We start from the raw sequence: 53,742 nt of genomic DNA on the forward strand, positions 1-53,742 counted from the left end.
CGCCCCAGTCAAACGATCCCTGATCGCCTATGACCACTGAAGACATCGGACTCATTCATCTAGGCCGTGCGCACCTCGGTCCCGGCGTCCGCCCGCGCCTTGGCCAGGGCCGGCCGCTCCGGGGGCAGGCGGCGCATCAGGACGCCGTAGCCGAGCCCGGCCGCCGTCCCCACCACCGCGCACATCCCCCACAGCCACCCGGCGCCGAGGCGGTCGATGACCACGCCCGACATCAGGGGCGCGATCAGGGCGGCCACGGACCAGGAGAGGGTGTACATGCCCTGGTAGCGCCCGCGGCCGTGGACCGGGGAGAGGCGGACGACGAGGCCCGTCTGGGTCGGGGCGTTGACGATCTCGGCCAGGGTCCACACGCACACGGTGACCATGAAGACGCCGACCGAGCCGGCGAACGCGGTGAGCCCGAAGCCGTATCCCGCGAGGATCGAGGAGGCGACCAGGAGGGTGCGCGGGTCGCGGTGCTCGATGAACCGGGTGACGGGGATCTGGAGGGCGACGATCAGGATGCCGTTGACGGCGATGGCGAGGCCGTAGTCGGCCGGGGAGAAGCCGGCCCGCCCCATGGCCACCGGCAGGCCGACCGAGCCCTGCTGGAAGACCAGGGCGACGAGGAAGGACAGCCCGACGACGGCCATGTACCGCCCGTCCCGCAGCACCGTGCCCAGGCTGACGCTGTCCTCCGCCTGCCTGGCCGTGGCCGCCGGCCGCGACTCCGGCACCTTGGCGAAGACGACGACCGCGCAGGCCAGGGTCATCCCGGCCTCGATCAGGAACCCGGCGAGATAGCTGAACTCGGCGATGAACCCGGCGGCCATGGAGGAGACGGCGAAGCCCAGGTTGATCGCCCAGTAGTTGAGGGAGAAGGCCCGCACCCGGTCCTCGGGGCGGACGATGTCGGCCATCATCGCCTGCACGGCCGGCCGGGAGGCGTTGGAGGCCATGCCGACGAGGAAGGCGACGGCGGCGATGGCGACCGGGTCGGTCATGAAGCCGAGCAGGGCGACCGAGGCGGCGGTGGCGGTCTGCGCGATGAGCAGCGTGGGCCGCCGGCCGAGCCGGTCGGCCATCACCCCGCCGCCCAGCGAGGAGACGACCCCGCCGAGCCCGTGCAGGGAGGCGACGAGACCGGCGTACGAGGCGGAGTAGCCCCGGTCGAGCGTGAGGTAGAGGGCCATGAACGTGGCCACGAAGGCACCCAGCCGGTTGACGAGGGTGCTGGTCCACAGCCACCAGAACTCCCTGGGGAGCCCGGAGACGGATTCGCGGGCGGCACGTCTCATACGGGCTGGTGACATCGAGGATCCCCCACGTCTGTAAGCGGCTCAAGCGGCGAGCACACGTTACGAGCGGGGGCCTCGGAAACGCCAGTCGATTAACAGGTCGCGTCAATCGGGCCACGGCCGGGCGGCGCCTCGGCGACCGGCGTGCCGCTCCCTCCCCCAGGCCCGACACGGCCCCCCATCCCCTTAGGTAGGCTCAAGGCCATGGCCGACGCACCGTACAAGCTGATCCTCCTCCGCCACGGCGAGAGCGAGTGGAACGCGAAGAACCTGTTCACCGGCTGGGTGGACGTGAACCTGAACGAGAAGGGCGAGAAGGAGGCAGTCCGCGGTGGCGAGCTCCTGAAGGACGCCGATCTCCTCCCCGACGTGGTCCACACGTCCCTCCAGAAGCGCGCGATCCGCACGGCCCAGCTGGCGCTGGAGGCCGCGGACCGCCACTGGATCCCGGTCCACCGCTCCTGGCGCCTGAACGAGCGCCACTACGGCGCCCTCCAGGGCAAGGACAAGGCGGCGACGCTGGCCGAGTTCGGCGAGGAGCAGTTCATGCTCTGGCGCCGCTCGTACGACACCCCGCCCCCGCCGCTGTCGGACGACTCGGAGTTCTCCCAGGCCCACGACGCGCGCTACGCGACGATCCCGCCGGAGCTGCGCCCGCGCACGGAGTGCCTGAAGGACGTCGTCTTCCGGATGCTCCCGTACTGGTACGACGCGATCGTCCCCGACCTGCTGACCGGCCGCACGGTCCTGATCGCCGCCCACGGCAACAGCCTGCGGGCCCTGGTCAAGCACCTGGACGGCGTCTCCGACGCGGACATCGCGGGCCTGAACATCCCGACGGGCATCCCCCTCTACTACGAGCTGGACGCCGACTTCAAGCCGGTCACCCCGGGCGGCAAGTACCTGGACCCGGAGGCGGCGGCGGCCGCGATCGAGGCGGTCAAGAACCAGGGCAAGAAGAAGTAAGCGCCCACGCGTAAGCCCCCTACCTGCGGTTCATTCGCTGGGAGGGGGCTTTTCGCTGCCTCTGGGCCGTCAGGGCGATGGGGTCGCGTGCTCTCCGGGCTCCGGCTCCTGTCTCCACTCCGCTCTGGCGCCGGCTAGCAGCGTGTAGTACTCGGTGGACTCTTCGTCGGACATCTCGCCCTCCTGCCTCAGCGAGCGGGAGCGTATGCGCCCTCGAAGACGGCAGCCACAGCATTTCCGGGTGCGCTCGCGGCTGCTCGGCATGAGGTGGGCGTACGCCCGCAGATGTGTCACCAACGTCCCGGGACAACACAGCTAGAGGCCGTCGCGTTCGAGATGAGTGAGCCGTCAGGGCCGAGAGAGAAGAAGCGCGGTGGGCCCATGGCTTCCATGGCTCTTTGCAACGCCGCGTCCCGCTCCGCGGGATCAGGGCCGTGCGGGTCCTGGACCCGGAACCCGTGCAGTCGGATGCTGGCCGCGTCGATGTCGTCCGGCTGGGGGCGGCCCTCCAGTACGAAGCCGCAGAGCGCGCGCAGTGCGTCTTCGCCCAGTTCCAAGGGGTGGAACGGCAGTGGGTACGGCTCTGCGTCCTCGTCCGGCCAAGGAACGACTTCTGCCGGGCGCTCTCCGGCCCAGTAGGGCAGCTCGAAGGAGAGCGGTTCGCCGATGTTCTCGATGATGCCGCTGTCCGGGGACAGACTCAAAGAGCGGACGAGTCGGCCGTCCTCCCACACGGCGAACGCGAGCCAGTCCACGACGCTGTGCATGGCGTGCAGCACGAGCCGCCGGCCGATGCTTGCCGCCACGAGGTGTTCCGGGAGTTGGGACGGGAAGTCGATCATCACCCTCTGGTCGCCGATGACCTCAAGGCCGGGCCAGCTCGCCGCGTACACCGTCCCCTCCGGGGGGTACACGCCGTCCCAAAGAGTCGCGCCCTCGCTCTGCTCGATCTCCCAGCCCGGGTAGAACAGCCGCATCATGCCGGCCGTGCGTGCGAGGTGCGCTGGGCCTGCTTCTCGCAGCAGCCCCGGTACGTCGCCGTCGGCGTACACCAGAAAGCCCGTCTTGGCTCCCAAAGCCCCTCCCCAGGGTGTGGCCCTCGTTGGCGGGTGCACAGTAGCCGCCCCCACTGACAACACGAGATCTGCGCCTTCGGTGCGGATCAGGGGCGTTTTCGCGGTCTGGGACCTTCCTGGAACCTTAAGGAACCCTCGCGCGGGGGCGCCCCGCGGCGCGTGGCTGCGGGGCGCCCTGTGGGGTTTAGTCGATCTTCTCGCCGTCGTGCATGCCGCCCTTGCAGAGGTTGTCCGTCAGGTCGGCCGTTCCGCCGCCCTGCTTGCACTCGGAAGGGGTGACGTAGGACGAGGCGCCCTGTGCGGTGGCTGCGGTGGCGGTGGCGGCGCCCGTGAGGCCGAGTCCGGTGAGGGCTGCCGTGGCGATGACGGCGGCGAGGATTCGTCGAGTGCCCATGTGGTTCCCCTTTCACGGATTGCCTTCGAGGGGCACTAGCCAGCTTCACCTCCACCCATGTGGGTGGCACATCGTGTTCCGCCATTCGGGTGACAGTGCCGTCGGGTGCGGGGCCGTAGCCCGCCCACCGACTCCCCTCCGCCCCGTGCTATGCCTGCTTGAGCTCATGAGAACGGGCGAGGGGGGCGGCGATGGCAGAGCGGGCGTGGGCCACGGCAGGGAGCAAGGGCAGGCCCGACCGGAAGTCGGCGAGCCGGGCGCGGCTCGCGGGTATGGCGCTGATCGTGCTGTCTCTGACGGGGGCAGTGCTGAGCTACCTGACGTTCACGGTCTGGGTGCCAGGCCAACAGCAGCGCTACGAGCATTACCGGGCAGCCGAGCCGTGCCCCGCGCAGGCGACCCCGCGTGAGGTGGCTGCGCAGGACTGCCTCGTCACCTGGCACTTCACCGTCACGAAGGTCGAGTCCACGTTCACAGGGAAGGTCACGGTCTACGAGGCGACCCTCAGGGACGAGGGCGACGACTCTCGGCAGAGGACCGTGCGGTTCGGCGGCTCCGGGCCGCTCTTCGGCAAGCTGCGTCGGGGCGACGAGGTCACCGCGACCGGCTGGCGCGGCGACGTCGTCGTCCTCGGCAAGGGAGGTCTCCGCCAGAACACCTCCGACGCGCCCCGCGACGAGCATCCGGGAAACGCCGCCCTGGGCGTCCTCCTCGCACTCCTCGCGGCCCAGTCGCTGGTGTTCGGCGCGGTCCGCCTGGCCAGGCCGACCGCCTACGCGCCCCTCGTCTGGGAGCCGTACGGCAGGTGGCTGGTCTTCACCGACATCTGCGTCGGCGTGGGCGTGGGGGCCGCCTCGGTATGGCTCCACATCCCGTGGTGGACCGTGCTCGTGACCGTGCCGGTCGTCGTGTGCGCAGTGATGGCACGGCTTGTGCGCCGGCAGCGGCGCGCGGCGGCGTCCTCGGCGAAGACGAGGCGCCAACAGGACTCACGAGTGAGTTCGCGATAGGCCCGACGTTTCCCGGCGTTGCAGCACTCGCACCGGAACAGGTCAGGTCAGATGGCAGGAGGCCGGGCCATGGTCAGGGCTTGAGGAAGTCCGGCTTCGGCTGTTCCCTACTCTCGGTTGTCTGCTCAGACATGAGCTGCGTCGCGTGGGCAGCGGTTGGCCGAGAACGCGCGGGTGTGCTGGATCGAGCAGGACGAACCATGGGGTCTTGAGGCACAGCTCATCTCCCGACTCGACCTCCCGCTCAATCTCGACCGGAACCGTCACAACGCGTTTCACAGCCACCTGAAGGAGCTACGGGCGCAAGCACGCCGACGGGCACGGGAGTTGCCCATCAGCGCGTGAGCCGGTGGACGGGCCGACGGGCCGTCTCCGGTCTGTGCCCGGGCCGTCCGGGGCCGCATCGGCAACCGCGCCGAGCGGTTCATGCCTCCGCCTCCACGGCCCGCGTCACTGCTTCCCTCATCCCACGCCAGCCCCGGGGCCGCTGCGGCGCCAACCGTGCGACCACGCGGCCCAGCCATTCGGGATCGCCCAGGAGGTGTGCCTGTCCCGCGTCGATGACCTGCGTCGTCAGCAGTTGGAGGAAGACGAGGTGGGCGCCGGGATAGTGACGGGGGTGCCGGTCGAAGCGGGCGATCCAGTTCTCGTAGGGGTGGCGCAGGGTCATGTGCAGGTAACCGCTGCCGTGCCCTCGCCAGGGGCCGGGCAGGCCACCCAGGAGGCCCCCGAAACCGTTCGACCCCCTGGCCGGGTATTTGCCGCCCATGGTGAGGTTCATGCCCAGCATGATCCGGGACCACGGGATCGGCTGCCCTTCCGAGCCGGGCTCGTGCTGGTACAGCCCGTCCCTTCGGAACTGCACCCAGTGATCCTTGCCGGAGTCCCCCACCACCCAGCTGCCGTTGGACAGTTCCAACGGTCCCAAGGATGCGCTCGTGTCCGTCATCCGCTCATTGGAACAGAGGTCCAACCCCGCTCGCCCCTCACTCCGGAATCCGGTGGACACGCCAGGACACGCACCCGGCGCGGTTCCGTCGCGCCGGGTGCGTGTCCGCGCACTCGGACCGGGTCCGGTCAGGACAGTTGCGGTACGCAGCCGAACCAGTTCACCGCGTGGTCGTCCTTCGTGTAGCCCATGCACCTCATCGTCTTGTCGTGCAGGGTGCTGGTCCCGGCGATGTTCTCGTCCAGGTAGTCCGTCTTGTGGCGCGGCTGGACGAGGGTGTCGATGTCGATGACGTACCAGCGGTGTCTCTGTTCCGGGATGTCGCAGCCGTGGGCGGTGACGTTGCGGCTCGGCCCTTCACTCCATATCGGGCGTTCGGCGCGCTCACAGTGCGCCTTCTCGGATGCGGCGGCGGTGCCGGCGCCGGTGCCGAGCAGCGCCGCGGCACCCATGGCCACCGCCGCGGCGGCGCCCAGCAGGCGGTGCGGTGTGCGGTTCATCAAGTGGTCTCCCTGGCAGTCGCCATGACGGACGGTGGGTGACCCGTCGTCTCCCTGTGATCGTCACACCGGCTCCGGGGCCCGTCCTGGCGGGGGGCACGCCCGTCCCACGTCCCGGTGACGGACGTGGTGCCAATGCAGCAGCGGGAGTGACGCAGGTCACTCGGCGGCACGTCACATCCCGGACTCCCCCTCCGTCAGAGAGGTGCAAGCAGCCGCAACCCACTCAGGAGCACACCATGGACGCTCGGCTCAACGTCTTCGCCAGCCCCGTCGCCGGCAAGGTGTTCAAGCACTTCAACGCTGCCGGCAGGGCGATCACGGAGTCCACGCTGCCCGCCGCCACGCAGGAGCTGGTGAAGCTCCGTGCCAGCCAGATCAACGGGTGTGGGTTCTGCACCGACATGCACACCAAGGACGCCCTGGAGGCCGGGGAGACCCAGACCCGGCTGAACCTGGTCGCGGTCTGGCGTGAGGCCACCGTGTTCAGCGACGCGGAGCGGGCCGCGCTGGAGCTGGTGGAGCAGGGCACCCGGATCGCCGACGCGGCCGGCGGGGTCCCGGACGAGGTCTGGGCGAACGCCGCCAAGCACTACGACGAGGAGCAGCTCGCCGCCCTGGTGGCCCTCATCGCCGTGATCAACGCCTACAACCGCGTCAACGTCATCGTCCGGCAGCCCGCCGGCGACTACGTTCCCGGCATGTTCGCGTAAAGCAGCGGAGAACGGCCTCACGGGTGCATGCGGGCGCCCTTCAGGACCTTGTCCACCCCGTTCTTCGGGCCGTACACCGCCAGGCCCACCAGGTCCAGCTCGGCGGTCGGGACGGCGCGGACGGCCGCGCGGTTGTCGCGGTCGTTGCCCGTGGTGAACAGGTCCGCCGTGAACACCGCGCACGGCAGGACACGGGTCAGTGCCCTGCCGTGCGCCGCCTTCAGGGTCTCCTTGGTGCCCTCGAAGACCAGCACCGGCTGGCGGAACATCGGCAGGTACGACACGCCGTCCGCGTCCTCGTACGGGTCGCCGACCACCTCGGGGACCGTCGGGCCCAGGCCGCTGACCAGGAACGCGGTCACGTTCAGGCGCTGCCAGGGTTCCAGGTCCTCGCGCAGCAGCACGGCGATCTTCGTGTCGAAACGGATGGGTTCAGTGTTCATGGACTGAGACTCGCGGCCGGGTCCCGGCCGCGTCTTGTACGTTTTTTGCATGGCCGCCGGGCAGGAACTCGTCAGCGCGTGGCGCCCCCGGGTGCCGGGCGTCACCGAGGTCTTCCACGCCCGCTTCACCGAGTACGCGTATCCGATGCACGTCCACGACGCCTGGACGCTGCTCATCGTGGACGACGGGGCCGTACGGTACGACCTCGACCGGCATGAGCACGGCACCCCGCTCGACACCGTGTCGCTGCTGCCGCCGCACGTGCCGCACAACGGGTCGCCGGCCACGCCGGGGGGTTTCCGCAAGCGGGTCGCCTACCTGGACAGCAGCCGGCTCGGGGAGGAGTTCATCGGGCCTGCCGTGGACTCCCCCGATCTCAGGGACCCCGTGCTCCGGCTGCGTGTCGGGCAGTTGCACTCGGCCCTCGCGCGGCCCGGTGACGAGTTGGAGGCGGAGAGCAGGCTGACGCTCGTCGCGGAGCACCTGCGGCACCGGCTGCGGCGGCGCGCGGCCGAGGGACGGCACGAGAGTCCCGTACTCGCCCGCCGGCTGAGGGAGTTGCTGGACGCGCGGGTCGTCGAGGGGGTCTCGCTGGAGGAGGCCGGCCGGTTGCTGCACGCCCATCCGGCGCATCTCATCCGGGCGTTCAGCGGCGCGTACGGCATCGCCCCGCACCAGTACCTGATGTCGCGGCGGGTCGGGCGGGCCCGGCGGCTGCTGCTGGACGGGGTGCCGCCGGGCGAGGTGGCCCCGGTCGCCGGGTTCTACGACCAGGCCCATCTCACCCGGCACTTCAAGAAGCTGGTCGGGGTGACCCCGGGGCGTTACCGGAGCAGGGCGCGCTGAGCCTCGTACAGGTTGCGCGGGCGTACGGCGTCCGGGGTGCCGTACAGCTCCAGGCGGGAGTGCAGGTCGCCGGTGAAATCGGGGACGTCGGTCTGGTCGAACTCGCGGACCTCGTCGATGCCGACGGTCGCCGAGTACGGGGCGAGGCCGTCGATCTTCACCAGGCCGGCCCGGCCGTTGGTGACCCGGATGTTCCAGTGGGTGAAGCGGGCGCCGAAGAGCGGGCCCGCGCTGGCGTCCCCGCCGTGGCGGCCGTTGTTGTCGACGGTGATGTCGGTGCGGACGTTGGCGAAGGGCAGTCCGCGGTGGCTGTCGAAGGTGCCCATCCGCATGTCGCCGCGCGACCAGACGTTGGAGGAGGAGAGCCCTTCGACGTTGATGCCGTGCAGTTGGGTGTTCGCGGGTGCGGGGACCGTGCGCTCCTCGATGGTGAAGTCCTCGACGAGGTTGTCGTGGGAGCCCTCGCGGCAGAAGTACGGGTGGTGCGAGCCCCGGCCGGCGACCCGGGTGCGGCGCAGGGTGCAGGCGGAGGCGGCGACCAGGCCGAAGCCGTTGTCGACGTGGCGGACCGTGACGTCGTCCACCCAGCAGTCGTAGGCGCACTGGAGGACGACGCCGTTGTAGCCCTTGTCGAGGAGGTGGGGGGACTGCGGGGTCTGCACCGCTTCGAGGGTCAGCCCTTCGACGCCCGATCCGGTCAGTTCCGTCACGTGCGTGGTCAGGCGCGGGTCCCACTCCGGGCGGATGTCGAGGGGCAGGGGGCGTTCCAGGGTGACGCGCCGGCCGTGGACGCGGTGGACGCGGACGGGCCATTCGTAGGGGACGTACGACGTCAGTTTCGTCTTGTCGTCCCAGACGTACGCCGCCGGGCCGGGGCCGTCGCCCGCCATGTGCTGGAGCAGGGTGTGGGCGGCGTCGTCGGCGAGGCGGAGGAGGACGAGCCGGCCGGGGCGGAAGGCGGAGGCGTCGGCGACCGTGACCGTCCACGAGCCGCGCTTCGCCGGGGCGACGGTGGTGAGGGTGGTCCACTCGTCCCGCCGGTTGCCGGTCCAGCCCTCGAAGGGCCAGGCCCGGTCCCTGATGGCGGCGGTCAGGGAGTCCCAACGGGCCCTCGGCGCCAGCCAGATGAGGCCGCCCGCCCAGGACCAGGAGGACTTGTCGCCGCCGTAGCGGGAGCCGTAGACGCCGATGAGTTCGGTGAGGTTCTTCGTCGCGTACAGGGTCGTACGGCCGCTGCCGGCGCCGCGCAGGACGACGTTCGAGTCGCCGAGGCGGATGACGTCGTCGATGCGGTAGGTGCCGGGCGGGATGGTGACCGTGCCACCGCCGGCCCGTCCGGCGGCGGCGATGGCACGGTTGATCGCGGGGGCGCAGTCCGTGGTGCCGTCGGGTACGGCGCCGTACGCGGTGACGTCGGCGACGACCCGGGGGCGGGGGAAGCGGACCGCTCCGGCCCGGTAGCCCGCCCGGCCGATGTACGGGATCTGCGGGTGGGTGAGCGGGGTGCGGGTGAACTCCCGCCACAGAGCGGGGGGTTCGGCTACCCGCGCGGTGCCGGTCGCGGCGCCCAGGGCCACCGCGGTGGCGCCGGCGAGCAGGGTCCGTCTGGTGAGGTGCGCGTTGCTCATGTCCACCCGCCCCTTCATCTTCCCGGTATGCAGGTCAATTCATGTGTGTGAATGACGTTCAGGGATGCGTTGGCGGTGAGCATGCCACTGCGCCCCGGGGTGGGAAAGGGGTCGTACGGAAGAAAGGCGAGTGTCAGTCCGCGGGGCGGTCGATCAGGTGCGTGAACGCCTCCAGGTTGCGCGTGGACTCACCGCGCGCCACCCGCCAGGCGTACTCCTTGCGGATCGAGGAGGCGAAGCCCAGCTCCAGCAGGGTGTTGAAGGCGCCGTCGGCCGCTTCCAGGACCTGGCCGAGGAGCCGGTCGACCCCGTCCGGGGTGACGGCGGCGAGGGGCAGCCGGGCGGTGACGTAGACGTCGCCGAGGTGGTCCACGGCGTAACTCACGCCGTACAGCTTGAGGTTGCGCTCCAGCAGCCAGCGGTGGACGCCCGCCTCGTTCTCGTCGGGGTGGCGGATGACGAAGGCGTTGAGGGAGAGGGAGTGGCGGCCGACGAGGAAGGACACCGTGGTGGACAGCTTGCGCGTCCCGGGGAGCTTGACCACGTAGTTCCCGGGCTCGGGGCTCTCCCACTCCAGTTCCGCGTCCTCGAGGACGCTCTCCAGGACCTGTCCGGCCTTCTCGACATCACCCATGGTGGGAGCGTACGCGACGGCGGTGGGACTGGGTCGCGGCCGTGTAGACGTCGGCGGTGGCGGCGGCTGCGGCGTCCCAGCCGAAGGACTGGGCGTGCCGGGCGGCGGCCCGGCCCATGCGCGCCGAGAGCGCGGGTTCGTCGGCGAACCGGCGCAGCACGCGCGCGTAGTCGGCCGGATCGTGGCCCTGGACGAGGAAGCCGGTCTCGCCGTCCCGCACGGCCACCGGCAGACCGCCGACCGAGGCCGCGAGCACCGGCGTCCCGGACGCCTGCGCCTCGATGGCGACCAGCCCGAAGGACTCGCTGTACGACGGCATGACCAGGACGGACGCGGCCCGGAACCAGTCCGCGAGCTGCTCCTGGCCGACCGGCGGGCGGAACCGCACGACGTCCGCGATGCCCAGCCGGGCCGCGAGCTTCTGGAGCCCCTCCGGCTTGGCGAGCCCGCTGCCGCTGGGGCCGCCGACGACCGGGACGAGGATGCGGGAGCGCAGCTCCGGGCGCTCGTCCAGCAGGACGGCCACGGCGCGCAGCAGGATGTCCGGCGCCTTGAGGGGCTGTATGCGGCCCGCGAAGAGGGGGATCAGGGCGTCTTGCGGGAGACCGAGACGGGCGCGGGCGGCGGCGCGGGCTTCCTCCACGGTGGCGGGCGAGCCGTCCTCCAGGGTGCCGTCCTCCAAGGCGCCGTCCGTCAGGGGGCCGCCCGTCAGCGAGCCGTCCGTCAGGGAGCCGTCCGTCGCGAAGTCACCCGTCGCGAAGTCACCTTCCCGGAAGGGGCGGAAGCGGTCCAGGTTGACGCCGGGGTGGACGACGGCGACCTTCGCGGGATCGGCGGCGTAGTGCTGGACCAGCTCGCCGGCCTCCTCCGCCGTGTTGGCGATCAGCCGGTCGGCGGCGGCCACGATCTGGGTCTCGCCGATGACCCGGGCGGCGGGCTCGGGGGTGTCGCCGTCGGCCAGGTTGGCGTTCTTGACCTTGGCCATGGTGTGCATGGCGTGCACCAGGGGCACCCCCCAGCGCTGGGCGGCGAGCCAGCCGACGTGGCCGGAGAGCCAGTAGTGGGAGTGGACGAGGTCGTAGTAGCCGGGGCGGTGGCCGGCCCATGCCTGCATCACGCCGTGCGTGAAGGCGCACAGCTGGGCCGGGAGGTCCTCCTTGGCCAGGCCCTCGTAGGGACCCGCGTCGACGTGCCGGACGAGGACGCCGGGGGCCAGTTCGACGGTGGGGGGCAGGCCGCCGGTCGTGGCCCGGGTGAAGATCTCGACCTCGATGTTGATCGCGGCCAGCCGCTGGGCCAGCTCCACGATGTAGACGTTCATGCCGCCCGCGTCGCCGGTGCCGGGCTGGTGGAGCGGGGAGGTGTGCACGGAGAGCATGGCGACCCGGCGGGGCCTGCGGTACAGCCTCAGCCGCGTGCCGGCCGACGGGGAGCGTCGCCCGAGCCTGCTGACGTACTGGCTCACCTGGCGTTCCTCCTTGTTGCGGGCATGCCTGACGAGGGCCCAGCTCGCCCTCCAAGCTGGTCCAACAGCGAGCGGGTGCCCGGCCATTTCCCACTCGGGCGGCTTTGCCGAATCATTACCCGCGATCGATCAACGGTTCGAATGTCGTCGGCGTCGGCGGCAAGCCCCCGGCCCCGCCCGCTTACCCTCGTACCCATGACAGCCCGCACAGCCACCCGGCCCGTAGGAGCGGTGACGCGCGGGACCACCAACCCCAACCGGCTGCGCCGCATGGACCGCTGGATCGCGGCCACGCACGGCGCCGAGCTGCGCCGCGCGAGCGACCCGGTGGCGATCGACCTGGGGTACGGCGCCGCTCCCTGGACCGCCGTGGAGCTGCTGGCCCGGCTCCGCGCGGCAGCGCCCCGCGCGCGTGTCGTCGGCGTCGAGATCGAACCGGCGCGGGTGGCGGCGGCCCGGCCGTACGAGCGGGAGGGGCTGGCCTTCCGGCACGGCGGCTTCGAGATCCCGGTCCCCGGGCGCCCGGTGCTGATCCGGGCCGCCAACGTGCTGCGCCAGTACGACGAGGACGAGGTCGCGGCGGTCTGGGAGCGGCTGCGCGCGCGGCTCGCCCCGGCGGCCGGCGGCTCGCGCGGCGGGCTGCTGGTCGAGGGGACGTGCGACGAGATCGGGCGGCGGCACGTGTGGGTGGCGCTCGGCCCGGAGGGTCCGCGCACGGTCACCTTCGCCACCCGGCTGGGCTCCCTGGACCGCCCCTCCGACCTCGCCGAGCGCCTGCCGAAGGCGCTGATCCACCGCAACGTCCCGGGCGAGCCGGTGCACGCCTTCCTGCGTGACTTCGACCGCGCCTGGGCCGCCGCCGCGCCCTACGCCTCCTACGGCGCCCGGCAGCGCTGGCTGCGCACGGTGCGGGACCTGACCGCCGACTGGCCCGTCACCGACTCCCCGGCCCGCTGGCGGCAGGGTGAAGTGACGGTGGCCTGGGCGGCGTTGGCGCCCCGGACCTGACTCCGGCACCCCGGGCCGGACAGCGCCGTCCCCGATCCGGCTCCGCCTCGATGTCACCCGTTCGGGGGAACAGAGACGGAACGATCCCCGCGCGTCGTTCGTCACACCGACGAGGAGATCGCCGTATCCGGTGACGAGCGGGGGGAATTCCGGTTTCCGAGGCCCTCTGTCGCTTTGCGCGCGGCCGTGGCACGATCCCTCAGACGCCCGTAAGTTACTGACGGTAAATCAGTTTGGGGGAAGAGGTATGGGACCGGGCAAGCGCGGCCTTCTCACGGCCGCCCTGACCGTGATCTGCGCGGTGACCGTCCTGTCGGCGCCCGGCACGGCGTTCGCGATACCCGAGCCCTCCCGCACCCCGTCGGGGACCCCCACCCCCGGAGCGACCCCCAGACCGGCCGGGACTCCCGCGCCCGGCAAGGACCTTGAAGAGGTCCGCGCGAAGCTCGACAAGCTCTACCACGACGCCGCCGTGGCCACCGACGTGTACAACGCGGCCGAGGAGAAGGCGGAGAAGCAGTCCGCCGAGATCGTGGCGCTGGCGAAGAAGATCGTCGAGGGCCGGCGGAAACTGGAGGAGCTGAAGGACCGGGCGGGCGCCGCCGCCCGTGACCAGTACCGCACCGGTGGCCTGTCCGACACCGCCCGGTTCCTGCTCAGCGACGACCCGGGCCGGTTCCTGGACGGCGCCGGCCGGGTGCTCCAGGGCCAGCAGGCGGCGAAGAAGCTGATGGCGGAAAAGGCCCGCACCCAGCAGGAGTTGCAGAGTTACGCCGACGACGCCTCCGCCCGCTGGAAGGAGCTGGAGGCGAACCGCAAGGCGAAGGACGCCGCCAAGAAGAAGATCGAGAAGCAGATCGACGCGGCCGAGGAGCTCCAGTCCCGGCTGGAGAAGAAGGAGAAGGAGCGGCTCGCCGAGCTGGAGCGGGAGGCCGCGGCCAGGGCGCAGACCGCCTGGCTGGACACCGGCGCCCTCAAGGACGTCCACGGAAAATCCTCCGCACGGGGCGAGAAGGCCGTGAAGTACGCCACCCGGCAACTCGGCAAGCCGTATGTGTGGGGCGCCGAGGGCCCGGACTCCTTCGACTGCTCGGGCCTGACCTCCCAGGCCTGGGCGGCGGCCGGCCACCCCGTCCCGCGCACCTCGCAGGAGCAGTGGAAGCAGCTCAAGCACGTCGACGTGAAGGACATGCGGCCCGGTGACCTCGTCATCTACTTCGACGACGCCAGCCATGTCGGGATGTACATCGGCGAAGGCGCGATCATCCACGCGCCGCGCCCCGGGCGGACGGTGACGATCGCGGGCGCCGGCTCGATGCCGATCCTGGGGGTCGTACGACCGGACGCGTGACCGGTCGCGCGCGGTGCGGTGCGGTCCATGTCCCCGGTGACGTACGTCATGTGACCCACCGCACGTCCGGTCCCCGCCCAAACTCCCCCAGGACGTGAGCTTCGTCATCCCGCCGGGGCCGTCGGCGTGTCCAACTGCGCTATGGATAGCGGCATATGACAGTGACGGGCACCGGAGCGACGCGGCTCACACCATTCCGTCGGGGCGGTCCCAGCCGCTATGGTCCCGGTCGGTGGGTCGAGACCCCTCGACGCCGCCGTGCCCTCGGGGGGAGGGAAGGAACCCAGGACAATGCCCGTACCCGTACCGCGGCAGAGAGCGATCCCGGCCGTGGAGAGTGGTCAGGCGCAGGCCGCCCGCGCAGTCGGCGGCCCCCTCAAGGAAGAGGCCCACCGCGACGCCACGGCCGTGAACGGCACCGGCGCCACTCTCACCCTGCTGCTGATCGAGGACGATCCGGCCGGCTCGCCGATCGTGCCCGACCTGCTGGACCCGGCCGGCAAGCCGATCCGTGTCCGCACCGCCCGCAACCTCACCGAGGCCGAGCGGCTGCTCACCGACGACGTCCACTGCATCCTGCTGGACCTGGCGCTCCCGGCGCCGGGCGGCAGCGACACCGACGACGAGCTGGCCGTGCTCAGGCACGTCCTGAAGCTCGCGCCCCGGCACGCCGTGCTCGCGCTGACCGCCTCCGGCGACGCCGAGCGCGGCGCCGAGGCCGTGCGCGTGGGCGCCCAGGACTACCTCTTCCGGGACGAGCTGGACGGCCGGCTGCTCAGCCGCGCCATCCGCTACGCGGTGGAGCGGAAGCGGTCCGACACGGCCGAGCGGCGGCTCGCCGAGGGCAAGCTGCGCGCGCAGGAGAACCGCCGGCTGGAGCGCGGCCTGCTGCCGACCCCGCTGCTGGAGGGCTCCTGCCTGCGGTTCGCCGCGCGCTACCGCCCCGGCCGGTCCCGGGCGCTGCTCGGCGGCGACTTCTACGACGCCGTCCGCACCCCCGACGGCACCGTGCACGCCATGATCGGCGACGTCTGCGGGCACGGCCCGGACGAGGCCGCGCTCGGCGTGGAGCTGCGCATCGCCTGGCGGGCGCTGACCCTGGCCGGGCTGTGCGGGGACGAGCTGCTGAACACGATGCAGCAGGTGCTGGAGCACGAGCGCGCCGACGAGGAGATCTTCGCGACGCTGTGCACGGTGGACATCGCGCCCGACGGCCGCCGGGCGGGCCTGTGCCTGGCCGGCCATCCGGCCCCGCTGGTCGCCCGCCCCGGCCGGCCGGCGCGGCTGCTCCCCTACGAGAACAACGGCCCCGCCCTGGGGCTGCTGCCCGGCGCCCGCTGGCCGCGGATGCAGGTCGAGCTGGGTGCCGAGTGGAGCCTGATGCTCTACACCGACGGGCTGATCGAGGGCCGGGTCGGTGAGGGCGGCGAGCGGCTCGGTCAGGACGGCATGCTGGAGATGATCCGCCGGCAGCTCTCCGAGGGGCTGCGGGGGGAGGAACTGCTGCGGGCCGCGGTGAGCGAGGTGCGGCACCTCAACGGTGGTGAGCTGACCGACGACGTCGCGGTGGTGCTGCTGGACCGGACGCGGTAGGCGGAAGCCGCGCCACGCACGCACCCGGCAACCGGCAGGCGGCCCCGCGGCGGGATGCCGTCAGCGACCGCCGTTGTACGGGCCGTACGGGCCGTCGCTGCTGCTTCCGCCCCGGCGGCGGCCCCACCCGCGTCCGCCGCCCACCTGCTGGAGGGCGGGGCGGACGTCGACGAGGTAGACGATGCTCGCCACCGCGCCGGCGATGGGGAGGATGGACAGCAGCGAGAACAGGTAGCTGACCACGAGGGCGATGCCGAGGATGATCAGCCAGAAGACCTTGTTCTGCTTGTCGGCGGCGCGGAAGGCGTCCTCGCGCCGGAACGCGGCGTCGGCCAGCCCGAACGCGGCCAGGGCCATCAGAATGATCTTCAAGATGCCCATGAACCCCGCGAAGCCCAACATCAGCATGCTGCCCACCGCCCGTTGATTCCCGATTCCCGGCTACGCCGCCACCGTACCCATAGAACGGGCCGGACACCCCAAAGGTGCCCGGCCCAAAGCCGTCTCGTCGGCCATGGTCACCTGGCCGGCGGGGTCGTCTTCTTCGCCGTGGTGGAGGTGGTGGAGGTGGTGGCGGTCTTGCGGGGGGCCGGGGCCTTCTTCGCCGCGGGCTTCTTGTCCGCGACCGGGTCGGCCTTCGCCTCGGCCGGCTTCGGCTGGTCGTCCTTGACCGCGACCGGCTCGGGCTTGCCCTCGACCACGATCGCGAGGTCCTCGATCTCCTCGGCGGCCTCGCCGCGCCAGGTCTTCACGGCCTGCTCGCCGTGCTCGGCGACCCGCTCGTAGGTCTCGCGGGCCTTGACGGCGTACTCGGCGGCGACGCCGACGCTGCGCAGGGCGAGGTCCTGTGCGGTCTCGCCGAGCTTCTTGAGGTCGACGTCGATGGTCCCGATGAACTCGTTGACCTTGGTCTGAAGGGTCACCTGCGCCTCCTTGGCGCGGGCGGTGGCCTTCTCCTGCACGGCCTTCGGGTCGGTGTTGCGCACGGCCTCGATGCGCGCCGGGGCCTCGGCGCGCAGCTGCTCGACCAGGGCCGGCACCTTCTTGGCCTGCTGGAGCGCCAGGTCGGCGGTGCCGGCGGCGAAGTAGAGCGGGGTCGGGTCGCTGAGGGTCTTGCGCAGGTCGTCGGTGATGGCCATGGTGAGGGTCCTCCCGGATCGGATTCGCGTTCGGCTGGGTGGGTGTGGTCCGCGGCGGGCGTCCGGAGCCCTGGTCCGGCTTTATCCGGCCGTCCGCCGCGGGCCGGCGTCCGTGTCACTTCCGGTGGCATCGCCTGAGCCGGCCGTACGGCTGCCGCCGCCGGTCCCCTGGTCCACGGGTCCGTCCCCGGGCCCGTCCTCCTCGGCGCGCTCGCCGATCCCGAAGCCGTTCTCCTTGCGGAAGGACTCGTAGATCTGGAGCAGCACCTGCTTCTGCCGCTCGTTGAGCGTGGGGTCGGCGAGGATGACGGCGCGCGTCTCGACCTCGTCCCGGTCCCGTTCGGCGTCGAGGATGCCGGCGCGGACGTACAGCGTCTCGGCGGAGATGCGCAGGGCCTTGGCGACCTGCTGGAGCACCTCCGCGCTGGGCTTGCGCAGCCCGCGCTCGATCTGGCTCAGGTACGGATTGGACACCCCGGCGGCGTCGGCGAGCTGCCGCAGCGACAGCTGGGCGTTCCGCCGCTGTTCGCGCAGGTACTCACCGAGGTTGCCGACGTTCAGCGATGCCATGCCTCCACCTTGCCCCACCTTCGCTAACAATTGCAAGCACCCGCTTGCAAGAGTGTGTCGTGTCACGGGTCGAGGAAGGCGTCAGGATTGGAGAAGCGCCCGCCGCCGGGGCGCCGCTACGGTGGCCGGCATGGACGACGCCACCGCACGGCACGCCGCCGACAGTCATGACCTGATCCGTGTGCACGGGGCACGCGAGAACAACCTCAAGGACGTGAGCGTCGAGATCCCCAAGCGCCGGCTCACGGTGTTCACCGGGGTCTCCGGCTCGGGCAAGAGCTCGCTGGTGTTCGACACCATCGCCGCCGAGTCGCAGCGACTGATCAACGAGACGTACAGCGCGTTCGTCCAGGGCTTCATGCCCACGCTGGCGCGGCCCGAGGTCGACGTGCTCGACGGGCTGACCACCGCGATCATCGTCGACCAGCAGCGGATGGGCGCCGACCCGCGCTCCACGGTCGGCACCGCGACCGACGCCCACGCGATGCTGCGCATCCTGTTCAGCCGGCTCGGCACCCCGCACATCGGCTCGCCCAAGGCGTTCTCCTTCAACGTCGCCTCGATCAGCGGGGCGGGCGCGGTCACCGTGGAGCGCGGCGGGAAGACGGTGAAGGAGCGCCGCTCGTTCAGCATCACCGGCGGCATGTGCCCGCGCTGCGAGGGCCGGGGCACGGTCACGGACATCGACCTGTCCCAGCTCTACGACGAGGACAAGTCGCTCAGCGAGGGCGCGCTCACCATCCCCGGCTACAAGCCGGGCGGCTGGAACTACCGCCTCTACACCGAGTCGGGCCTCTTCGACCCGGACAAGCCGATCCGCACGTTCAGCCGGCGGCAGCTCGACGACTTCCTGTACCGCGAGCCGGTCCGGATGAAGATCGCGGGCATCAACATGACCTACGAGGGTCTCGTGCCGCGCATCCAGAAGTCGATGCTCGCCAAGGACCGGGAGGCGATGCAGCCGCACATCCGGGAGTTCGTGGACCGGGCGGTCACGTTCACCACCTGCCCCGACTGCGACGGCACCCGGCTCAGCGAGGCGGCCCGGTCCTCGAAGATCAAGGGGGTCAGCATCGCCGACGCCTGCGCGATGCAGATCAGCGACCTGGCCGCGTGGGTGCGCGGGCTGGCCGAGCCGTCCGTGGCGCCGCTGCTCACCGCGCTGGGCGAGACCCTGGACTCGTTCGTGGAGATCGGCCTCGGCTACCTCTCCCTGGACCGGCCCACGGGCACGCTCTCGGGCGGCGAGGCCCAGCGGACGAAGATGATCCGCCACCTCGGCTCCTCGCTGACCGACGTCACGTACGTCTTCGACGAGCCGACCGCCGGCCTGCACCCGCATGACATCCGGCGGATGAACGACCTGCTGCTGCGGCTGCGCGACAAGGGCAACACGGTGCTGGTGGTGGAGCACAAGCCGGAGGTCGTCGCGATCGCCGACCACGTGGTGGACCTCGGCCCCGGCGCCGGTACGGCGGGCGGCACCGTCTGCTTCGAGGGCACCGTCGCCGGGCTGCGGGCGAGCGGCACGCTCACCGGGCGGCACCTGGACGACCGGGCGGCGCTGAAGAAGACGGTGCGCGAGCCGACCGGGGCCCTGGAGATCCGCGGCGCCACGACCCACAACCTGCGGAACGTGGACGTCGACATCCCGCTCGGCGTGCTCACGGTCGTCACCGGGGTCGCCGGCTCCGGCAAGAGCTCACTCGTGCACGGGTCGATCCCGGCCCGCGAGGGCGTGGTGTCGGTGGACCAGGCGCCGATCCGTGGCTCGCGGCGCAGCAACCCGGCGACGTACACCGGTCTGCTGGAGCCCATCCGCAAGGCGTTCGCCAAGGCCAACGGCGTGAAGCCGGCGCTGTTCAGCGCGAACTCCGAGGGCGCCTGCCCCTCCTGCAACGGCGCCGGGGTCGTCTACACCGACCTGGCGATGATGGCCGGGGTCGCTACCACCTGCGAGGAGTGCGAGGGCAAGCGGTTCGACGCCTCGGTGCTGGAGTACCACCTGGGCGGGCGGGACATCAGCGAGGTGCTGGCGATGCCGGTGACCGAGGCCGAGGAGTTCTTCGGCGGCGGCGAGGCCCGTACCCCGGCCGCGCACCGCATCCTGCGGAACATGGCCGACGTCGGTCTCGGCTACCTCACCCTCGGCCAGCCGCTCACCACCCTCTCCGGCGGCGAGCGGCAGCGGCTGAAGCTGGCCACGCACATGGCGGAGAAGGGCGGGGTCTACGTCCTGGACGAGCCGACCACCGGCCTGCACCTCGCCGACGTGGAGCAGTTGCTGGGCCTGCTCGACCGGCTGGTCGACGCCGGCAAGTCGGTGATCGTCATCGAGCACCACCAGGCGGTCATGGCGCACGCCGACTGGATCATCGACCTCGGCCCCGGCGCCGGCCACGACGGCGGCCGTGTCGTCTTCGAGGGCACCCCCGCGGACCTGGTCGCGGCCCGCTCCACCGTCACCGCGGAGCACTTGGCGGAGTACGTGGGCGCGTGAGGCGCACACGTCCCTTCAGTGTGCTTCCAGCCACTCCTCCAGCACGGCGAAGTCGGCCTCCGTCAGGCCGTACCGGTGATCGACGCGGTACGGGAGGGCCGGGGCCGGGTGATGGACGGCGAGCCAGGCGCGGTCGGCCCCGGTGATCTCGTCGTCCACCCAGACGAAGGGCCGGCCCGCCGCCCAGCGGGCCAGCGGCCGGGTCTTCCAGTGCAGGGGGCCCGGCCGCTCGTCCGCGTCCGGCCACCGCACGACCGGCAGCGGCGGCAGGCCCAGCCACGGCACGAGGCAGTCGTTGGCGTCGTCCCCCCACGTCGTGGCCCACACCAGCTCACAGCCCAGCGCCGTCAGCCGGGGCCCCAGGGCGGGGTCGACGCGGGGCAGCAGGGGGTGGCCGGCGGGCACCGGCGGGCCGTCGTACAGCGGGTGGGCGCGGTCCGCCGCGCCGAAGGGGATGAGCGGGCCGTCCACGTCGAGGAAGAGCAGCATCACCCTTCAGGTTCGTCCCCCGAGCACCGGTCGTCCAGGGGCCTCGCCCCGGTCAGAACGGCAGCGGCCGGCTGTGTACGACGTCCAGCCGGGAGACCGCGCGGGTGAGCACCACGTACAGCCGGTGGGCGCCGCGCTCCTCCGCCTCGGCCACGGCCGCCGGTTCCACGGCGACGACGTGGTCGTACTCCAGGCCCTTGACCACGCTCGCGGGGACGACGGTCAGCCGGGCGCCGGGCGTGTCGGGGCCGGCCGGGTCGAGGCCGGCCCGGTCGAGCGCCGTCCGCACCCGGTCGGTGTCCGCGTCGGCCGTGACCACGCCGACCGAGCCCTCCCGGGCGAGGGCGGCGCGCACGGCCGTCACGGTGGTGCCGAGCAGGTCCTCGGTGGGCCGCAGGGTCAGCTCCCCGTCCGTGCGCAGGGAGTGGGCTGCGGGCACGGCGACGTCGAGGCGGGCGAGCAGCCGGTTGGCCGGCTCCAGCACGGCCGCCGGCACCCGGAACCCGGTGGTCAGCGGCACCACGGCCGCGTCCGGCCGGCCGAGGTGGCGCAGCTGGACGGACCAGTCGCGGGCGGCCCACGGGGTGGTGCCCTGGGCGAGGTCGCCGAGGACGGTCAGGGAGCCGAACGCGGCCCGGCGGGCGATGGCCCGGCACTCCATCGGCGACAGGTCCTGCGCCTCGTCCACGACGAGGTGGCCGTAGCCCTCGGGGTGTTCGACGAGACCGGCGAGTTCGTCGAGCAGGACCAGGTCGGCGGCCGACCAGCGGGCCGACTTGTACGAGCGCGGCGGGCGGGACCACAGCAGTGCCGCCCGCTCGTCCGGGTCCAGCAGGCCGTCCGCCGCACGGGCCAGCGCCTCGCCGTCGGTGAGGAGTTCGGCGAGGATCTCCTCGGGCCGGACCTTCGGCCACACCGCGTCGAGTTGCCCGGTCAGCGGCCGGCAGCGCTCGACGCGGCGCACCCAGGAGGCGGGCAGCACCCCGGAGCGCCGTTCGGCCCGGTCGCGCAGCCGCCGTACCACCCGGGTGCGCACCCGCTCCCGTCCGACGGCGTACGGCGGTTCCTCGGCGCGCACCTGAGCGACCAGGTCGGCGAGTTCGGCGGCGGTGACGCGCCAGCGGTAGGAGCCGTCGGGCACGACGAGGTCGGCGGCGCCGTCGGTGCTCACGCGTGCGTACAGCGCCCGGCGCAGCACCTCGGCCATGCGCGGGTCGTGCTTGACGGCCGCGGTCCTCAGCGGGTCGGTGCCGGTGACCGGGTGGCGGGCGATCTCGTCCAGCAGGGTCGACTGCCTGACGCCGGTCTCGCCGAGGGAGGGCAGCACCTCGGCGATGTAGGTGAGGAAGGTGCGGTTGGGGCCGAGGATCAGCAGGCCGGCGCGCTGGAGCCGCTTGGGGTGGGTGTAGAGCAGGTACGCGGCGCGGTGCAGGCCGACGGCGGTCTTGCCGGTGCCGGGGGCGCCCTGCACGCACACGGAGTCGGTCAGGGCGGCGCGGACGAGGTCGTCCTGCTCGGGCTGGATGGTCGCGGCGATGTCCCGCATGGGGCCGACGCGGGGCCGCTCGATCTCGCGGGCCACGATGTCGCTGGTCCGGGACTCGCCCCGGCCCAGGTGCTCGTCCTCCAGGCCGGTGAGGTCTGCGGAGTCGCCGCGGCTGCCGGGCGCCCAGCCGAACCGGCGCCGGACCGCCACGCCCTGCGGTTCGCGGGCGCTCGCCTGGTAGAAGGCGCGGGAGACGGGGGCCCGCCAGTCGACCACGAGCGGCGGTGCGGCCGGGTCCTCGGTGACGCGGACCCGGCCGACGTGGTAGCTCTGCCCGCCGTGTCCCGGGTCGCCGTCGGCGAAGTCGAGCCGGCCGAAGAACAGCGGGCCCGGCGGGAGTTCGCGCAGGGCCTTGGCCTGGCTGCGCAGCCGGTGACCGAGGACTTCGGCGTCGGCCCCGGAGGCGGAGACGTCCTCTGCGGTGACGACCTGTTCGGCGGCGCCCTCGACCATCGCGGCGAGGGCCGTACGGCAGGTGTCGTGGTAGGCGCGCTCGGTGTGCAGGGATTCCTTGAGGGCGGGGTCGGGTGACGTCATGGCGGCAGCGTACCGCCGAAACGTTACCGAGTTACATTTTTAACCCAGTCACATACCCTGGCCCCGCAGCTCCGGCAGCCCCTCCGCCAGCCGCCGGAACGCCCGCTCGGCCGCCGCCACCGCGTCCGGTGCCACCTCCGCCACCGGCTCCCCCGCCGCGATCCGCCGCCAGTTCTCCAGGGCGAGGACACGCTGCACGGCGATGATCTGCGCGGCGGCCAGCCGGGCCGCCAGATCGCCCCCGAGCGCCTCGGCGAGCGCCGCCTCCGACCGCTCCTGGTGGGCGTACGCCCGCGCCACCAGGGACGGGGTGCCGTAGAGCAGCCGGTGGAACGCGAGCACGCCGGGGTGGTCGTTCAGCCCGGTGACCGGGTCGCGCCGCTCCAGGCCGGCCAGGAAGTGCCGGCGCAGCGCGTCCACCGGGTCGGCCTCCCCGTCGGCCACCCGCGCGGCCTCCGTCTCGTGGTCCGCGATCCGGTGCAGGACCAGGTCCTCCTTGGCCGGGAAGTACCGGAAGAGGGTCGGCTTGGAGATCCCGGCCGCGGCGGCGACCTCCGCCACGGACACCGCGTCGAAGCCCCGCTCCAGGAACAGCCGTACGGCGATGTCCGACACGTCCTGGTACATCCGCTGCTTCTTGCGCTCGCGCAGGCCCATCTCACCCATGGGGCGAGCCTACGCAGGGCCGTCCGGACCGGTCCGCAGGCCCAGCGCTCGGGTCAGGTAGGGATTCGACCGGGGCGGGATGGTCAGACCCAGCGACGCGGTGGCCGCCGCCAGGGTCATCGCGTACGAGTCCAGCGCCCGGCGGACGTTGGGCGCGTCCCGGCTCGCTCCGGTGACCAGCCGGTCGAGGTCGACGTACGCCGAGCGGACGGTCTCGATCCACCGGTACACCCGCCAGTCCTGACGCCAGTTGCGGGTGCACTCCCGCGGCAGGCGGCGCTCCCAGCGGCGGAACATGCGGTCCCGGATCTCCGGCCGGGTGGGGGTGAGGTGCATGTGCCGGACCAGGTCGTAGAGCGGGTCCCCGACCAGCGCCATCTCCCAGTCGATCAGGGTCAGCGCCAGGCCGTCGTCCCGGCGCACCAGGTTCCAGGGGTTGAGGTCGCCGTGCAGCAGGGCCGGGGTGCGGCGGGTGAGCCGGTGCCGGCCGAGGATCTCGCGCAGCCGGGGCGCGCCGGGCAGCCCGAGGAAGCGGGCCAGTTGCCGCGACTCCGGGGGCAGACCGTCGACGAGCAGGACGAGCTGGTCGCTGAGCCAGTCGTAGAAGTCCAGGCCGACGGCGACCGGGTCGAGCTGGGCGTGGTCGACCTCGGTGAGCGCGGCGAGCTGGTCCACGAGTCCGTCCGCCTCCTGCGGAAGCAGCCCGTGGACCGGGTGGGCGGGCCGGCGGCCGGGGTCGCGCGGACCCTCGTAGGTGTGGATCGCGAAGCGGTCCCCGGAGTACGCCCGGTTGCCGGAGTGGCTCTCCCCCAGCGCCAGGATCCTGGGCGCGGCCACCGCCGCCCGGGACTGCTCGATCGCCCGCAGCACGGCGTGCTCGCTGAGGAAGCTGCTTTCGAGCCGGCGGGCGTCCGCCACCTTGCGCCGCACGACGACGGGGAAGGCGGTGCCGGGGGCCCACACCACCGTGTTGAGGTGCGCCGTGCCCTTGAACACCCGCTCGGCCGGGGCCGCGCCCTCCAGGAGCAGGGCGCCCTCGACGGCCGGGTGGGGGAAGTCGGGGTGCTCCGAGACGCGCCCGTCCGGCTTCCAGTCGATGGCCCGGGTGACCCGGCCGCCGCGGCCCGCCCGCCAGCGGTGGAGGATGCCCTCGATCTCCCGCTCCCCGGGCACCTGCCCCAGCCGCAGCGGCTCGGCGGCGAGCTCCAGGGCGCGGTGCACGCGGGCCGTCGCCTCGTCCAGGCTCTTCTGGTCGAAGGAGTCCTGCAAGGACCGCGCCGCCCTCATCACATCGGGGTACACCGACTGGGCCCGCTCGAAGGCGAGGTAATGGGGCAGGTCCCTGGCCACGCCGTTGACGGCGGCGGGGCGTACCGCCTGCATCGCGCACGCCCAGGCGTCGACGACCTCCTTCTCCTGGTGGTCCGGGTAGCGCATCCGGACCAGGTGGGTGGCGAGGTCGTGCAGCGGGTCGCCGTAGCTCGCCAGCTCCCAGTCGACACGGACCAGGGGCGGGTCGCCGCCGTACGACATGATCACGTTGTCGCGGTGCAGATCGGTGTGGAGCAGGCTGTACGGCCGGCGTGCCATGGCCGGGACGCGTTCGGCCAGCCGCACCAGCGCGTCCTCCGGGACGCCCAGGGCGGCGAACAGACCGCCGAACACCGCCCAGTTGGGCTGCCGGATCTGGAGGTCGGCCATGCGGGCGAGGGCCTGGAGGAAACCCTGGCTGTCGGTGTAGTTGCGCGGCCACAGCGACGGCAGGGGCGGCAGCGTGGCGCTGCTGCGCACCTGGGCCGTCTCGGCGAGCAGGCCCGCCAGCGCTCTCGTCAACAGGCCGTCGACCGGCTTGCCGTCACCGCACACGCTGGACAGCGGTACGCCGTCCACATGGCTGTGGATGGCGAAGCCGTCGCCCTCGGCCAGGCACTCGGGCACGTTGGGCAGCAGGCGGCTGACGGCCCGCAGGATCGCCGGCTCGTTCTGCCAGGTGCGGATCACCACCGGCAGCGCGCCCGCCCGCCGCACCCGCACGGTGACGGGGACGCCCGGCTCCCGGCCGAGCAGCCGGGCCACCGGCTCGGACAGCGGGACCACGTAGTTCTGGTGGTGGAACCCGCCGCTGGCCGCCCCCTCGGCGGCGGCGTACTCCGCGAACGCCTGGAAGACGGCTCGGCTCCGGGCTCCGTCGGCGCGGCCCCCGGTCGTGTCGAGGGGGACGGGAGGTGCGCCCACTGGCCGCTCCGGGGGTCGATCGCGCGAGAACACGAGAAGGGGAAGGCTGGGGAAAGGTTAAGTCCGTGTGACAGCCGGCACGACCGGGCGCCCAGCCGAGTAGCCCAACGGTGGTCTGCCACTCACCTGTGCGGGGTCGTCCGAGGCCGGCTCGTTCGCCATCCCTCGCGCAGGGATCCGAACGGTCGCTCAGCCTGCGTGCGCGGATGCTATCGCATGGGCACGGCGCCGGTGGGCGGCCGGACTCCGGGCCCGGCTCGGGCCGCGGTCACCGGCGGCGCAGCGCCAGCAGCAGGGGCTCCAGCGATCCGACGACGCACTCGGCTCCGGCCTCCCGCAAGATCTTCCCCTTCTGTTCGTTGCGCGCGTAGCCGAGGAACGGCACGCCGGCGTCGCGCGCGGCGGTCAGGTCGGAGGGAGAGTCACCGATCATCAGGGCGGCCGAGGGGGCGGCGCCCATCGCGCTCAGGGCCCGGTTGAGACAGTGCGGGTCGGGCTTGAGGAGGTGCAGGTCGGTGGTGCGGCCGTAGATGTGGGGGCTGAAGCAGGCGGTGAGGCCCCGGCCGTCGAGGTAGGAGCGGACCACCCGGGGGGAGTTGTTCGTGGTGATGGCCAGGCGGGAGCCGACCGCGGTCCAGGTGCGGATCAGCGGGTCGGCGTAGGCGGTGGGCAGCGCGGAGGCGGCGGCCCGCAGTTCCTCCTTGGTGAGGCGTTCCTCCAGTTCGGCGACGAGGTCGCTGCCGGGGTGCCGGCGGTCCACGGCGCGCAGCACCCCGTGCGGGTCCACCGCCTCGCGCTCGGTGTCGTCGAGCAGGCCGTGCAGCCCGCGGCCGGCCAGCCACTCCACCAGTCCGGCCGCCACCCGCTCCGCCTTGTGCCCGGCGAACAGGCGGCAGACGGGCCCGTCGAAGTCCCAGAGAACCACCCGGGCGCGGCGCAGCAGTTCTCGTAGCTGTGTCGCCGTTCCGGCCGCTGTACCGGTCGTCGTGTCAGTCGTTGTCTCTGTGGTCACTAGGAGAGTGTCAGGTCCGTGGAGATGGTTTCCCAGAGGGCGTCGAACCACTTCTGGGACTGCTCCACGAACGCGGCGTCCCGGCGCCCGGTCCGCTTCTCGAAGGAGAAGAGCAGGGATTCGGAGCCGAGGGTGTCGTACATCTCCAGCGTCCCGCTCTCGGTGGGCTCCGCCCGGCGGGTGACCATGTAGTACGCGTACAGCGCCTCCGCGCCGTTGAGCAGGTACAACTTCGCCGGCGGGGTGAACGGCAGGGCCCGGAAGGCGACGTGGACGTCGATGTCGTGGGTGCCGCGCAGGGCCTGGAGGTTGTACTGGAGCACCTGCCCCTGGGCGTTGCGCATCGCCAGCCACCGCTGGTGGACGGCGTCCTCGTCGCTGCCGGCGTCGACCGAGACCGGGAAGGCGAGGTTGATGTCCCGGGACGGCAGCAGGATGCGGACGTCGATCCGCTCCGGTCGCAGCCGGCCGTCGTGGATCAGGCGCAGTGGCTCGCCGAGGGCGGGGATCAGGCTCTGCGCGGTCAGGCAGACGGCGTCGATGCGCACGTGCGGCGCGGCGAAGGCATCGGTCAGCCGGGGCGCGAGGGCCACCATGGTCGGCTGCGGCTCCTCGCGCGCGGGGCCCGGTTCGGCGACCCGGGGCGGGCTGCCCTTGCTGACGTTGCTGAGCAGGCCGTCCTCCTGGAGCACGCGCAGGGCCTGGCGTACGGTGCCGCGCTCCACGCCGAACTCCTCGGCCAGCTCGGCCTGGGTGGGCAGCCGCTCGCCGACGCGGAGGACGCCGGCCCGGATGCGTTCGCGCAGGGTGTCGGCGATCTGCTGGGGCGTGAGCCGTCCGCTGCCCTTCACTGCCACGTTCTCCTGGGTCACGACCAAACGCTACAACCCTGAACCGTCTACGGGGAGTTGTTGAAAAGTTGTTTGAGGATAGGTACCAAGTGGGGACAACTTAATCAGAGTTGGTTGCCAACTTGGTCAAGTTGGTACACCGGAAGGGGGAACGTCCATGCCTGTCCTCGCGCTCCTCTCCGCCCTCTTCGTCGTCGGCTTCGAGCAGCTCGTCCAGTGGCGTTTCGGTGCCGTCGGCCTGGTCGGCCTGCTGCTGCTCACCGTGGGCGTCAAGGCCAAGAGCCCGGCCGTCAGCTCGGCCGGCGCGGTCCTGCTGGCGGTCCTGCTGGCCGGCCCCGCGCTGTGACGCCGGCCATGCCGGCCCGGGGCGTCCGCACGCCGGGCCCGCCTAGGGCGTCAGCACAAGGTCCGAACTGATCGTCTCCCACAGCGCCTCGAACCACAGGCGCGACTGCTCCACGAACGCCGCGTCCCGCTGCCCGGCCCGCCGCTCGAAGGCGAACAGCATGGACCGGGTGCCGTCGGCGTCGTACAGCTCCACGTGCGCGTCCTCGATCTCCCGCTTCCGGCGCCCCAGCGTGTAGTACGCGAACAGCGCCTCGGAGTCGCCCAGCAGGTAGAGCTTCACCGGCGGGGTGAACGGCAGCGCCCGGAAGGAGACCTGCACGTCGACGCCGTGCGTGGTGCACAGCGCCAGCAGGTTCTGCCGCAGCACCAGGCCCTGGGCGTTGCGCTGGGCCAGCCAGCGCCGGTGCAGCAGACCGCCGTCGTCGGCGTCCACCGGCGTCGGGAAGGCCAGGTCGATGTCGCGGCTGGGCAGCAGCAGCCGTACGTCGATCGTGGCCGGTTTCAGCCGTCCCGCATGGATCTGTCGCAGCGGCTCGCCGATCGCCAGGGTGAGCGAGACCGAGGTCAGACAGAGGGCGTCGATGCGCACGTGCGGGGCGGCGAAGGCGGCGGCGACGCGCGGCGCGAGGCCGACCATGGTGGGCTGCGGCGGCGCGGCGGGGCCCGCCGGAGGACGTGCCGGCCCCGGGACCGCCGCCACGGTGGCCGGGCTGCCCTTGGAAACGCCGGTGAGCAGATGCTCCGACTGAAGGATGCGCAGGGCCTGCCGCACCGCGCCGCGCTCGACCCCGAACTCGTCGGCCAGCTTGGCCTGCGTGGGCATGCGCTCGCCCGGCCGCAGCACACCGGACCTGATCCGGCTGCGGAGTTCGTCGGCGATCTCGCGGTGGGACGAGCGGTGCCGCTGGGGCCTCGACCGCCCACTGGAGGAGGCGTGCTCCGGGTCCACGAACAAACACTACAACTTCCCGCCAACTTGCGGCAGTTCCCCGGCAGCTGGTTATAAGCCGCATTCCAGCGGACATAAGTACAGTGAAGTTGGCAACCAACTCGCAGGACCTGGTCGAACTACCCAGTGGTTGGCCGCTCGGGTTCCCTTCCGGAGGGGAGCCGGGAGCCCGGACAGGGGACGGCCACCGGAGCGCACAGCCACAACTGAACAGCGACATCTGAATACCGACATCGCACAGCCACAACTGAACAGCACGCTACGGACGACCAGCACGCGAAGGGAACCACAGCAGACAGGGCGCCGACCTCGCACGAGGCGGCGCCCTTTCGTCACATCAGCAGATCGTCCACCTGGGCCTCACCCTCCCGGTACCGGCGGGCGATCTCCCCGCTGCAATCGTCGGCCGTACGCTGCAACCGCTGGCGGCGCCGCGACACCTCCTGCTCGTAGCGGACCAACCGCCCCATGCCGGCGCTCAGTTCCAGGTCCGTACGCGCCGTCAGGTCCGACAGCTCGACCTCGGCGAGCATCTCGGCGGCCAACTGCCCGTACTCCTCGTTGTGCGGGGTGCCGAGCGTGACGTGGCGGGCCGAGGAGCGCTGCCGGGCCGGGGCGTCCTTCAGGATCTCCGGGAGCCGGTCGACCACGGAGCCGTCCGCCGGCGCCGGCACGGACGCCCGGCCGCGCCGGCCCAACTCCGCGCGCAGGATGTCGATCCGCCCCTGGAGCAGCCGCCGCACATAGCTGAGGTCCGCCTCGTCGCGCTGGGCGTCACGGCGCAGGGTGCGCAGCTCGGGCAGGCTCAGCCGCGCCAGGTCGGGCTCGGGAGGCTCGGCGGGCAGCGCCGGGCCCGTGCTGCCGTCGGCGCGCTGGGCGGGCGGCCGGTACGTCCCCTGCGTCCCCAGCCGCCCACTGGTACTCGGTGTGCTCATCTTGCGTGTGACCGTCCCCTCGACCCGCGTGTGGGAAGCATCGTGCCACCCCAACCAGCCGCAATGTGACCGAGTGCCCCCGAACATCCCCAGATGGGCGGCAAGAGATCCATAGTGGACCCCGTGCGGGCTAGTGCGGGACACCGGGCATGATGGTCCGCATGCGTGCGGTGGTGCAGAGGGTGGACGGCGCGAGCGTCGTCGTGGACGGCGAGACGGTGGGCGCGATCGAGGGCGAGGGGCTGTGCGTCCTCGTCGGGGTGACCCATGAGGACACCAAGGAGAAGGCGGCGCAGCTCGCCCGCAAGCTGTGGACGATCCGGATGCTGCACGACGAGAAGTCGTGCAGCGACATCGCCGCCCCGCTCCTGGTGATCAGCCAGTTCACCCTCTACGGCGACGCCCGCAAGGGCCGCCGCCCCACCTGGAACGCGGCGGCCCCCGGCGACGTCGCCGAGCCCTTGGTCGACGAGGTGGTGGCCCAGCTGCGCGCCCTGGGCGCGACGGTGGCGACGGGCCGCTTCGGCGCCCGGATGAGGGTGTCGCTGACGAACGACGGTCCGTTCACGGTGCTGCTGGAGATCTAGCGGGCGGACCCCTTGACCCCGCCCACGAACGCCGTCCAGGCCGCCGGCCCGCGCGCGTACGCGTCGGTCTGGAGAAGCCCTGGCGGCCTGCTCACGCCGTAGTGCCACAGGCTCACCGCCTCGGCCTCCAGCAGCCTGTACCGCCGGTACTGCTCCTTGAACTGCGTCGGGTCCGCCACCGCCGGCTCCCACAGCGTGACCAGCAACCCCGGCGTCCCATGGAACTGGTCCAGCGCCGGGACGACCTCGGGGCCGCCCAGCGTCTGGCCGCTCTCCATCTTGCTGAACCGGGAGGCGTCCCAGCCGACCTCCTTCGCCACGTCCCGCAGGCTCAGGCCCCGTTCGCTCCTCAGGCGCCGTAACTCCTCGCTGAACCGTGCCCTCGGCTCCCGACTCCGTCCCGTGACCACCAACCGCTGCGGCATCGCGCTCCTGTTGCATTTGCATTCGACCCGTTCAGCGGCCCGGACGCCGTTTGCGTGCGCCATGCTCATGGACATCACCTGAACACGCAGCGTAGCTGTTGCCTCGCGCTACGCACACGCGTTCTCGGAAAGGAGCTGCCCGCGATGACACCGACGTCGGAGTCCCACGAGCCCGGACGTCTTCTCTACGACCCCGCCACCGACAAGGTCGGCGAGTACCGGGACAGAGCCGGCCCCTACGTGATGCTGCGCCCCCTCGGCGGTGGGGTGGAGTGGCAGGCCGACCCGGAGAGGGTGCGTCCGGCCACGGACCGGGAGCGGATCGGGGCGGGCGTGCGGGCGGTCAATCAGCGCGCCCGGGGCATTCCCTCGCTGCCGCCGCCCCTGGACGAGGCGAGCCGGCCACCGCGTCCCGTACCGGGCTGTGCCGCCTGCCTGGAGCTGGCGGAGCGGCGGGAGGCGGCGCGGGTGGCGTACGACCGCAGCGCCGAGACCGACGCGAACGTGCTGCTGCGCCAGCACCAGCGGACGGAGCACCGCGCATGACGGCCGAGCGGGGCGGTCTGCCGTACGAGGAGTGCAAGCGGCGGCAGCGGGAGAACCCGGCCCCGCGGGACCGGACCATGACCCCGCCGGCCAACGCGCTGCCGCCGTTCCATCCCGCGTTCCATCCCGGGGTGCGTGGTGCGCCCGGCGCCACCGGCCCGGCTCCCGCCCCGGGTTCCCCGCCCCGCCCCCGACGCCGTCCCGGGCGCCGCGTGCCCGACGGTGCGGCCGTCAGCGGCTTCCTCGCCGCGCCCTGCGTCGGCGCGCCGCTCGCGGCGATCGGCCTCGCGGCGGTCCGGCGCTGCTGACGCAGCCCCCTGCACAGCCGAAGGGCCGCACCCCCTCTGGCGTCCAACCCAGGGGATGCGGCCCTCAGCCGTCACTGAGCCCGCGCACGGGCGAAAGGTCGCTCAGACCGCGATGGCGACCTCGGCCAGTCCGCCCTTCTGGGCGACGACCGTGCGGTCGGCGGTCGCGCCCGGCACCAGCGCCCGCAGCGTCCACGTGCCCTCGGCCGCGTAGAAGCGGAACTGGCCGGTCGCGGAGGTGGGCACCTCCGCGGTGAACTCGCCGGTCGAGTCGAGCAGTCGGACGTATCCGACCACCGGCTCGCCGTCGCGGGTCACCTGGCCCTGGATCGTGGTCTCACCGGGCTTGATCGTCGAGGCGTCCGGGCCGCCGGCCTTCGCTCCACACATGTACGTCTCCAGAGGGGTCTCGGTCTGACCGGAAGGCCGGTCGGGTTACTTGTTGGCGCCGAGCTCGATCGGCACGCCGACGAGGGAGCCGTACTCGGTCCAGGAGCCGTCGTAGTTCTTGACGTTCTCCACACCGAGCAGCTCGTGCAGCACGAACCAGGTCAGGGCCGAGCGCTCACCGATGCGGCAGTAGGCGATCGTGTCCTTGGCGAGGTCCACGTCCTCGGCGGCGTAGAGCTCCTTGAGCTCCTCGTCCGACTTGAAGGTGCCGTCGTCGTTGGCGTTCTTCGACCACGGGATGTTCCTCGCGGTCGGCACGTGGCCCGGACGCTGCGACTGCTCCTGCGGCAGGTGCGCCGGGGCGAGCAGCTTGCCGGAGAACTCGTCGGGCGAGCGGACGTCGACGAGGTTCTGCACGCCGATCGCGCTCACGACGTCGTCGCGGAAGGCGCGGATCGAGGTGTCCTGCGCCTTGGCCGTGTAGTCGGTCTTCGGGCGCTCGGGGACCTCGTCGCCGGCGACCAGCTCGCGGGCGTCCAGCTCCCACTTCTTGCGACCGCCGTCGAGGAGCTTGACGTTCTCGTGGCCGTACAGCTTGAAGTACCAGTAGGCGTACGACGCGAACCAGTTGTTGTTGCCGCCGTAGAGGACGACCGTGTGGTCGTTGGCGATGCCCTTCTCCGACAGGAGCTTCTCGAAGCCCTCCTGGTCGATGAAGTCACGGCGGACCGGGTCCTGGAGGTCCTTGGTCCAGTCGATGCGGATCGCGTTCTTGATGTGGTTCTTGTCGTAGGCGGACGTGTCCTCGTCCACCTCGACGATCGCGATGGTCGGGTCGTCCAGGTGCTCCTGGAGCCAGTCGGCGTCGACCAGGACGTCGCTGCGGCTCATGCTCTTTCTCCTCCGGGGCAGTCGCGGCGGGGCGTGCGAGTAGAGAGGGGGGCGCGCTCGGTGCCGAGCGGCGCACGGATGCCCTGGCAGCAGGGCGGGTGAGACGCGGGAGCCGGGGCTTCCGCTCAGAAGGGGCGACAGAGCATGGCGGCAACGCGGCACAGGTCCACTGCCCGCCGCTTCGTAAGATCCGCCTGTCGCTTCATGGCCTCGATCGTAGGGACGTCCGGGCGGGCGTGTCACCGGTGTGTCACATGGCGAGATGGGATCGTCCGAATGGCGGGACATGCGACGTGGCCCGGGAGCCGTCGGACGGCTCCCGGGCCCGCGTGCCGGTCATCGCATCTGCGCTACGGACGTGACCGTCTCGCCAGTCGGACAGGTCCCGTGTTCGGGCCCACCGGCGTCCGTTCCCGTCGGCGCCGGTCCCCCTACCCCGCCAGCTTGACGTCCGAACCCTTCACGCTGATCTGCACGCCCTTCGGCGCGGCCTCCACCTTGTCCAGCTTGATGCCGCCGGGAAGCTGGTCGATGACCTGCTGGAAGTCGGTGATCTCGCGGATGCGGTCCTCGGCGATCGCGGCGGCGCCCAGCTGGGGCAGGGAGTCCGCGTGCACCTCGACCTTGTTGTTCACCACGGCCACCGAGCTGAGCACGGACACCGTCTGCTTGATCCCGAGGGACGAGACGGTCCCCTCCACCGCGACCTTGATCTTTCCGTTGCCGCCGTCGGAGAGGCCGACGATCCGGGCCATGACGCCGGGGGCCACCTCGGTCGGCTGGGACTTGGCCGTCTTCAGCAGCTCGGCGTAGGAGATCGACGCCGTGCCGGTCGCGGTGGACGCGGTGGCCGAGCTGTAGTCGCCGGAGAACTCGACGCCCTTCATGTCGGCCTTCAGGTCGTCGACCCGGATGGTCTGGCCGGGCTTGCCGGTGGCCGCCTCGTACTCCTTGATGCCGACCTCGACGTCGTCCAGCGAGCCGCCCGCGACCTGCGTGAGGAACGGGAAGCCCTTGATGTCCACGCTCGGGGTCGAGGGCAGGTTCTCGGTCGCCTTCAGCTTGTCCGCGGCCTCGCCCTCGGCGAAGTGCACCGCGACCCGGTCCACGATCACGAAGAGTCCGCCCAGGATCACGACGATGATCAGGAGTATTCGCAGGGCGCGCATGTGGTGGTTCCCCCGGGTCGGCGACGGCGTTGGTGAATCCGGTACGGACACGCCACGGTAACCCCGCCGGGCCCGGTCACCGGGATTTGTGGATCAGTTGTGACAGGCCGCGCCGGACCTACAGTGGACGTATGTACGCCCGGCGTCGGCACATCTACTTCGCCATGATGGGGACCTGCATCGGCCTCTTCGTCCTGGCCTGGGGGGTCATTCGCATCTGGTCGGTGCCGGCGGCCGTCGGCATGTGCGTGGTGGCCATGGTCATCCCGCCGGTCGCCGCGATGATCGCCAACCGCCGGGGCCCGGAGGACCGCTGGTGGGACGACCCCTCCGGCGACCCGCAGTCCGACGAGTGGTGGGACGAGCTGGACGGCAAGAAACGCCCGCGCCCCTAGAGGGGCCGGCGAGGTCGCGGCCGGCCGGCGGTGGAGGACTCAGCCGGTGGAGGACTCAGTAGACGAGCGCCTGTGTCTCGTCCCCGAGTGCCTCCTGCACGAAGACCTGCGCGCCGGCGATCCGCACGCCCTCGATGACGTCCTTCTCCGTGATCTCCCGGCGGGCGGCGCACTGCGTGCACAGGGTGACGCGTCCGGCGGCGAGGACCGACTCCAGCAGATCGGGCAGCGGCGCGGCGTGCGGCAGCTCGAACTCGGCGGCCCGGCCCGGCAGCGCGAACCAGGACGACTCCCCGGTCAGCCACAGCGAGACCTCGACCCCGCTGGCCACGGCCACCGCGGCCACCGTGAACGCCTGCGAGCACCGCTCGGGAGCGTCCGCCCCGGCCGTCACCTTGATCACGAGCTTCTTCGCCATGCGGGAAGCGTAGCCCTCGGCGGCGCCGCCCCTCACAAGGAGCGCCCCGGCCCGGCCGCGTAAGCTGGGCTGCGGCTCTGTCGTCCGCCCACCCACGCTCAAGGAGCACCCGTGCAAGCATTCTTCGAAATCCTGCTGGTCCTGGTCTGCGTCGGCGTGCTCGCCTTCGCCGGTCTGACCGTGAAGAAGCTGTACCAGGGCCAGCGCTGATCCACACCCACGAAAGCCTCCGCTCATGATCGAGATCCCGTCCGACCTGCACAAGGACCTCGTCCCGCTCGCCTTCCTGCTCGGCAACTGGGCCGGCGCGGGCGTGCACGACTTCCCCGGCTCCCAGAAGTGCAACTTCGGGCAGGAGGTCAGCTTCACCCACGACGGCCGGGACTTCCTGGAGTACCGCTCCCGCACCTGGGTGCTCGACCAGGACGGCAACAAGGTCCGCCCCCTGGAGACCGAGTCCGGCTTCTGGCGGATCCGCCCCGACCGCACGGTCGAGGTCACGATGACCCGCGACGACGGCGTGATCGAGATCTGGTACGGCGCGATGGCCGACAAGAAGCCGCAGATCGACCTGGTGACGGACGCCGTCGCCCGCACCGCTGACGCGCGGCCGTACAGCGGCGGCAAGCGGCTCTACGGCTACGTCAAGAGCGACCTGATGTGGGTCGGCGAGAAGCAGACCCCCGAGGTCCCGCTGCGCCCCTACATGTCGGCCCAGCTCAAGAAGGTCGTCACCCCCGAGGACGTCGAACGCTGGGCGAAGGCCCTCCCCGACGACCTCCCGGACGACGGCATCGCCTTCTTCAAGTAGGCCGCCGCCTCTTTCTGATCTTCTCTTCCACAGGGCCCCGCGCACCGCGCCGGGGCCCTGTGTCGTTTCCGGTTGTTTCCGGCTCCTCGGGCACGTGCCGATCAAGGGGGGCGGATCTGGCGACTCTGGCCGGGCACCTGGCCGAGATGCACGCGCGAACGCGGGAAGCGGACGCCGCGGTGGAGGAGCTGCTGGGGAGGTACGGCCTGTGAGCGAGGACGTGATCGAGGCTCTCCCACACGGCTGGCGGCGGGTGTCCCTCGGCGACATCTGCGAGATCCAGGGTGGCGGTCCAGCCGTGCGCAGGACCGAGCAGATCGAGGCGGGAGTGCCGCTGATCCGTCCGGCCGATCCGCGCAATCGAAGGATCGCGGACCGGTCCGGCATGGTGTGCGTCGCCCCCCCCGGACGGCACGTGACCTGTCCAAGTACCGGGTGCTCGCCGACGACATCCTGGTGACGCGCACCGGGACGGTGGGCCGAGTCGCGCTCGTGACCGCTCAGGAAAGCGGGTGGCTGCAACACCCACCTGTTCCGGGTGCGCGCGCACGATCCCACGCAGGCCGCGTACCTGCTCGCCTACCTCTCGCGTCGGGGAGCCGGTGAATAACTAGAGCGGCGAGCGGTCGGCACCACCGGCATGCGGTCCATCACCGTGCGCACGCTCCATGACCTGGCGGTGCCGCTGCCCGCGCTCGACCAGCAGAGGGAGATCGGAGCCGCCCTCCACGCGATCGACGAGAAGACCAGAGCACACGAGGAGATCATCCGAGCGACCGCGGATCTGCGTGAGGTCCTCTCCGACCTTTTGATGTCGGGCGACCTGCCCACAGGCTCTTCGGCTCCTTGATGGTCGTCGGCCCTCCTACACTGGGCGTGTGGTGAGCACCGACTGGAAGAGCGACCTCAGGCAGCGCGGCTACCGGCTGACGCCGCAGCGGCAGCTTGTCCTGGAAGCCGTGGACACCCTTGAACACGCGACCCCCGACGACATCCTTGCGGAAGTGAGGAAGACGGCGTCGGGGGTCAACATTTCCACCGTCTACCGCACGCTGGAGCTGCTGGAGGAACTGGGCCTGGTCAGCCACGCCCACCTCGGGCACGGTGCCCCGACCTACCACCTCGCCGACCGCCACCACCATCTGCACCTGGTGTGCCGGGACTGCGACAACGTCATCGAGGCGGACGTGGACGTGGCCGCGGAGTTCACGGACAAGCTGCGCCGGCAGTTCGGTTTCGACACCGACATGAAGCACTTCGCGATCTTCGGCCGGTGCCAGGACTGTTCCCTGAAGGGTTCAAGTACCACGTCGTAGGCTTGCGGTATGAAGAGCCCCCTGCTGTCCCTGCCCGGCGCCGTCCCCGCCGAGGGTGTGGACGAAGGTGTCGCCGCCCACTACGGCGACCTGTTCCGTGAACAGCGCGCCCTCGCCGACGGCACCGGTTTCGTCGATCTCTCGCACCGCGGTGTCGTCACCGTCAGCGGCGAGGACCGGCTGAGCTGGCTGCACCTGCTGCTCACCCAGCACGTCAGCGAACTGCCCGTGGGAGAGGCCACCGAGGCCCTGATCCTCTCCGCGCACGGGCACATCGAGCATGCCCTGTACCTGGTGGACGACGGCACGACCGTCTGGGCCCATGTGGAGCCCGGCACCCAGGACGCGCTGATCGCGTACCTGGAGTCGATGAAGTTCTTCTACCGGGTGGAGGTCGCCGACCGCACCGCCGACATCGCCGTGGTGCACCTGCCCGCCGGTTCGATCGCCGACGTCCCGGACGGGGCCGTCGTGCGCGAGACGCCGTACGGCCGTGACGTCTTCCTGCCCCGGGCCGGCCTGGAGGAGTTCGCCGCCTCCCACGGCCCCGCCGCCGGGCTCCTCGCCTACGAGGCGCTGCGCGTCGAGCAGCACCGGCCCCGGCTCGGCTTCGAGACCGACCACCGCACCATCCCGCACGAGCTGGGCTGGATCGGCACGGCCGTGCACCTCCAGAAGGGCTGCTACCGGGGTCAGGAGACCGTCGCCCGGGTGCAGAACCTGGGCAAGCCGCCGCGCCGGCTGGTCTTCCTGCACCTGGACGGCAGCGACGTCCATCTCCCGGTCCCCGGCACGGAGATCCGCGTCGCGGACGAGGGTCCGGAGGGCCGCAAGGTCGGTGTCGTGACGACGTCGGTACGCCACCACGAGCTGGGGCCGGTGGCGCTGGCGGTGGTGAAGCGGAACGTCCCGGTCGACGCGCGCCTCCTGGCCGGGGAGACGGCGGCGGCCCAGGAGGTCGTGGTCGAGCCGTGACCCCGCGCGGGGCTCAGTTGGTCAGCACGCCGACCACCCGGTTGATCATGTCCTCACCCGCGTTCAGCGCGGTCGGCGTGTAGGACAGCACGAAGCGGGTCGACAGGTCGCGCGTGGCGAACACACGGGTGCGGTAGCCGTAGGTCTCGCCGGTCTTCCCCCAGAAGGTCGCGCCGTTCACCGTGGCCGCCTGGAGGCCCATGCCGTAGCGGGCCGGGGTGCCGTCCAGCATGGGCACGGTGGGCAGAGTGACCATCTTCCGCAGGGCCCGCCCCGGCAGGAGCACCCCGCTGAACAGGGCCTCCTGGAACCGGAAGAGGTCGTTCGCGGTGGAGACCAGTTCGCCCTCGCCCCAGGCGGCGGACTGGTCGTAGACCGTCGCATCGCGCAGGCCGCCGTCCGTCATGCGCAGGAAGCCGTGGACGGACGGGCCGTGCGGGCGGGGATCGTCGCCCGGTATCCGCGTGCCGGTCAGTCCCAGGGGCCGCAGGATCCGGGAGGCGATCACCTCGCCGTAGGGTCGCCCCGTCAGTTCCTCGATCAGGAGGGCGAGGAACACGTAGTTGACGCCCCGGTACTCCTGCGCGCAGCCGGGAGGGAACTTGAGGCGGTCCCGCGTCACCGTGGCGACCAGGGCCCGCGGTGTCCAGTGGTCGAAGCGGTGCCGCAGGACCGCCTCCGGTGTGCCGAGGTCCGGCAGGCCCCGGTGGTCGGGCAGCCCGCTGGTGTGCTGGAGCAGATGCGCCACCGTGACGCGGTGGAAGCGGGAGGGCAGGGCGAGGCCGGGAAGGCAGTGCGTGATCGGGGCGTCGAGATCCACCCGGCCTTCCGCCCAGAGTCGCAGCACGACCGTGGCCACGAAGGCCTTCGTCACGCTGCCCGCGCGGAAGCGGTCGTCCGCCCGGACGGACCGGCCGCTCGCCGGGTCGGCCGTGCCCGCCGTGCCGTACCAACGGCTGCCCCGCCGCTCCACCAGCAGCTGGGAGGCCGTCGCCTCCGGATGCGAGAGATCGCCGATCGCGGCGCGTAAGGCGGCGGGGTCGAGCGGGGCAGGGGGGTCCGGGGCGGTGGGGCCGTCCGCGATCGGCACGGCCGTCGCCGGGGTGGCGAGCCCCGCGGTGGCGAGCGTCAGGACGGCGGTCGCGCCCATGCCCGTGAAGGCGCGTCGGGAGAGAGAAGTCATGTGATCGATCCTTCTCCCGCCCGCGCGCCGGGACATCGGGGATGGCCCCGAAGCGACCCTGGTCCGCCCCCGGCCTCAGCCCAGGGCGCGCCCCAGGACCCACACCACCGGTGCCGCCGCCGACAGGGGCAGGGCCACGCCGGCCGTGAAGTGGACGAAGCGGGACGGGTAGTCGTAGCTGGCCACCCGGTGGCCGACCAGGGCGCACACCCCGGCGGCGGCGCCCAGCAGCGCCCCCTTCGTGCCGAAGCCGGTCATGCCGCCCACGGCGATCCCCGCGCCCGCCGCCGCCAGCAGGGCGACCACGACCGACACCGGGGTCGGCAGGGGCAGGGCACGGGCCAGGACCGTCACCGCGACCGCCGCGGCGCCGACCGAGACCGCGTGCGGGTCGACGGCCAGGTACCCGGTGGCCAGGACCGCGAGCGCCGCCGAGGCGACCGTCGCCATCAGGCCGTACATCCGCTCGTCCGGCGAGGCGTGCGAGCGCAGCTGGAGGACGAGGGAGAGCAGCACCCAGAGCCCGAGCGGGCCGAGGATGGCCACCAGGGCGTGGTCGCGGCCCGCCGCGAGGACCGCCACGTCGGACGTCAGCGCGCCCGCGAAGGCCAGCGCGATGCCCTGCCGGGCGGGCCACATGCCGTTCAGCCGGAACCAGCCCGCGGCCGTCACCGCCTGGAGCACCACCAGCGGCACGGCCAGCGCGTACGAGGCGACGGGCGCCGCCGCGGCGAGGAGCAGGCCCAGCACGGCGGTGAGCAGCGCCGGCTGCATGCCGGGCTCGATGATCGGGGAACGGCCCTCCAGGCGGGCCCGCTGGGCGTCGGTGATCCGCGCGTTGCCGGCGAGGGTGGCGGGGCCGTAGGCGGGCCCGGCCTCCGCGTCGGCCGGGGCCGCGGACGCAGCCGCCGCGGGCTCCGGTGCGGGCGCGGGTGCCGGTTCGGGGTGCGGCGCGGGCGGGTACGTCCCCGCCCCCGCGTGCGTCCCGCCGTACGCCCCCGCGGGCGCCCCACCGTACGTCCCCGCGTACGGCTCGGCGTACTGCTGCTGGGGCTGGGGCTGCTGGTACTGCGGCTGCTGGTAAGCGGGCTGCTGGTACCCCGGCTGCGGATACCCCGCCTGCTGGTACCCGCCCTGCTGCTGCTCCTGCCGCGGCAGGTACGCCGTCTCCGCCGCCTGCACCGGCGCGTGCGTCTGCGTCTCCCAGGTCTGGCCCTGCCACTGCTGGGTGAGTTCCGGGTCGTGGCCGGGCTGCCCGGGGTGCGGCTCCTGCGCGGGCCACTGCTGCTGGTAGGGGTCGTAGCCCTCGTAGGGGCCGCCCTGATACGGCTCCTGGTACGGCTGGTTGGTCATCGCTCACCCTCCTGCGAACGGCGGGAGCACCTCGACCGTGCCGCCCTCGGCCAGCCGTACCGTCTCATGCGCGCGGGTCCCGACGGGGTCGCCGTCGACGAGGAAGGAGCATCGCTCCAGTACGCGGGTGAGTTCGCCGGGGTGTCGCGTACGCACGGCGGCCAGCGCGCCGGCCAGCGTGTCCGCCTCGTACGGCTCCTCGGCGACCTGGGCCGCGGCCTTGGCGGCGGCCCAGTAGCGCACCGTGACCTTGGGCATCTGAATCCTCAATCGACGGCAGGGACAGGAACAAAACAAGAGAACGATAAGGACAGTGTGGGTCAGGCTAGCCCGCCGCCGTCACCGACCAGTCCCCGATCCGGGCCATCAGGGCGTCGTCCGCCGCGTGCTCCGCGTGGCCCATGCCCGGTTCGACCCAGAGGTCGGCGTGCTCGCCGGCCGCCTCGGCGAGCATCCGGGGGTGGTCGAGCGGGAAGTAGCCGTCGCGGTCGCCGTGGACGATGAGGAGCGGCGTCGGGGCGATCTCCGGGACCGCCTGCACCGGCGAGAGCGGGACCGGGTCCCAGTCCCGGTGGTGGATGCGCGTGCGCAGGCCGTAGCGGCCCACCAGGCGGCCCTCGGGGCGGGTGACCAGCCAGTGCAGGCGGCGCATGGGGGCCGTGCCCCGGTAGTACCAGCGGGCCGGTGCGCTGACGGAGACGACGGCGTCCGTGCCGCCGTGCAGCGCCGCGTGCCGCAGGACCACCGAGCCGCCCATGGAGAAGCCGACGGTCACCACGCGCGCGTGCCCGAGACCGCGGGCCCACTCCACGGCGGCGGCGAGGTCCAGCACCTCCTTGTCGCCGACCGTGGACCGTCCGCCGGAGCGGCCGTGGCCGCGGAAGGAGAAGGTGACGACGGCGCCGTAGCCGCGCAGGACGCCCGCCACCCGGCGCACGTGCGGGCGGTCCACGTCGCCGGTGAAGCCGTGCGCGATGACGAACACCAGGTCACGGGAGGCCGTCCGGGAGGCGTCCGGAAGGGTGTCGTATACGACGGGGGGCGGATCGTATACGGAATCGATCGGAATTCCGTCGGCGGTGCGGAGAAACGTCCGGATAGGGCCCTGTCTGCCTGTCTCGCAATTCGGACGAACGGTGGAACGTGTCCCATGACCTGCCGGACGGTTGCTCATGTGGGCTATTCTGCTGGGCAGAGGACTCGGGCAGCGTAGCCCCCGGGTCCTTTTGTGCTTTCGGAAGCGTTGTATACGCAGCGGGAAACCTCGGGTGACCGCCGGTGTACGGGGCCTTCGGGATCGCAGAGCAGTACCCGTCCGCACTGTCCTCGCAGGGACCGAGGAGGAACCAGACGTATGAGTTCTCTGCTGCTCCTGACCAATGCCCTCCAGCCGTCGACGGAGGTGCTTCCGGCCCTCGGCCTGCTCCTGCACAACGTGCGGGTCGCCCCGGCGGAGGGACCCGCCCTGGTCGACACCCCGGGCGCCGACGTCATCCTCGTCGACGGCCGGCGCGATCTGCCCCAGGTGCGCAGCCTCTGCCAGCTGCTGCGGTCCACCGGCCCCGGCTGTCCGCTGCTCCTCGTCGTCACCGAGGGCGGCCTCGCCGCCGTCACCGCCGACTGGGGCATCGACGACGTCCTGCTGGACACCGCCGGTCCGGCGGAGGTCGAGGCGCGACTGCGGCTCGCCATGGGGCGCCAGCAGATCGTCAACGACGACTCGCCGATGGAGATCCGCAACGGCGATCTGTCGGTGGACGAGGCGACCTACAGCGCCAAGCTCAAGGGGCGGGTCCTGGACCTGACCTTCAAGGAGTTCGAGCTGCTCAAATACCTCGCCCAGCACCCGGGCCGCGTCTTCACCCGCGCCCAGCTCCTCCAGGAGGTGTGGGGCTACGACTACTTCGGCGGCACCCGCACGGTCGACGTGCACGTACGGCGGCTGCGCGCCAAGCTCGGCCCGGAGCACGAATCGCTGATCGGAACCGTCCGGAACGTCGGTTATCGATTCGTTACGCCGGAGAAGCCGGACCGCTCCGCCGAGGAGGCCAAGGCCAAGGCGGGCCGGGCAAAGCCGGAGGATGCGGACGCGACCGCCGTCCTGGAAGGCACCGAGGTCCACGCGGAGGCGTAGCCGGCCCGCAGCGCACGCATGAGCGGCACCCGGGCGGGGCATCGTCCTCGCACGGCCGCCCTGCGATACGCCCTGCCCACGGCGGGTCAATCCGCGTAGACTCCGCGCGTGGCCAAGGTGACTCGGGATGACGTGGCACGGCTGGCGGGAACCTCCACAGCCGTCGTCAGTTATGTCATCAACAACGGACCCCGGCCGGTCGCCCCGGCAACGCGCGAGCGTGTCCTCGCCGCGATCAAGGAACTGGGGTACCGCCCCGACCGGGTCGCCCAGGCGATGGCGTCCCGGCGCACGGACCTCATAGGCCTCATCATCCCCGACGCCCGCCAGCCCTTCTTCGGCGAGATGGCGCACGCGGTCGAGCAGGCCGCCTCGGAGCGCGGGAAGATGGTCCTCGTCGGCAACACCGACTACATCGGCGAGCGCGAGGTGCACTACCTGCGCGCCTTCCTCGGCATGCGCGTCTCGGGCCTGATCCTCGTCTCGCACGCCCTGAACGACCTGGCCGCCGCCGAGATCGACGCCTGGGACGCCCGGGTGGTGCTGCTGCACGAGCGTCCGGAGGCCATCGACGACGTCGCCGTGGTGACGGACGACCTGGGTGGCGCCCAGCTCGCCGTGCGCCACCTGCTGGAGCACGGCTACGACTACGTCGCCTGTATGGGCGGCACGGCGCAGACGCCGGCCGTCGGCGACCCGGTCTCCGACCACGTCGAGGGCTGGAAGCGGGCCATGGCCGAGGCGGGCCTGTCCACCGAGGGCCGGCTGTTCGAGGCGCCGTACAACCGCTACGACGCCTACCGGGTGGCCCTGGACGTCCTGTCCGGCCCCCATCGGCCGCCCGCCGTCTTCTGCTCCACCGACGACCAGGCCATCGGCCTGCTGCGGGCCGCGCGCGAGCTGCGCATCGACGTGCCCGGGGAGCTGGCGGTGGCCGGCTTCGACGACATCAAGGAGGCCGCGCTCGCCGACCCGCCGCTGACCACGGTCGCCTCCGACCGCTCGGCGATGGCGCGGGCGGCGGTCGACCTGGTGCTGGACGACGGGCTGCGGATCGCCGGGTCCCGGCGCGAGCGGCTGAAGACGTTCCCCTCACGACTGGTGCTGCGCACGAGCTGCGGCTGTAGCTGACCCCGGGCGCTCCTCGGAAGAGGGCCCCGCGCCCGTCTTTATGTCCGGCAAACGAGCTTCTGCCGGGCTTCTCAGGCGGCACTCAGGAAGCTCTCATGGTCACGGGGGACGCTTCTGTCATGACCGAGAGCCAGGGCACCTACGAGCAGCCGCACTCCTACTCCACTCCTGTGAACCCCGAGTGGCCGCCCCCGCCGCCGTACCAGCCGGCGGTCGCGGCCCCCGAGCCCGGGAAGAAGCGCGCCCGCGGCCCGATGGGCCTGCTCGCGGCGGTCGCGATCGTCGCGGCGGCGGTCGGCGGCGGTACGGCGTACGCCTTCCAGGAGCTGACCGGCAAGGACACGGTCGCCACCGCCGGCAGCACCACCACCGTGGTGCCGTCGAGCAAGAAGGGCGACGTCGCCGCCATCGCCGCGGCGGTCAGCCCGAGCGTGGTGGAGATCAACGCGACGCTCCAGAACGGCTCCTCCACCGGGTCCGGCGTGATCATCACGTCGAACGGCGAGATCGTCACCAACAACCACGTCGTCTCCGGCGCCACCTCGGTCAAGGTGCGCACCAGCGACGGCAAGAGCTACACCGCCGAGGTCGTCGGCACCGACAGCTCCAAGGACCTCGCGCTGATCAAGCTGAAGGGCGCCTCCGGTCTGAAGGCGGCGGCGCTCGGTGACTCGGGCAGCGTCCAGGTCGGTGACACGGTCGTCGCGATCGGCTCCCCCGAGGGGCTGACCGGCACGGTCACCAGCGGCATCGTCTCCGCCCTGAACCGGGACGTCACCGTCTCCACCGACGAGAACCAGGGCCAGGGCCAGGACGGCGAGGGGCAGTGGCCCTTCCAGTTCGGCGGCCGTGAGTTCAACGGCGACACCGGTTCGTCCACCACCACCTACAAGGCCATCCAGACCGACGCGTCCCTCAACCCCGGCAACTCCGGCGGCGCGCTGATCGACGCGAGCGGTCACGTCATAGGCATCAACTCCGCGATGTACTCCTCCGCCTCGCAGGCGTCCTTGTCCTCGGACGCGGGCAGTATCGGCCTCGGCTTCGCCATCCCCGTCGACACGGTGAAGTCCGACCTGGCCAAGCTGCGGGCGGGCTCCGACAGCTAGCGACACCGAGTGCAAGGAGCAGGTCATGATCAAGCACGTCCCCCACCGGTTCAGTGAGCGTGGTCCGGCCGGCCTCACCCTGGCCCTGTCCATCGTGTCCGAGCTGCACGTGCCCGTCCCGGCGCCCCGGGCTCCCGAGGTGGCCGCGCCCGTGACGCCGGTCCCCCAGCTGATGGGCCTGCGCACCTCCGCCGCCCGTCCGCACCGCCGCAAGGTCCCCCTGCACCGTCTGAACACGGTCCGGGTCTGACCGGCGGGCGTGTCCCCGGCCCCCGGACATGGGACGCTGAGAGACACCGGCCACGGCCGGGAGGCCCCCACCCCCGGCCGGAAGGCACCGGCCGCCCCACCCACCGCACCCCGAGGAAACGCGAGCGATGAGTCCCGCCGAAGGCGACCGTGACCCCCAGCGCATCCTGATCGTCGACGACGAGCCGGCCGTGCGCGAGGCCCTCCAGCGCAGCCTCGCCTTCGAGGGGTACGGCACCGAGGTCGCCGTCGACGGCGCGGACGCCCTGGAGAAGGCCACGGCCTACCAGCCGGACCTGGTCGTGCTGGACATCCAGATGCCGCGCATGGACGGGCTGACCGCGGCCCGCCGCATCCGGGGTGCGGGGGACACCACCCCGATCCTGATGCTCACCGCCCGCGACACGGTCGGCGACCGGGTCACCGGTCTCGACGCGGGCGCCGACGACTACCTGGTGAAGCCGTTCGAGCTGGACGAGCTGTTCGCCCGCATCCGCGCCCTGCTGCGCCGCAGCTCCTACGCGGCGGCGGTGTCCGCCGAGGCCCAGGCGGACGAGGCGCTCACCTTCGCCGACCTGCGCATGGACCTCGCGACCCGGGAGGTCACGCGCGGCGGCCGGCCGGTCGAACTGACCCGCACGGAGTTCACCCTGCTGGAGATGTTCATGGCCCATCCGCGTCAGGTGCTCACCCGTGAGCAGATCCTGAAGGCGGTGTGGGGCTTCGACTTCGAGCCCTCCTCCAACTCGCTCGACGTCTACGTCATGTACCTGCGCCGCAAGACCGAGGCCGGCGGCGAGCCGCGCCTGGTGCACACCGTGCGCGGGGTGGGCTACGTCCTGCGGCAGGGCGGCGCCGAGTGAGGCAGCTGGCGCGCCGGTACCGGGCGCTGCCGCTGCGGGCGCGACTGGCGATGCTGGTCGCGGCGGCGGTGGCGTTCGCGGTGGCGGCGGTCTCGGTGACCTGCTGGTTCCTCGTGGAGCGGAAGCTGTACGACCAGCTCGACGAGGACCTCCAGAAGTCCCTGCGGAACACGACGCAGACGGACCAGTTGCAGTTCACCCTCGACAACTGCACGGACACCCCGCAGGCCAACAGCTTCCTGCTGCGCGACCGGTACTCCCAGCTCGTCACGGAGGACGGCAAGATCTGCCTGTTCGGTGCCGCGTCGGGCCAGATCAGGGTCACCCAGGCCGACAAGACCGAGATCAAGAACCTCGACCCCAGCATCCTGTACTTCCGCAACGGCAGCGACGACGACGGCAACGAGCTGCGGGTGCTCACCAAGCCCGTCGGCCCCACCGCCACCCCGAGCGGCGGACGCGGGCCCAATGTCGGCGTGCTCATCGCCGTACCGCTCAAGAGCACGCAGAAGACCCTCAACGACCTCGCCCTGGTCCTCCTCCTCGTCTCCGCCGTCGGTGTCGTCGGCGCCGGTGCCGCGGGCCTGGCCGTCGCGCGGGCCGGGCTGCGCCCCGTCGACAAGCTCACCGAGGCCGTGGAGCACGTGGCCCGCACGGAGGACCTGACCATCCGCATCCCCGTGGCGGACGTCAGCGAGGACGAGGTGGCCCGGCTGTCCCGGTCGTTCAACTCGATGACCGCCTCGCTGGCCAGCTCCCGCGAACTCCAGCAGCAGCTGATCGCGGACGCCGGCCATGAACTGCGTACGCCCCTGACGTCGCTCAGGACGAACATCGAGCTGCTCACCCGCAGCGAGGAGACGGGCCGTCCGATCCCGCCCGAGGACCGCAAGGCGCTGCTCTCCTCGGTGAAGGCGCAGGTGACCGAACTGGCCGCGCTGATCGGCGACCTCCAGGAGCTGTCCCGCTCGGAGGGGCAGCACGGCGAACGCGTCCAGGTGGTCGCCCTCCAGGACACCGTCGAGGCGGCGCTGCGCCGGGCCCGGCTGCGCGGCCCCGAGCTGTCGATCACCGCGGACCTGGAGCCCTGGTTCGTCCGGGCGGAGCCCTCCGCGCTGGAGCGGGCGATCGTCAACGTCCTGGACAACGCGGTGAAGTTCAGCCCCGAGGGCGGCACGGTCGAGGTGCGGCTCGGCGAGGGCGTGCTGACGGTCCGCGATCACGGTCCCGGCATCGCCGCGGACGAACTCCCGCACGTCTTCGACCGGTTCTGGCGCTCCCCCAGCGCCCGTGCCCTGCCGGGCTCGGGCCTCGGCCTGTCCATCGTCGCCCGTACGGTGAAGCAGGCGGGCGGCGAGGTCTCCCTGGCCCCCGCCGAGGGCGGCGGGGCGGTGGCGACGCTACGGCTGCCGGGGGCGCCGACCCCGCCACCGGAGACACCGGCCGGCTGACCCGCGCGCTCAGTCCGGCCGGGGCATGGCGCGCAGCCGCTGGACCTGGGTGTGGCCGAGGTCGTGGCCCCGGCGCAGGTGCCGGGTGATCGCCCGCAGTTCGTCCTCGCTGTGGTCGTCCAGGAGGGTCTGCCAGGTCTGGCCGAGGTCGTCCCACAGCGCGGTGACCCGGGCGAGGCGCTCCGGGACGGGGGTGACCAGCACCCGGCGGCGGTCCTGCCGGTCGGGGGTGCGGGTGACGTAGCCGCCGCGTTCCAGCCGGTCCACCAGACGGGTGGCCGAGCCGGTGGTGAGACCGGTGCGGTCGGCGATCTGCCGGACGGTGAGCGGTTCCGGCTCGGCGGTCAGCAGGCTCAGGCACTGCACGTCGGTCGGGTGCAGACCGAGGTGTTCGGCGACGGCCTGGTTGAACAGCACGTAGGCGGCCAGGTAGCGCCGGGACTCCAGGGCCAGCTCCTCGTACAGGCGGGCCCGGTCGGGGTCTGTCACATCGGTCACGGGGTCTCCTCGCCTCCTCGCCTGAAATTACTGCGCGACGCAGTAACTTGTGCCCTAATCTGCTGCGCGGCGCAGCCAATGCGCCGCGCAGCAATCGTACCGATCCAGGGGGACCCCCATGCTCACCATCGCCGTCACCGGCGCCACCGGCGCCCAGGGCGGGGCCACCGCCCGCGCCCTGCTCGCCGCCGGCCACCAGGTCCGGGCGCTGACCCGCCGGCCCGGCTCACCCGCCGCCGAGGCGCTGCGCGGCCTGGGCGCCGAGGTCCGCCACGCCGACTTCGACGACCCCGGCTCGCTCGCCGCCGCCCTCGCCGGCGCCGACGCGCTCTTCGCGGTGACCACCCCGTTCGGCACCGACACCCGGACGGAGGTCCGGCAGGGCACGGCCCTCGTGGACGCGGCGGCGGGGGCCCGCCTCGGCCATGTGGTGCTCACCTCCGCCGCCCACGCCGACCGCGGCACCGGCGTCCCGCACTTCGAGAGCAAGTGGGCGGTCGAACAGCACCTGCGCGCCTCCGGCCTGCCCTGGACCGTGATCGCCCCGGCCGCGTTCATGGACAACTACGCGAGCGGCTGGACCCTCGACGGGCTGCGCACCGGCGTCTTCGCCTGGGCCATGCCGGCCGACCGGCCGCTCACGCTCATCCCGGCCACCGACATCGGCGCGTTCGCCGCGCTGGCCCTCCAGCGCCGGGACGACTTCGCGGGCCGGCGCCTCGACATCGCCTCCGACGCGTGCACCCCCGCGCGGATCGCGGCCGTCCTCGGCACCGCCCTGGGCCGCCCGATCGCCCACACGCAGCCACCCCTCGCCCAGGTCCGCACCCACTCCCCCGACCTGGCGGCGATGTTCGCCTACTTCACCGACACGGGCCTCGACGTCGACGTCACCGGCCTGCGCCAGGCCCACCCCGAGATCGCCTGGCACACGTTCGCGGACTGGGCGGGCGAGCAGAACTGGACGGCGCTGCTAAAGCGTTGACCGAAGGGGCTCGCGGCAACCTTCCCCCGCTCCACGGGCTCATGAACGACTCCAGTCGGTTGTCCGGGTGGGTGCTGCACCCCGGTCACCATCCCCCGGCGCGCCCGTCACCGCAGGAGCCGTACGGCACTGGCGTTCGGGCTGCCGCTCGCGCTCGCCGCCTGCGGCGCCCCCGGCTACGGCCTCCTCGCCCCCGGCGCCCAGCCGCGGGCCTCCGCCGCCGTCCCGGACTGGGCCACCGCCACCGCGGACGGGTTCGCCTCGGTGAACGCGCTCGGGCATGCGGCGGATTCTTCCTCGGCCAGGACGTCCACCACGTGAGCATCCGGGACGCGTACCAGGGCGTCCGGAACGACGAAGGGCGTCCCTAGGTGCCGACGGCTCTTGTCCACAGCTGTGGACAAGAGCCGGGGCGGCACTACCGCACGACCGTGATCCGGTCCGCCTTCGGCGGTGCGATCGGGGACGTCGCCGACGAGTTGGCCGTCAGGTACTTCTCCAGGGCCGTCAGATCGTCCGCGCCGACCAGGTCACCCGTGCCCTGCGCCAGCGTCGGGAAGCCGTCGCCGCCGCCCGCGAGGAAGCTGTTGGTGGCGACGCGGTAGGTGGCCGACGGGTCGACCGGGGCGCCGTTCAGGCGGATGGAGCCGGTGACCACACGGTCCGCGCCGGACTTGGTGAGGTCCAGGGTGTAGGTGAGGCCGGCGGACGGCTGGAGGATCTTCGGGGCCGCCTCGTTGGCGCCGCTGACCTGCTCCTTGAGGACCTGGACCAGCTGGGCGCCGGTGAAGTCCTGGAGGTTCACGGTGTTGGCGAACGGCTGGACCGTGAAGCCCTCGGCGTAGGTGACCACGCCGTCGCCCTCGGCGCCCTTGGCCGCGTAGGTGAGGCCGGCCCGGACCCCGCCCGGGTTCATCAGCGCGAGGCTGGTCCTCGGGTCCAGCTCACGGCCGTGGGCGAGCTGCGCGTCGGCGATCAGGTCGCCCATCGGGGACTCGGTGCCGCCGTTGTTGATGTCGCCGGAGATCCAGCCGATGGGGCGGTTGCCGATCGGGGCGGCCAGGGTGTTCCAGCGCGAGATCAGGTCGGTCATGTCCGGCGCCCTGGGGACGTCCCGGGTCACCACGTGGTTCGCGGACCGCACGGCCGTACGCGCGATGTCGCCGGTGCGGCGGTCGTACGTCAGCGTGGTGTCCGTGTAGAGGCGGCCGAAGGAGGAGGCCGAGGTGACCATGCGGGGGCGGCCGGAGGGGTCCGGGACCGTGCAGACGTACGCCTGGTGGGTGTGGCCGGTGACCAGGGCGTCCACCGCCGGGGTCACGTTCTTGGCGATGTCCACGATCGGGCCGGAGATGCCGTCGCCCGCGCCCGGGGAGTCGCAGTCGTAGTTGTAGGAGCCGGAGGCCGGGTAGCCGCCCTCGTGGATCAGGGCCACGATCGACTGCACACCCTGGCGCTGGAGCACCTTGGCGTACTTGTTGATGGTCTCGGCCTCGTCCTCGAAGGACAGGCCCTTGACGCCGTCGGCGGAGACGATGCCGGGGGTGCCCTCCAGCGTGACCCCGATGAAGCCGATCCTGACGTCCTTCTTCTTCCAGACCCAGTACGGCTTCAGCAGGGGCTTGCCGGTCTTGTCGTCCAGGACGTTCGCGGCCAGGTACGGGAAGTCGGCGCCCTGGAACCCCTGGTCCGTGTAGCAGCCGTCCGCGGGGTGGCAGCCGCCGTTCTGGAGGCGGGCCAGTTCCCTCGCGCCCTCGTCGAACTCGTGGTTGCCGACCGAGGTGACGTCGAGGTCCAGCTTGTTCAGCGCCTCGACGGTGGGCTCGTCGTGGAAGAGGCCCGACAGCAGCGGGGAGGCGCCGACCAGGTCGCCGCCGGCCGCGGTGATCGAGTACGGGTGGCCGGTGCGGGCCTGGCGGAGGTGGGTCGCCAGGTACTCGACACCGCCCGCGTCGATCGTCTTCGTCGTGCCGTCCGGCTGGAGTTCGGTGACCCGGCCGGAGGAGCCGGACGGGGGCTCCAGGTTGCCGTGCAGGTCGTTGAAGGAGAGCAGCTGGACGTCCTGGTAGCGGCCCGGACGGTGGTGGCTCTCGTGCGCGTCCGCCGGGAGCGCGGCGGTCAGCGCCGCGGCCGTGGCGAGAGAGGCCGCGCTCGCGAGAAGGGCGTACGTACGACGTCTGGTGCGCCGGGGCGCGGCTGGCATGGGACCCCCCTGTGGGTCGGCTGTGATGGCTCGGCGCAGCCTAAAGTCAACGCGCGTAGCGCGACAGGGGGTTCATGGTTACATCCTGGTTTCCCTTTGCCCTTGCCTTTACCGGTGCTGCCGCCGTGACCGATGTGCCGGGAATTCGCCCCGGCCGCCCCGTACCCTCATACGCATGAGCAGCGACGACACCGTACAGGGCTTCCCCGCCCGCTCCATCGAGACCTACTCCGCGCTCACTCCGGACCGGGCCGAGGCCGTGCTGCGCCTGCTCGGTGAGGCCGCCCGGGTCGACGGGCAGCAGCCGGTGTCCGAGCAGGGCCGGCTGCAACTGCGCGGCGGAGCCCGCGAGGGCGTTTCGCATCTGCTGCTGACCGTCGACGGCGAACTCGTCGGCTACGCCCAGCTGGAGGACACCGACCCGGTGGAGGCACCGGCCGCCGAACTGGTCGTGCATCCCGCGCACCGCGGGCACGGTCACGGCCGGGCGCTCGGCGCGGCCCTGCTCGCCACCTCCGGCAAGCGGCTGCGGGTGTGGGCGCACGGCGGGCACCCCGCCGCCCGGCACCTCGCCCAGGTGCTCGGCCTGACCCTGTTCCGGGAACTGCGCCAGATGCGCCGGTCGTTGACCGATCTTGAGCTGCCCGAGCCGGTGCTGCCGGAGGGCGTCACCGTGCGCGCGTTCGTGCCCGGCAAGGACGACGCCGCCTGGCTCGCCGTGAACGCCGCCGCCTTCGCCCACCACCCGGAGCAGGGCTCGCTCACCCAGCGGGACCTGGACGACCGCAAGGCCGAGCCGTGGTTCGACCCGGCCGGGTTCTTCCTCGCCGAGCGGCGCGGCGAGCTGATCGGCTTCCACTGGACGAAGGTGCACGCCGAGGACGGGCTGGGCGAGGTGTACGTCCTCGGGGTCCGGCCCGGCGAACAGGGCGGCGGCCTCGGCAAGGCCCTCACCACGATCGGGCTGCGCCACCTGGCCGCCCAGCAGCTGCCGGCCGCGATGCTCTACGTCGACGCCGACAACACGGCGGCGGTGTCGGTGTACGAGCGCCTGGGCTTCACGGTCCACGAGACGGACCTGATGTACCGCACGGAAACCTGAGATCTCCCCGGGTGAGGGGCGGCCGTCCCGACGACCGCCCCTCATCCGCGTTCGTCCGGCGGTCCCCGGGCGCCGCCCCCGCCGGCTCGCCCGCGCGGCAAGCCGGAGCAGTGGGCGGACCCCGCCCGCGCCGTCGGACCGGAGCGGGACGACATGGCCGCGCTCTTCGCTCGTTCCGGCTGCCCACCGGGCGCGTGTGCGCGGCCGTCAGCCCTACGGCCTTCCCGGCACCACACCGACCGCCGGCCGCCCCGGGTCGGCTTCGCGCCGCCCCGGACAAGCCGCTCTGCGGAATGGTCTGGTCCGCTGACCGGGAGGTCCAGGTCACGCACGGGCCCTGGGACCGCGTCCGCGTCCCGCGCGGCCCGCGCTCGTGCCGTTCGCGCCGGTCCCGGGCGCCCCCACCGGCCCGGCCCCGCCCCGCACACTCCCCACCCAGGCCGCCACCGGCACCATCCTCGCCGCCACCACCGCCACCGGCGTACGCCGTCCCGCGCGACACACCGCCCGCAGACCCGGCCCCGCGCCGCGACCCGCGCTCGTGCGGTTCACGCCGGTCCCGGGCGCCCCCACCGGCCCGGCCCCGCCCCGCACACTCCCCACCCAGGCCGCCACCGGCACCGTCCTCGCCGCCACCGGCGTACGCCGTCCCGCGCGGCGCGCCACCCGAAGACCCGGCCCCGCCCCGCACGCTCCCGTACCGGACCGGTGGTTTCGCGGCCGGGAACCCCTTCGGGCCGCCCCCCGCTATCCCGCACGTCATGTCGCCGTAACCATTGATTCAGCCAGGCTTGCGACGCTCGGGCAATGAAGCCCGCCGTGCCAGAGCCTTCGCCGCCCCCCGAGGGGCCCGCGGGGAACGGGGCCGTCACGCTCCGGCCCGCACGTTCCGACGCGCCTGTGTCACCCGTTGCGCGGAAGAATGGGTTCATGAGTCAGCAAGACACCCAGGCAGAGGTACAGCACCCCCAGCCCTCCGTGGGCTCCATCGCCGCGCACCGCCAGCATGCCGTGGCCGCCGTGGTCTCCGACCTGGAACCCGACCTCGACGCGGGTCTCGACACCTACGAGGAGGCGCCGACCGACGGCGCGCCCCTGCCCCAGGGCCGCTTCCTCGACCGGGAACGCAGCTGGCTCGCCTTCAACGAGCGCGTCCTGGAGCTGGCCGAGGACCCGAACACGCCGCTGCTGGAGCGCGCGAACTTCCTCGCGATCTTCGCCAGCAACCTGGACGAGTTCTTCATGGTCCGGGTGGCCGGTCTGAAGCGCCGTATCGCCACCGGCGTCGCCACCCGCTCCGCCTCCGGCCTCCAGCCCCGCGAGGTGCTGGAGATGATCTGGGCCCGCTCCCGCGAGCTGATGGCGCGGCACGCCGCCTGCTACCACGAGGACGTCGCCCCCGCACTCGCGGACGAGGGCATCCACCTGGTCCGCTGGTCCGAGCTGACCGACAAGGAGCAGGCCCGCCTCTTCACGCTCTTCCGGCACCAGATCTTCCCGGTCCTCACGCCCCTGGCCGTCGACCCCGCGCACCCCTTCCCGTACATCTCCGGCCTGTCCCTGAACCTGGCCGTCGTCGTACGGAACCCGGTCAGCGG

59 protein-coding genes and 1 pseudogene (1 of these 60 only partly in view) are annotated in these 53,742 nt (G+C 72.2%); 27 read left to right on the forward strand and 33 right to left on the reverse strand.

Features of this window, described 5'->3' with window-relative positions:
* Positions 1-59 precede the first annotated feature (59 nt).
* A complete protein-coding gene (locus tag IE294_RS37145) occupies positions 60-1,313 on the reverse strand; it encodes an MDR family MFS transporter (protein ID WP_189893583.1) in 1,254 nt (417 codons plus the stop codon).
* Positions 1,314-1,502: 189 nt separating this feature from the next.
* Between IE294_RS37145 and IE294_RS37150 the strand changes: the two genes are divergently transcribed.
* A complete protein-coding gene (locus tag IE294_RS37150; RefSeq protein WP_189893585.1) occupies positions 1,503-2,264 on the forward strand; it encodes a phosphoglyceromutase in 762 nt (253 codons plus the stop codon).
* Positions 2,265-2,554: 290 nt separating this feature from the next.
* On the opposite strand, the gene IE294_RS37155 is transcribed toward IE294_RS37150, so the two are convergent.
* Together IE294_RS37155 and IE294_RS37160 are read right to left on the reverse strand one after the other, a co-directional pair.
* Complete coding sequence (locus tag IE294_RS37155) at positions 2,555-3,340, reverse strand: DUF6928 family protein (RefSeq protein WP_189893587.1); 786 nt, start codon at positions 3,338-3,340, stop codon at positions 2,555-2,557.
* Between the two features lie 184 nt (positions 3,341-3,524).
* The gene (locus tag IE294_RS37160; protein WP_189893589.1) at positions 3,525-3,734 is read right to left on the reverse strand and encodes a hypothetical protein; all 210 of its coding nucleotides are present in this window, start codon (positions 3,732-3,734) and stop codon (positions 3,525-3,527) included.
* A gap of 191 nt (positions 3,735-3,925) precedes the next feature.
* On the opposite strand from IE294_RS37160, the gene IE294_RS37165 reads away from it, so the two are divergent.
* Both IE294_RS37165 and IE294_RS49880 read left to right on the forward strand, forming a co-directional pair.
* On the forward strand, positions 3,926-4,744 hold the full coding sequence (locus IE294_RS37165) for a hypothetical protein (protein ID WP_189893591.1): 819 nt from the start codon (positions 3,926-3,928) through the stop codon (positions 4,742-4,744).
* A 174-nt stretch (positions 4,745-4,918) separates the two neighbouring features.
* Entirely contained in the window at positions 4,919-5,089 is a 171-nt protein-coding gene (locus IE294_RS49880) for a GIY-YIG nuclease family protein (RefSeq protein ID WP_359836258.1), read from the forward strand.
* A gap of 79 nt (positions 5,090-5,168) precedes the next feature.
* Here IE294_RS49880 and IE294_RS37170 read toward each other — a convergent pair whose 3' ends face one another.
* Both IE294_RS37170 and IE294_RS37175 read right to left on the reverse strand, forming a co-directional pair.
* Positions 5,169-5,693 (reverse strand): hypothetical protein, encoded by a 525-nt coding sequence (locus IE294_RS37170; protein WP_229917710.1) that lies wholly within the window; start codon positions 5,691-5,693, stop codon positions 5,169-5,171.
* 128 nt (positions 5,694-5,821) lie between these two features.
* Positions 5,822-6,193 carry a hypothetical protein gene (locus IE294_RS37175; RefSeq protein WP_189893593.1) on the reverse strand — a complete coding sequence of 124 codons (372 nt, stop codon included), beginning with the start codon at positions 6,191-6,193 and terminating at the stop codon, positions 5,822-5,824.
* Between the two features lie 239 nt (positions 6,194-6,432).
* On the opposite strand from IE294_RS37175, the gene IE294_RS37180 reads away from it, so the two are divergent.
* On the forward strand, positions 6,433-6,906 hold the full coding sequence (locus IE294_RS37180; protein WP_189893595.1) for a carboxymuconolactone decarboxylase family protein: 474 nt from the start codon (positions 6,433-6,435) through the stop codon (positions 6,904-6,906).
* 17 nt (positions 6,907-6,923) lie between these two features.
* On the opposite strand, the gene IE294_RS37185 is transcribed toward IE294_RS37180, so the two are convergent.
* Positions 6,924-7,400, reverse strand: a complete 477-nt coding sequence (locus tag IE294_RS37185; protein ID WP_189893597.1) for a DUF2000 domain-containing protein — start codon at positions 7,398-7,400, stop codon at positions 6,924-6,926.
* Here IE294_RS37185 and IE294_RS37190 point away from each other — a divergent pair.
* Entirely contained in the window at positions 7,399-8,196 is a 798-nt protein-coding gene (locus tag IE294_RS37190) for a helix-turn-helix domain-containing protein (RefSeq protein ID WP_189893599.1), read from the forward strand. The two genes, IE294_RS37185 and IE294_RS37190, sit on opposite strands and share 2 nt — an antisense overlap.
* Here IE294_RS37190 and IE294_RS37195 read toward each other — a convergent pair.
* The 3 genes from IE294_RS37195 to IE294_RS48155 all read right to left on the reverse strand — a co-directional run bounded on the left by IE294_RS37195 (position 8,175) and on the right by IE294_RS48155 (position 11,923).
* Complete coding sequence (locus IE294_RS37195) at positions 8,175-9,824, reverse strand: glycosyl hydrolase family 28-related protein (RefSeq protein WP_189893601.1); 1,650 nt, start codon at positions 9,822-9,824, stop codon at positions 8,175-8,177. The two genes, IE294_RS37190 and IE294_RS37195, sit on opposite strands and share 22 nt — an antisense overlap.
* 133 nt (positions 9,825-9,957) lie before the next feature.
* Positions 9,958-10,458, reverse strand: a complete 501-nt coding sequence (locus IE294_RS37200; protein ID WP_189893603.1) for a type III secretion system chaperone family protein — start codon at positions 10,456-10,458, stop codon at positions 9,958-9,960.
* A complete protein-coding gene (locus IE294_RS48155; RefSeq protein ID WP_229917712.1) occupies positions 10,451-11,923 on the reverse strand; it encodes a glycosyltransferase in 1,473 nt (490 codons plus the stop codon). The genes IE294_RS37200 and IE294_RS48155 overlap by 8 nt, the downstream gene beginning before the upstream one ends.
* A gap of 195 nt (positions 11,924-12,118) precedes the next feature.
* On the opposite strand from IE294_RS48155, the gene IE294_RS37215 reads away from it, so the two are divergent.
* The 3 genes from IE294_RS37215 to IE294_RS37225 all read left to right on the forward strand — a co-directional run bounded on the left by IE294_RS37215 (position 12,119) and on the right by IE294_RS37225 (position 15,875).
* Positions 12,119-12,931 carry a class I SAM-dependent methyltransferase gene (locus IE294_RS37215; protein ID WP_189893605.1) on the forward strand — a complete coding sequence of 271 codons (813 nt, stop codon included), beginning with the start codon at positions 12,119-12,121 and terminating at the stop codon, positions 12,929-12,931.
* A 247-nt stretch (positions 12,932-13,178) separates the two neighbouring features.
* Positions 13,179-14,282 carry a C40 family peptidase gene (locus IE294_RS37220; RefSeq protein ID WP_189893606.1) on the forward strand — a complete coding sequence of 368 codons (1,104 nt, stop codon included), beginning with the start codon at positions 13,179-13,181 and terminating at the stop codon, positions 14,280-14,282.
* A gap of 291 nt (positions 14,283-14,573) precedes the next feature.
* On the forward strand, positions 14,574-15,875 hold the full coding sequence (locus IE294_RS37225; RefSeq protein ID WP_189893608.1) for a PP2C family protein-serine/threonine phosphatase: 1,302 nt from the start codon (positions 14,574-14,576) through the stop codon (positions 15,873-15,875).
* Positions 15,876-15,935: 60 nt separating this feature from the next.
* On the opposite strand, the gene IE294_RS37230 is transcribed toward IE294_RS37225, so the two are convergent.
* The 3 genes from IE294_RS37230 to IE294_RS37240 all read right to left on the reverse strand — a co-directional run bounded on the left by IE294_RS37230 (position 15,936) and on the right by IE294_RS37240 (position 17,584).
* The gene (locus tag IE294_RS37230) at positions 15,936-16,283 is read right to left on the reverse strand and encodes a DUF2516 family protein (protein WP_189814551.1); all 348 of its coding nucleotides are present in this window, start codon (positions 16,281-16,283) and stop codon (positions 15,936-15,938) included.
* A gap of 110 nt (positions 16,284-16,393) precedes the next feature.
* Positions 16,394-17,014 carry a hypothetical protein gene (locus IE294_RS37235; RefSeq protein WP_189893610.1) on the reverse strand — a complete coding sequence of 207 codons (621 nt, stop codon included), beginning with the start codon at positions 17,012-17,014 and terminating at the stop codon, positions 16,394-16,396.
* Positions 17,015-17,095: 81 nt separating this feature from the next.
* The gene (locus IE294_RS37240) at positions 17,096-17,584 is read right to left on the reverse strand and encodes a helix-turn-helix domain-containing protein (protein ID WP_189893612.1); all 489 of its coding nucleotides are present in this window, start codon (positions 17,582-17,584) and stop codon (positions 17,096-17,098) included.
* 130 nt (positions 17,585-17,714) lie between these two features.
* Here IE294_RS37240 and IE294_RS37245 point away from each other — a divergent pair, with 130 nt between their 5' ends.
* Positions 17,715-20,084 (forward strand): ATP-binding cassette domain-containing protein, encoded by a 2,370-nt coding sequence (locus tag IE294_RS37245; RefSeq protein WP_189893613.1) that lies wholly within the window; start codon positions 17,715-17,717, stop codon positions 20,082-20,084.
* Positions 20,085-20,099: 15 nt separating this feature from the next.
* Here IE294_RS37245 and IE294_RS37250 read toward each other — a convergent pair whose 3' ends face one another.
* From IE294_RS37250 to IE294_RS37275, 6 genes are all read right to left on the reverse strand, one after another.
* Positions 20,100-20,573, reverse strand: coding sequence for an HAD domain-containing protein (locus tag IE294_RS37250; protein ID WP_189893615.1), 474 nt, complete (start codon positions 20,571-20,573; stop codon positions 20,100-20,102).
* A gap of 52 nt (positions 20,574-20,625) precedes the next feature.
* Positions 20,626-22,656, reverse strand: coding sequence for a HelD family protein (locus tag IE294_RS37255; RefSeq protein ID WP_189893617.1), 2,031 nt, complete (start codon positions 22,654-22,656; stop codon positions 20,626-20,628).
* Positions 22,657-22,704: 48 nt separating this feature from the next.
* Positions 22,705-23,322, reverse strand: coding sequence for a TetR family transcriptional regulator (locus tag IE294_RS37260; RefSeq protein WP_189893619.1), 618 nt, complete (start codon positions 23,320-23,322; stop codon positions 22,705-22,707).
* A gap of 9 nt (positions 23,323-23,331) precedes the next feature.
* Positions 23,332-25,557 carry a phosphotransferase family protein gene (locus tag IE294_RS37265; protein ID WP_189893621.1) on the reverse strand — a complete coding sequence of 742 codons (2,226 nt, stop codon included), beginning with the start codon at positions 25,555-25,557 and terminating at the stop codon, positions 23,332-23,334.
* A 268-nt stretch (positions 25,558-25,825) separates the two neighbouring features.
* Positions 25,826-26,569, reverse strand: a complete 744-nt coding sequence (locus tag IE294_RS37270) for an HAD family hydrolase (protein ID WP_229917714.1) — start codon at positions 26,567-26,569, stop codon at positions 25,826-25,828.
* Positions 26,569-27,447, reverse strand: coding sequence for a GntR family transcriptional regulator (locus IE294_RS37275; protein ID WP_229917716.1), 879 nt, complete (start codon positions 27,445-27,447; stop codon positions 26,569-26,571). Before IE294_RS37275 ends, IE294_RS37270 begins: the two co-directional genes overlap by 1 nt.
* A gap of 130 nt (positions 27,448-27,577) precedes the next feature.
* Here IE294_RS37275 and IE294_RS37280 point away from each other — a divergent pair, with 130 nt between their 5' ends.
* A complete protein-coding gene (locus IE294_RS37280; RefSeq protein WP_189893623.1) occupies positions 27,578-27,766 on the forward strand; it encodes a hypothetical protein in 189 nt (62 codons plus the stop codon).
* Between the two features lie 42 nt (positions 27,767-27,808).
* Here the strand turns inward: IE294_RS37280 and IE294_RS37285 are convergent, their stop codons facing one another.
* Together IE294_RS37285 and IE294_RS37290 are read right to left on the reverse strand one after the other, a co-directional pair.
* Complete coding sequence (locus tag IE294_RS37285) at positions 27,809-28,723, reverse strand: winged helix-turn-helix domain-containing protein (RefSeq protein WP_189893625.1); 915 nt, start codon at positions 28,721-28,723, stop codon at positions 27,809-27,811.
* Positions 28,724-29,049: 326 nt separating this feature from the next.
* Complete coding sequence (locus IE294_RS37290) at positions 29,050-29,652, reverse strand: RsiG family protein (protein WP_189893627.1); 603 nt, start codon at positions 29,650-29,652, stop codon at positions 29,050-29,052.
* A 161-nt stretch (positions 29,653-29,813) separates the two neighbouring features.
* Here IE294_RS37290 and dtd point away from each other — a divergent pair, with 161 nt between their 5' ends.
* Entirely contained in the window at positions 29,814-30,239 is a 426-nt protein-coding gene (dtd, locus tag IE294_RS37295) for a D-aminoacyl-tRNA deacylase (RefSeq protein ID WP_106972130.1), read from the forward strand.
* A gap of 8 nt (positions 30,240-30,247) precedes the next feature.
* Here the strand turns inward: dtd and IE294_RS37300 are convergent.
* Positions 30,248-30,664, reverse strand: a pseudogene (locus tag IE294_RS37300) (helix-turn-helix domain-containing protein); the annotation flags it as partial.
* Positions 30,665-30,808: 144 nt separating this feature from the next.
* On the opposite strand from IE294_RS37300, the gene IE294_RS37305 reads away from it, so the two are divergent.
* Positions 30,809-31,210 carry a hypothetical protein gene (locus IE294_RS37305; RefSeq protein ID WP_189893631.1) on the forward strand — a complete coding sequence of 134 codons (402 nt, stop codon included), beginning with the start codon at positions 30,809-30,811 and terminating at the stop codon, positions 31,208-31,210.
* Entirely contained in the window at positions 31,207-31,518 is a 312-nt protein-coding gene (locus tag IE294_RS37310) for a hypothetical protein (RefSeq protein ID WP_229917718.1), read from the forward strand. Before IE294_RS37305 ends, IE294_RS37310 begins: the two co-directional genes overlap by 4 nt.
* 102 nt (positions 31,519-31,620) lie before the next feature.
* On the opposite strand, the gene IE294_RS37315 is transcribed toward IE294_RS37310, so the two are convergent.
* The 4 genes from IE294_RS37315 to IE294_RS37325 form a co-directional block, all read right to left on the reverse strand.
* Complete coding sequence (locus tag IE294_RS37315; protein ID WP_043441578.1) at positions 31,621-31,908, reverse strand: DUF1416 domain-containing protein; 288 nt, start codon at positions 31,906-31,908, stop codon at positions 31,621-31,623.
* A 45-nt stretch (positions 31,909-31,953) separates the two neighbouring features.
* Positions 31,954-32,799, reverse strand: coding sequence for a sulfurtransferase (locus tag IE294_RS37320; protein WP_189893632.1), 846 nt, complete (start codon positions 32,797-32,799; stop codon positions 31,954-31,956).
* A 125-nt stretch (positions 32,800-32,924) separates the two neighbouring features.
* Positions 32,925-33,005, reverse strand: coding sequence for an Ms5788A family Cys-rich leader peptide (locus IE294_RS49885; protein WP_350751515.1), 81 nt, complete (start codon positions 33,003-33,005; stop codon positions 32,925-32,927).
* Between the two features lie 225 nt (positions 33,006-33,230).
* Positions 33,231-33,968 (reverse strand): LmeA family phospholipid-binding protein, encoded by a 738-nt coding sequence (locus IE294_RS37325; RefSeq protein ID WP_189893634.1) that lies wholly within the window; start codon positions 33,966-33,968, stop codon positions 33,231-33,233.
* A gap of 131 nt (positions 33,969-34,099) precedes the next feature.
* Between IE294_RS37325 and IE294_RS37330 the strand changes: the two genes are divergently transcribed.
* Entirely contained in the window at positions 34,100-34,363 is a 264-nt protein-coding gene (locus IE294_RS37330) for a DUF3099 domain-containing protein (RefSeq protein WP_014673503.1), read from the forward strand.
* Between the two features lie 55 nt (positions 34,364-34,418).
* Here the strand turns inward: IE294_RS37330 and IE294_RS37335 are convergent, their stop codons facing one another.
* A complete protein-coding gene (locus tag IE294_RS37335) occupies positions 34,419-34,781 on the reverse strand; it encodes a DsrE family protein (RefSeq protein WP_189893636.1) in 363 nt (120 codons plus the stop codon).
* A 235-nt stretch (positions 34,782-35,016) separates the two neighbouring features.
* On the opposite strand from IE294_RS37335, the gene IE294_RS37340 reads away from it, so the two are divergent.
* From IE294_RS37340 to ygfZ, 4 genes are all read left to right on the forward strand, one after another.
* Positions 35,017-35,592 carry a heme-binding beta-barrel domain-containing protein gene (locus tag IE294_RS37340; protein ID WP_189893638.1) on the forward strand — a complete coding sequence of 192 codons (576 nt, stop codon included), beginning with the start codon at positions 35,017-35,019 and terminating at the stop codon, positions 35,590-35,592.
* A 640-nt stretch (positions 35,593-36,232) separates the two neighbouring features.
* Positions 36,233-36,442, forward strand: a complete 210-nt coding sequence (locus IE294_RS48160; protein WP_229917720.1) for a restriction endonuclease subunit S — start codon at positions 36,233-36,235, stop codon at positions 36,440-36,442.
* 28 nt (positions 36,443-36,470) lie between these two features.
* Positions 36,471-36,908 carry a Fur family transcriptional regulator gene (locus IE294_RS37350; RefSeq protein ID WP_014673509.1) on the forward strand — a complete coding sequence of 146 codons (438 nt, stop codon included), beginning with the start codon at positions 36,471-36,473 and terminating at the stop codon, positions 36,906-36,908.
* 9 nt (positions 36,909-36,917) lie between these two features.
* Complete coding sequence (gene ygfZ / locus IE294_RS37355; protein WP_189893640.1) at positions 36,918-37,883, forward strand: CAF17-like 4Fe-4S cluster assembly/insertion protein YgfZ; 966 nt, start codon at positions 36,918-36,920, stop codon at positions 37,881-37,883.
* A 13-nt stretch (positions 37,884-37,896) separates the two neighbouring features.
* Here ygfZ and IE294_RS37360 read toward each other — a convergent pair whose 3' ends face one another.
* From IE294_RS37360 to IE294_RS37375, 4 genes are all read right to left on the reverse strand, one after another.
* On the reverse strand, positions 37,897-39,066 hold the full coding sequence (locus tag IE294_RS37360) for a serine hydrolase domain-containing protein (RefSeq protein WP_189893642.1): 1,170 nt from the start codon (positions 39,064-39,066) through the stop codon (positions 37,897-37,899).
* Between the two features lie 75 nt (positions 39,067-39,141).
* Positions 39,142-40,419 carry a hypothetical protein gene (locus tag IE294_RS37365; RefSeq protein ID WP_189893644.1) on the reverse strand — a complete coding sequence of 426 codons (1,278 nt, stop codon included), beginning with the start codon at positions 40,417-40,419 and terminating at the stop codon, positions 39,142-39,144.
* A gap of 3 nt (positions 40,420-40,422) precedes the next feature.
* Complete coding sequence (locus IE294_RS37370) at positions 40,423-40,677, reverse strand: MoaD/ThiS family protein (protein WP_189893646.1); 255 nt, start codon at positions 40,675-40,677, stop codon at positions 40,423-40,425.
* Between the two features lie 67 nt (positions 40,678-40,744).
* On the reverse strand, positions 40,745-41,593 hold the full coding sequence (locus tag IE294_RS37375) for an alpha/beta hydrolase (protein ID WP_189893648.1): 849 nt from the start codon (positions 41,591-41,593) through the stop codon (positions 40,745-40,747).
* A 180-nt stretch (positions 41,594-41,773) separates the two neighbouring features.
* On the opposite strand from IE294_RS37375, the gene IE294_RS37380 reads away from it, so the two are divergent.
* The 6 genes from IE294_RS37380 to IE294_RS37405 all read left to right on the forward strand — a co-directional run bounded on the left by IE294_RS37380 (position 41,774) and on the right by IE294_RS37405 (position 47,356).
* Positions 41,774-42,553, forward strand: coding sequence for a winged helix-turn-helix transcriptional regulator (locus IE294_RS37380; RefSeq protein WP_189893650.1), 780 nt, complete (start codon positions 41,774-41,776; stop codon positions 42,551-42,553).
* 108 nt (positions 42,554-42,661) lie between these two features.
* Complete coding sequence (locus tag IE294_RS37385) at positions 42,662-43,684, forward strand: LacI family DNA-binding transcriptional regulator (RefSeq protein WP_189893652.1); 1,023 nt, start codon at positions 42,662-42,664, stop codon at positions 43,682-43,684.
* Positions 43,685-43,803: 119 nt separating this feature from the next.
* Positions 43,804-44,793: a S1C family serine protease gene (locus IE294_RS37390; protein ID WP_189893654.1), complete on the forward strand. Its 990-nt coding sequence runs from the start codon at positions 43,804-43,806 to the stop codon at positions 44,791-44,793.
* Positions 44,794-44,818: 25 nt separating this feature from the next.
* Positions 44,819-45,043, forward strand: a complete 225-nt coding sequence (locus IE294_RS37395) for a hypothetical protein (RefSeq protein WP_030653636.1) — start codon at positions 44,819-44,821, stop codon at positions 45,041-45,043.
* 127 nt (positions 45,044-45,170) lie between these two features.
* Positions 45,171-45,905: a response regulator transcription factor gene (locus IE294_RS37400; RefSeq protein ID WP_189893656.1), complete on the forward strand. Its 735-nt coding sequence runs from the start codon at positions 45,171-45,173 to the stop codon at positions 45,903-45,905.
* Positions 45,902-47,356: a HAMP domain-containing sensor histidine kinase gene (locus IE294_RS37405; protein ID WP_189893658.1), complete on the forward strand. Its 1,455-nt coding sequence runs from the start codon at positions 45,902-45,904 to the stop codon at positions 47,354-47,356. The genes IE294_RS37400 and IE294_RS37405 overlap by 4 nt, the downstream gene beginning before the upstream one ends.
* A 9-nt stretch (positions 47,357-47,365) precedes the next feature.
* Here IE294_RS37405 and IE294_RS37410 read toward each other — a convergent pair whose 3' ends face one another.
* Complete coding sequence (locus IE294_RS37410) at positions 47,366-47,854, reverse strand: MarR family winged helix-turn-helix transcriptional regulator (protein ID WP_189893660.1); 489 nt, start codon at positions 47,852-47,854, stop codon at positions 47,366-47,368.
* Between the two features lie 118 nt (positions 47,855-47,972).
* On the opposite strand from IE294_RS37410, the gene IE294_RS37415 reads away from it, so the two are divergent.
* Positions 47,973-48,839, forward strand: coding sequence for an NmrA/HSCARG family protein (locus tag IE294_RS37415; protein ID WP_189893662.1), 867 nt, complete (start codon positions 47,973-47,975; stop codon positions 48,837-48,839).
* 176 nt (positions 48,840-49,015) lie between these two features.
* Here IE294_RS37415 and IE294_RS49155 read toward each other — a convergent pair whose 3' ends face one another.
* Positions 49,016-49,231, reverse strand: coding sequence for a hypothetical protein (locus IE294_RS49155; protein ID WP_189893664.1), 216 nt, complete (start codon positions 49,229-49,231; stop codon positions 49,016-49,018).
* Between the two features lie 26 nt (positions 49,232-49,257).
* Entirely contained in the window at positions 49,258-51,042 is a 1,785-nt protein-coding gene (locus tag IE294_RS37425) for a bifunctional metallophosphatase/5'-nucleotidase (protein WP_189893666.1), read from the reverse strand.
* A 175-nt stretch (positions 51,043-51,217) separates the two neighbouring features.
* Here IE294_RS37425 and mshD point away from each other — a divergent pair, with 175 nt between their 5' ends.
* Together mshD and IE294_RS37435 are read left to right on the forward strand one after the other, a co-directional pair.
* Positions 51,218-52,144 carry a mycothiol synthase gene (mshD, locus tag IE294_RS37430; protein WP_189893668.1) on the forward strand — a complete coding sequence of 309 codons (927 nt, stop codon included), beginning with the start codon at positions 51,218-51,220 and terminating at the stop codon, positions 52,142-52,144.
* A gap of 807 nt (positions 52,145-52,951) precedes the next feature.
* Positions 52,952-53,742, forward strand: partial view of an RNA degradosome polyphosphate kinase gene (locus IE294_RS37435; RefSeq protein ID WP_189893669.1) — the start only. 1,570 nt of this gene lie beyond the right edge of the window; the window shows 791 of its 2,361 coding nt (coding positions 1-791); its start codon is at positions 52,952-52,954; its stop codon lies off the right edge, out of view.

Source organism: Streptomyces canarius (assembly GCF_014650735.1).
In the GTDB taxonomy this organism is placed as follows: Bacteria; Actinomycetota; Actinomycetes; order Streptomycetales; family Streptomycetaceae; genus Streptomyces; species Streptomyces olivaceoviridis.

What these genes read in the sequence shown, in the direction of transcription:
- IE294_RS37145 (WP_189893583.1), bottom strand. Translation starts at nt 1,313, where the DNA reads ATGTCACCAGCCCGTATGAGACGTGCCGCCCGCGAATCCGTCTCCGGG.
- IE294_RS37150 (WP_189893585.1), top strand. Translation starts at nt 1,503, where the DNA reads ATGGCCGACGCACCGTACAAGCTGATCCTCCTCCGCCACGGCGAGAGC.
- IE294_RS37160 (WP_189893589.1), bottom strand. Translation starts at nt 3,734, where the DNA reads ATGGGCACTCGACGAATCCTCGCCGCCGTCATCGCCACGGCAGCCCTC.
- IE294_RS37165 (WP_189893591.1), top strand. Translation starts at nt 3,926, where the DNA reads ATGGCAGAGCGGGCGTGGGCCACGGCAGGGAGCAAGGGCAGGCCCGAC.
- IE294_RS37170 (WP_229917710.1), bottom strand. Translation starts at nt 5,693, where the DNA reads ATGACGGACACGAGCGCATCCTTGGGACCGTTGGAACTGTCCAACGGC.
- IE294_RS37175 (WP_189893593.1), bottom strand. Translation starts at nt 6,193, where the DNA reads ATGAACCGCACACCGCACCGCCTGCTGGGCGCCGCCGCGGCGGTGGCC.
- IE294_RS37180 (WP_189893595.1), top strand. Translation starts at nt 6,433, where the DNA reads ATGGACGCTCGGCTCAACGTCTTCGCCAGCCCCGTCGCCGGCAAGGTG.
- IE294_RS37190 (WP_189893599.1), top strand. Translation starts at nt 7,399, where the DNA reads ATGGCCGCCGGGCAGGAACTCGTCAGCGCGTGGCGCCCCCGGGTGCCG.
- IE294_RS37185 (WP_189893597.1), bottom strand. Translation starts at nt 7,400, where the DNA reads ATGCAAAAAACGTACAAGACGCGGCCGGGACCCGGCCGCGAGTCTCAG.
- IE294_RS37195 (WP_189893601.1), bottom strand. Translation starts at nt 9,824, where the DNA reads ATGAGCAACGCGCACCTCACCAGACGGACCCTGCTCGCCGGCGCCACC.
- IE294_RS37200 (WP_189893603.1), bottom strand. Translation starts at nt 10,458, where the DNA reads ATGGGTGATGTCGAGAAGGCCGGACAGGTCCTGGAGAGCGTCCTCGAG.
- IE294_RS37215 (WP_189893605.1), top strand. Translation starts at nt 12,119, where the DNA reads ATGACAGCCCGCACAGCCACCCGGCCCGTAGGAGCGGTGACGCGCGGG.
- IE294_RS37220 (WP_189893606.1), top strand. Translation starts at nt 13,179, where the DNA reads ATGGGACCGGGCAAGCGCGGCCTTCTCACGGCCGCCCTGACCGTGATC.
- IE294_RS37225 (WP_189893608.1), top strand. Translation starts at nt 14,574, where the DNA reads ATGCCCGTACCCGTACCGCGGCAGAGAGCGATCCCGGCCGTGGAGAGT.
- IE294_RS37230 (WP_189814551.1), bottom strand. Translation starts at nt 16,283, where the DNA reads ATGCTGATGTTGGGCTTCGCGGGGTTCATGGGCATCTTGAAGATCATT.
- IE294_RS37235 (WP_189893610.1), bottom strand. Translation starts at nt 17,014, where the DNA reads ATGGCCATCACCGACGACCTGCGCAAGACCCTCAGCGACCCGACCCCG.
- IE294_RS37240 (WP_189893612.1), bottom strand. Translation starts at nt 17,584, where the DNA reads ATGGCATCGCTGAACGTCGGCAACCTCGGTGAGTACCTGCGCGAACAG.
- IE294_RS37245 (WP_189893613.1), top strand. Translation starts at nt 17,715, where the DNA reads ATGGACGACGCCACCGCACGGCACGCCGCCGACAGTCATGACCTGATC.
- IE294_RS37250 (WP_189893615.1), bottom strand. Translation starts at nt 20,573, where the DNA reads ATGCTGCTCTTCCTCGACGTGGACGGCCCGCTCATCCCCTTCGGCGCG.
- IE294_RS37255 (WP_189893617.1), bottom strand. Translation starts at nt 22,656, where the DNA reads ATGACGTCACCCGACCCCGCCCTCAAGGAATCCCTGCACACCGAGCGC.
- IE294_RS37260 (WP_189893619.1), bottom strand. Translation starts at nt 23,322, where the DNA reads ATGGGTGAGATGGGCCTGCGCGAGCGCAAGAAGCAGCGGATGTACCAG.
- IE294_RS37280 (WP_189893623.1), top strand. Translation starts at nt 27,578, where the DNA reads ATGCCTGTCCTCGCGCTCCTCTCCGCCCTCTTCGTCGTCGGCTTCGAG.
- IE294_RS37290 (WP_189893627.1), bottom strand. Translation starts at nt 29,652, where the DNA reads ATGAGCACACCGAGTACCAGTGGGCGGCTGGGGACGCAGGGGACGTAC.
- dtd (WP_106972130.1), top strand. Translation starts at nt 29,814, where the DNA reads ATGCGTGCGGTGGTGCAGAGGGTGGACGGCGCGAGCGTCGTCGTGGAC.
- IE294_RS37305 (WP_189893631.1), top strand. Translation starts at nt 30,809, where the DNA reads ATGACACCGACGTCGGAGTCCCACGAGCCCGGACGTCTTCTCTACGAC.
- IE294_RS37310 (WP_229917718.1), top strand. Translation starts at nt 31,207, where the DNA reads ATGACGGCCGAGCGGGGCGGTCTGCCGTACGAGGAGTGCAAGCGGCGG.
- IE294_RS37315 (WP_043441578.1), bottom strand. Translation starts at nt 31,908, where the DNA reads ATGTGTGGAGCGAAGGCCGGCGGCCCGGACGCCTCGACGATCAAGCCC.
- IE294_RS37320 (WP_189893632.1), bottom strand. Translation starts at nt 32,799, where the DNA reads ATGAGCCGCAGCGACGTCCTGGTCGACGCCGACTGGCTCCAGGAGCAC.
- IE294_RS49885 (WP_350751515.1), bottom strand. Translation starts at nt 33,005, where the DNA reads ATGAAGCGACAGGCGGATCTTACGAAGCGGCGGGCAGTGGACCTGTGC.
- IE294_RS37325 (WP_189893634.1), bottom strand. Translation starts at nt 33,968, where the DNA reads ATGCGCGCCCTGCGAATACTCCTGATCATCGTCGTGATCCTGGGCGGA.
- IE294_RS37330 (WP_014673503.1), top strand. Translation starts at nt 34,100, where the DNA reads ATGTACGCCCGGCGTCGGCACATCTACTTCGCCATGATGGGGACCTGC.
- IE294_RS37335 (WP_189893636.1), bottom strand. Translation starts at nt 34,781, where the DNA reads ATGGCGAAGAAGCTCGTGATCAAGGTGACGGCCGGGGCGGACGCTCCC.
- IE294_RS37340 (WP_189893638.1), top strand. Translation starts at nt 35,017, where the DNA reads ATGATCGAGATCCCGTCCGACCTGCACAAGGACCTCGTCCCGCTCGCC.
- IE294_RS48160 (WP_229917720.1), top strand. Translation starts at nt 36,233, where the DNA reads ATGCGGTCCATCACCGTGCGCACGCTCCATGACCTGGCGGTGCCGCTG.
- ygfZ (WP_189893640.1), top strand. Translation starts at nt 36,918, where the DNA reads ATGAAGAGCCCCCTGCTGTCCCTGCCCGGCGCCGTCCCCGCCGAGGGT.
- IE294_RS37360 (WP_189893642.1), bottom strand. Translation starts at nt 39,066, where the DNA reads ATGACTTCTCTCTCCCGACGCGCCTTCACGGGCATGGGCGCGACCGCC.
- IE294_RS37365 (WP_189893644.1), bottom strand. Translation starts at nt 40,419, where the DNA reads ATGACCAACCAGCCGTACCAGGAGCCGTATCAGGGCGGCCCCTACGAG.
- IE294_RS37370 (WP_189893646.1), bottom strand. Translation starts at nt 40,677, where the DNA reads ATGCCCAAGGTCACGGTGCGCTACTGGGCCGCCGCCAAGGCCGCGGCC.
- IE294_RS37375 (WP_189893648.1), bottom strand. Translation starts at nt 41,593, where the DNA reads ATGAGCAACCGTCCGGCAGGTCATGGGACACGTTCCACCGTTCGTCCG.
- IE294_RS37380 (WP_189893650.1), top strand. Translation starts at nt 41,774, where the DNA reads ATGAGTTCTCTGCTGCTCCTGACCAATGCCCTCCAGCCGTCGACGGAG.
- IE294_RS37390 (WP_189893654.1), top strand. Translation starts at nt 43,804, where the DNA reads ATGACCGAGAGCCAGGGCACCTACGAGCAGCCGCACTCCTACTCCACT.
- IE294_RS37395 (WP_030653636.1), top strand. Translation starts at nt 44,819, where the DNA reads ATGATCAAGCACGTCCCCCACCGGTTCAGTGAGCGTGGTCCGGCCGGC.
- IE294_RS37400 (WP_189893656.1), top strand. Translation starts at nt 45,171, where the DNA reads ATGAGTCCCGCCGAAGGCGACCGTGACCCCCAGCGCATCCTGATCGTC.
- IE294_RS37415 (WP_189893662.1), top strand. Translation starts at nt 47,973, where the DNA reads ATGCTCACCATCGCCGTCACCGGCGCCACCGGCGCCCAGGGCGGGGCC.
- IE294_RS37425 (WP_189893666.1), bottom strand. Translation starts at nt 51,042, where the DNA reads ATGCCAGCCGCGCCCCGGCGCACCAGACGTCGTACGTACGCCCTTCTC.
- mshD (WP_189893668.1), top strand. Translation starts at nt 51,218, where the DNA reads ATGAGCAGCGACGACACCGTACAGGGCTTCCCCGCCCGCTCCATCGAG.